We start from the raw sequence: 57,671 nt of genomic DNA, 5'->3' as shown, positions 1-57,671 counted from the left end.
GAAGAAAAACTACGCGGGCTGGACGGCCCACGTGCTCACGCCCGACCTCAAGCTCCCCGGCAAGATGCGCCTGAAGGAATCGCGCCGTGTACCCATGTGGAACGGCCCGATCGAATGCCGGCTGTTCCGCTTCGACATGGTGGCCGGCTCGGCGCGCGGCAAGCCCGGGGCCGCGGGTACGGCACGCGAGCCGGCGCCGTGACGGCCGGGGCGCGCCAGCCCATCGTCCTGGACACCAACATCGTCCTCGACGTGTTTGTGTTCAACGATGCGGCGGCGCAGCCGCTCAGGCAGGCGCTGGAAGCCGGCGAGCTCGACTGGCTGGCCACGCAGGCCATGCGCGATGAGCTTGAACGCGTGCTGGCCTACCCGCAGATTGCGCCGCGCCTGGCGTTTTACCAATTGGGCGTGGATGATGTGCTCGCGGCTTTTGACCGCCACGCCCGCCTGCTGGAGGTGGCCGCCAAGGCCAGCGTCACCTGCAGCGATGCCGACGACCAGAAATTCATCGACCTGGCCGTGGCGGCCAAAGCCTTGCTGCTGAGCAAGGATCGGCACGTACTGTCCATGACCAAGCGGCTCGGCAGCCTCGGCGTCAGGGTGCAAAGCGCGATGCGGGCTTAGCGGCGGCAGGCTGCTAGGTGTATTCAGGCCACCGCGACGGCGGCGTCTGACGGCAGGGCGCCATCGGGCCCGGCCGGCGCCTGCATGGCGGCGCCGTTGGCGCGAAAACTGTGCGCGCTGGCCAGCGGCCAGTAGTAGCTGAAGACCGTGTTCTGTTTTTCCAGCGAGCCCAGCAGCGCGCCCGGCTCCACCTGCATGATGAGGTTGCTGAGCAACCGCACCTCGGTGTCGGTCAGGCGCCGCACGATGTGGTGGGCATTGACTTCGCGCGGGTGGCACAGGCCCGCAGCCTGCACCAGCTCCTGCAGCGCATGCAGGGTGCTGCGGTGGAAATTGCGCACGCGCTCGGCCTTGTCGGGCACCACCAGCGCCTGCTGGCGCACCGGATCCTGTGTGGTGACGCCGGTCGGGCATTTGCCGGTGTGGCAGCTTTGCGCCTGGATGCAGCCCAGCGCCATCATGAAGCCGCGCCCGGCGTTGCACCAGTCGGCGCCCAGCGCCATGAGCCGCACCATGTCGAAGGCGCTGACCACCTTGCCGGCCGCGCCTATGGAGACGCGGCTGCGCAGGTTCACGCCGATCAGCGTGTTGTGCACCAGCAGCAGGCCCTCCTGCAGCGGCGCGCCCACGTGGTCGGTGAACTCGACGGGCGCGGCGCCGGTGCCGCCCTCGGCGCCGTCCACCACGATGAAGTCGGGCGTGATGCCGGTCTCCAGCATGGCCTTGACGATGGCAAACCATTCCCAGGGGTGGCCTATGCAGAACTTGAAGCCGGTGGGCTTGCCGCCTGAGAGTTTTCGCAGCCTGGCGATGAAATGCATCATCTCGATGGGCGTGGAGAACGCGCTGTGGCTGGAGGGAGAGATGCAGTCCTTGCCTTGAGGCACGCCGCGCGCCGCCGAGATTTCAGCGGTGACTTTGGGGCCGGGCAGGATGCCGCCGTGGCCGGGCTTGGCGCCCTGGCTCATCTTGAGTTCGATCAGCTTGACCTGCGGGTCGCGCGCATTGGCGGCGAAGCGCTCCTCGCTGAAGCTGCCGTCCTCGTTGCGGCAGCCGAAATAGCCCGAGCCGATTTCCCAGATCAGGTCGCCGCCGTGCAGCCGGTGGTGCCGCGAGATGGATCCCTCGCCCGTGTCATGCGCAAAGCCGCCGAGTTTGGCGCCCTTGTTGAGCGCCATGATGGCATTGGCCGAAAGCGAGCCGAAGCTCAGGGCCGAGATGTTGAAGACGCTGGCATGGTAGGGCAGGGTGCAGGGCTCAACCGAAGGCGAGGGATGGTCGGGCGAGCCGCCTATCCAGACGCGGAAGTCGTGCGAGGCCAGCTTGGTCGGCGCCATCGAATGGTTGACCCATTCATAGCCTTGCGCGCCCACATCGAGCTGCGTGCCGAAGGGCCGGTTGTCGGGCTCGCCCTTGGAGCGCTGGTAGACCAGCGAACGCTGGGCGCGCGAGAAGGGCGTGGCCTCGCTGTCGCTTTCGATGAAGTACTGGCGCATCTCGGGCCGGATGAACTCGAACAGAAAGCGCATGTGGCCTATGACCGGGTAGTTGCGCAGCACCGCGTGCCGGGTCTGCCGCAGGTCGCGCACACCCACGCACACCAGCACCGTGCCGCCCACCAGGGATACCAGGGCCAGCTTCCCCACGCCAAAAATCATCAGGCCGAGCAGCCCCAGAAGCGCGGCAAGCCCGCACAGGACCATAAAGGTGTAACGGACCGGGAACCGGGCATCCAGACGCTGGAGGAACATGGTGGTGCTTCCGTGGGGAGAGGGGCAAAATAACCGCGATGCGGCAGATACACTTTGCATCATAAGAGCCTCGCGTGAGGCTCAGGACTGTTTTTCATGAAGCCCACCCCTAAAACCACCTCTTCCCCAGTGCCCTCGGCGGAGCCGGCTTTCCTTGAAGCCGAGGACTTTGACGAACTCGACGCCATCCTCGACGACTTGCGCACCCGCTACGACGAGACGCCGCAGTGGGAATTCTGCGAGGGCTTCATGGCCGCCGTGGTTTGCTCGCGGCGCCCCATCGCCGCCGCCGAATACCTGCCTGTGCTGCTGGCCGTGCCCGCCGAAGGCGAGGCGCCGGACCCGGAAGGCGGCTCCTTCGCGAGCGCCGAACAAGGTGGGCGCTTCCTCACGCTGTGGAACCGGCGCTGGCACGAAGTCGAAACGGCGCTCGATGCCGAAGTCGATTCGCTGGAAGACGACAACTGCTACCACCCCGAGGTGATGGACATACGCGGCGCCGTGGCTGAGATGGCGCCCGAAGAGCGCGCCGCCTTCAAGGGCGAAGACCTGCCGGCCTTTGCCCAGGTCTGGGCGCTTGGCTTTATGTTCGCGGTCGAGAGCTGGCCCGACGAATGGATGGCCCCGCGCGACAAGGACGCCGCCAAGTGGCTGGACGGCGCGCTGCAGGCCGTGGTCGCCATGACCGAGGACGACACGGCCGCGCCCGAGGTTTCACCCCTGAGCGAAGACGGCGCGCCCAGCACCAGCATTGCCCGGCTCAATGCCTTCGGCGAAGCCATCTGGGCGGTGTACGACCTGCGCGAGTTGTGGAAGACCCTGGGGCCCAAGGTGGAGACGGTGCGGGTTGAGGCCACGCCGGGGCGCAACGACCTTTGCCACTGCGGCAGCGGGAAAAAATACAAGAAGTGCCACGGCGCGGGCTGATCCCGTTGCGCTTACTGCTCCAGCGACACCAGCAGCCGCTCCATGATGGCGTGCGCATAGCGGCTCGCCACTTCCTCGACAAAGCGCGGGAAGTCCACATGGGCGCTGTCGTCCGCGCGGTCCGAGATGGTGCGCACGGCCGCAAAGGGCACACCGTAATCGAGACAGACCTGCGCTACGGCGGCGCCTTCCATCTCGACTGCCAGCACCGCGTGGCCCGCGCTCGTGAGTGCGGCATGCAGGCTGCGCGACTCGCCGGCGCCTGACACAAACCGGTCGCCGCTGGCGATCAAGCCCAGGTGCACGCGCGCGCCCGGAAAGGCCGCGCTCGCGCCGCCATCACCGCCGCCACCCAGCGCCGCCGAGGCCGCACTGAACAGCAGGGCCGTGAGCGCGGCATCGCCCTCGAAGCGGCTGCGGCCATACAGCGGCACCTCATAACGCGGAAACAGCGGCGAGGCATCGAGGTCATGCTGCACAAAATCGCTGGCCACCACGACATCGCCGACATTCACCCCCGCACCCAGGCCGCCGGCCACGCCGGTGAACACCATGCGGCGCACGCCAAAGCGTTCGATCAGCGCGGTCGCCGTGGTGGCGGCCGCCACCTTGCCGATTCTCGACAAGGCCAGCACCACGGGCCGGCCGTGCAAGTCGCCGAGCCAGAAATCGCGGCCGGCGTGCGTCACCTTGCGCGGCTGGTGCAGCAGTTCCATGAGGCCTTGCTGCTCCTGCAACAGGGCACTGAGGATGGCGATGGGGGCTGGAGAGCTTGAGGCGGTCTGGGAAATCGGCATGGCAGGATTGTGCCCACAAAGCACAGGCGCAAAAAAGGGCGACTCGCGCCGCCCTTAGAAAACCTTTGCAGGCTCTAAAAACTTGTTTGCCGGCGGCTTATTTTTTGTCCCGCAGCTCACGACGCAGAATCTTGCCGACCGGTGTCTTGGGCAGGTCGGTGCGGAACTCCACCACCTTTGGCTGCTTGTAGCCGGTCAGGTTGGCCTTGCAGTATTCGCGCACCTGGGCTTCAGTGAGGGCCGGGTTCTTCTTCACAATCACCAGCTTCACGGCTTCGCCGGATTTTTCGTCGGCCACGCCCACGCAGGCGCATTCCATCACGCCGTCAAGCTTGGCGACCACGTCTTCGATCTCGTTCGGGTAGACGTTGAAGCCGCTCACCAGGATCATGTCCTTCTTGCGGTCGACGATCCTGAAGAAGCCGTTTTCATCGAGCACGCCGATGTCGCCGGACTTGAAGTAGCCGTCGGGCGTCATGACCTTGGCGGTCTCGTCGGGACGCTGCCAGTAGCCGGCCATGACCTGCGGGCCCTTGATGGCGATCTCGCCGGGCTGACCTTGCGGCACTTCGTTGCCATCGTCGTCGAGCAGTTTGAAGTAAGTGCCGGGGATCGGCACGCCTATGGTGCCGGTGAAGGCCTTGCTGTTGGTCGGGTTGCAGCTGGCCGAGGGCGAGGTCTCGGACAGGCCATAGCCCTCGCAGACCGGGCAGCCGGTTTTTTCAAGCCACAGCTTGGCCACCGCGCTTTGCACGGCCATGCCGCCGCCCAGCGACACCTTCAGGTGCGACCAGTCCACGGTGTTGAAGTCCGGATGGTTGGCCAGGCCGTTGAACAGCGTGTTGACCGCCGGGAAGCTGTTGACCTTGTGCTTGGAGAGCTCCTTGAGCACGGCGGGCAGGTCGCGCGGGTTGGGGATCAGGATGTTTTTGCCGCCGGTGCGCATACCCAGCATCATGTTCACGGTGAACGCGAAGATGTGGTACAGCGGCAGCGCGCAAACGTAAGTGGGTTGCTGGCCGGCCTGCATGCTGGCCATGGCCGGGCCGTTCCAGGCCTCGGACTGCAGCACGTTGGCAATCACGTTGCGGTGCAGCAGCACCGCGCCCTTGGACACGCCGGTGGTGCCGCCGGTGTACTGCAGCACGGCCACGTCGTCGGGCTTGATGTCGGGGCGCTTGAGCGTCGCGCGCGTGCCCTGCGCCACGGCGTCGTTGAAACGCACGGCGCCGGGCAGGTTGAAGGCCGGCACCATCTTCTTGACGTTGCGCACCACGTAGTTGACCAGCGCGCCCTTGAGCATGCCGAGCTGGTCGCCCATGGCGCACAGCACCACGTGCTTGACCGGCGTGGCGGCGATGCACTGCTCCAGCGTGTTGGCGAAGTTCTCAATGATGACGATGGCCTTGGAGCCTGAATCCTTGAGCTGGTGCTCGAGCTCGCGCGGCGTGTATAGCGGGTTGACGTTGACCACCACGTAGCCGGCGCGCAGGATGGCGGCCACGGCCACCGGGTACTGCGGCACGTTGGGCATCATGATGGCGACGCGGTCGCCTTTGGCCAGACCCAGGCTTTGCAGGTAGGCGCCGAAAGCCTGCGACAGGCTGTCGGTCTGGGCGAAGGTGACATCCTTGCCCATGAAGCTGTAAGCGACGCGGCTGCCGTACTTCTTGAAGCTTTCCTCCATCAAGGCCACCAGCGACGGGTATTGCGACGCGTCGATGTCGGTGGGAACGCCCGGCGGGTAAGCCTTGAGCCAAGGGCGGTCAATGGTCGCTGCATTCATGTTTGTCTTCTCCATTACGTTTTGCTTACAGCCATGGATTCTCACGGCACGCCCTCTTCGTGGCTATTGCGTTTTCCCTAGGAAACCCGGGAAATCAGAAGGGAAGCTCCTCTAAACCAGAGGGAGCGGCGCGGGGCCGCGGGAAAACCCGTCGGCCGGCGCTTATTGCTTACTCGATGGCCTTGCCCATGTCTTCAATGACCTTTTTGGCGTCGCCGAAGACCATCATGGTTTTGTCCATGTAGAAGAGCTCGTTGTCCAGGCCCGCGTAGCCGGCCGCCATGGAGCGCTTGTTGACGATGACCGTCTTGGCCTTGTAGGCCTCCAGGATGGGCATGCCGTAAATGGCGCTGCCCTTGACGTGCGCGGCGGGATTTACCACGTCGTTGGCGCCCAGGATGATGGCGACGTCGGCCTGGCCGAACTCGGCGTTGATGTCTTCCATTTCATACACCTGGTCGTAAGGCACTTCGGCCTCGGCCAGCAGCACGTTCATGTGGCCCGGCATGCGGCCGGCCACCGGGTGGATGGCGTACTTGACGTTGACGCCCTTTTCGATGAGCTTTTGCGCCAGCTCTTTGACCGAGTGCTGCGCGCGCGCCACCGCCAGGCCGTAGCCGGGCACGATGATCACGGTTTCGGCATTGCCCAGGATGAAGGCGGCGTCATCGGCGGAACCCGACTTGACGGGGCGCTGCTCTTTGGCGCCCGCGGCGGCCGCGCCGGGCTCACCGCCGAAGCCGCCCAGGATCACGTTGAAGAAGGAGCGGTTCATCGCCTTGCACATGATGTACGAGAGGATGGCGCCCGATGAGCCGACCAGCGAGCCGGCGATGATCAGCATGGAGTTGTTGAGCGAAAAACCGATGCCGGCCGCCGCCCAGCCCGAATAGCTGTTGAGCATGGACACCACCACCGGCATGTCGGCGCCGCCGATCGGGATGATGATCAGCACGCCCATCACGAAGCTCAGCGCCAGCATCGCGAAAAAGGCTGGCCAGCTGCCGGTGAACATGAACACCAGCCCGAGGCCTATGGTCAGCAGGCCCAGGACCAGGTTCAGCTTGTGCTGGCCGGCGAACTGCACCGGCGTGCCCTGGAACAGGCGGAACTTGTAGGTGCCCGACAGTTTGCCGAAAGCGATCACCGAGCCGCTGAAGGTGATGGCGCCAATGGCCGCGCCGAGGAACAACTCGAGCCGGTTGCCGGTGGGGATGGGATTGCCTTTGGCCGCGATGCCGAAAGCGTAGGGCTCGGCCACGGCGGCCACGGCGATAAAGACCGCGGCCAGACCGATCATGCTGTGGAAGAAAGCCACCAGCTCGGGCATCTTGGTCATTTCGACCGTCTTGGCGCGCCAGGCGCCATAGCCCCCGCCGACCACCAGGCCCAACAGAACATAGCCCATGCCAAGGGCCTTGCCGCCCGAGATTTCGACGATCAGCGCGGCCGTCGTCAGCATGGCAATGGCCATGCCGACCATGCCGAACAGGTTGCCGCGTATCGAGCTGGTGGGGTGTGACAGGCCCTTGAGCGCCTGAATGAAACAGACGGAAGCTACCAGGTACAGCAGCGTGACGAGGTTCATGCTCATTTGGCGGCTCCTTCAGCGGGCGCGGCGGCTTTCTTTTCTTTCTTGCGGAACATCTCGAGCATCCGGCGCGTCACCAGGAAGCCGCCGAAGATGTTGACGGCCGCCAGCGCCACGGCCAGCACGCCCATGGTTTTGCCCAGCGGCGTTTCGGTCAGCGCGGCCGCGAGCATGGCGCCCACGATCACGATGGCCGAAATCGCGTTGGTCACCGCCATCAGCGGCGTGTGCAGGGCCGGCGTGACGGTCCACACCACGTGGTAGCCCACATAGATGGCCAGTACAAAAATAATCAGGTTGATGATGGTGGGTGACACTGCATCCATGGTCTTCTCCGTGAGAGCTGCGCCGGCCTTGGGGCCGGCCTTATTACGATGGGTCCGGGGGCTGGTGGGTTCGAGGCGGCTATTTGCGTTTGACTTCGCCACCTTGCGTCATCAGGCAGGCTGCAACAATGTCGTCTTCAAGGTCGATCTTCAATTCACCCTCTTTGGTGATGATGAGCTTGAGGAAGTCGAGCAGGTTGCGCGCGTAAAGCGCACTGGCATCGGCCGCGACCAGCGCCGGCACATTGGTTTCACCGATCAAGGTCACGCCGTGCTTGACCACGGTCTTGCCGGCTTCGGTGAGCGGGCAGTTGCCGCCCTGGGGCGCGGCCAGGTCGACGATCACGCTGCCGGGTTTCATGGCCTTGACCATGTCCTCGGTGACCAGCACCGGAGCCGCGCGGCCCGGGATCAGCGCCGTGGTGATGACCACGTCGGCTTGCGCGACGCGCTTGGCGACTTCGGCCTTTTGCCGTTCCAGCCAGCTGGGCGGCATGGGTTTGGCATAACCGCCCACGCCGACGGCGGCTTCGCGCTCTTCATCGGTTTCATAGGGCACGTCGATGAACTTGCCGCCCAGCGATTCGACCTGTTCTTTCACGCTGGGGCGCACGTCGCTGGCTTCAATCACCGCACCCAGGCGCTTGGCCGTGGCGATGGCCTGCAGGCCGGCGACGCCGACACCCAGGATCACCACGCGCGCGGCCTTGACCGTGCCGGCCGCCGTCATCAGCATGGGGAAGAAGCGCTGGTAGCGGTCGGCCGCCATCATCACGGCCTTGTAGCCGGCGATGTTGGCCTGGGAAGACAGCACATCCATGCTTTGCGCGCGGCTGGTGCGCGGCGCGGCTTCGAGTGCGAAGGAGGTCAGCTTGCCCGCGGCCAGGCGCTGCAGCCCGGCGGCGTCAAAAGGATTGAGCATGCCAACCAGCACGCCGCCGGCTTTGGCCAGCCCCATTTCGCTGTCCAGCGGGCAACGCACCTTGAGCACGATGTCGGCGCCGTAGGCGCCCGCCGCGTCGGTGATCTCCGCGCCGACGGCCGTGTAGGCTTCGTCGGGAACGCTGGCGGCGACGCCGGCGCCCGACTGCACCCGGACGGTATGCCCCTGGGCCTTGAGCTTTTTGGCCGTTTCGGGCGTGATGGCGACGCGTGTTTCTCCGGCCGTGATTTCGGCGGGTACCCCAATCAGCATGGGTCTCTCCTCAGTACGTTGGTATGGGCTTGGTGGACATCAGCCCGCGGGCGGGCTTGTGCGCGATCTGTCTTCTGCGTGTGTGTTTGTACCTGTCATGAAGCTTACATGAGATTTTTGCGATTTTTTGTCAGGGCAGTCTATAGTTTTTGCCTGTTCCAATGCTGGCCACAAAAATAAGCCCCATCAACCGCCATGCGGCTGACGGGGCTGTCCTGCCCGGCGGTGCGCCGTGTTATTTGGCCGTGGGCATCACGAACTCGGCGCCCTTGCCGATGCTTTCGGGCCAGCGCTGCATGATGGATTTTTGCTTGGTGTAGAAGCGCACGCCCTCTTCGCCATAGGCGTGCATATCGCCGAAGAGGCTCTTTTTCCAGCCGCCGAAGCCGTGCCAGGCCATGGGCACCGGAATCGGCACGTTGATGCCGACCATGCCGACCTGGATGCGCCGGCTGAACTCGCGCGCCACATTGCCGTCTCGGGTGAAGCAGCTCACGCCGTTGCCGAACTCATGGGCGTTGATGAGGTTCACCGCTTCGGCGAAATCCTTCACGCGGACGCAGCCCAGCACCGGGCCGAAGATTTCTTCCTTGTAAATGCGCATCCCGGGCGTGACGTGGTCGAACAGCGTGCCGCCCATCCAGAAACCCTTGTCGCAGCCGGCGCCGGCCTGGGCGCCCGTGAAGCCGCGCCCGTCGACCAGCAGCTTGGCGCCCTCTTTCACGCCGGTGTCGATGTAGCCCGTGATGCGCTGGTGCGCAGCCGAGGTGACGATGGGGCCCATCTCGGCGTCAAGTTCCACGCCGTTCTTGATCACCAGGGTCCTGGCGCGCGCTTCCAGCATGGGCACCAGCTTGTCGGCGACATTGCCGACCAGCACGGCCACCGAGATCGCCATGCAGCGCTCACCGGCCGAGCCGTAGCCCGCGCCTATCAGCGCGTCCACCGCCTGCTCGAGGTCGGCGTCGGGCATGACCACCATGTGGTTCTTCGCGCCGCCCAGGGCCTGCACGCGCTTGCCGTGGCGCGCGCCGGTCTCATAGATGTAGTTGGCGATCGGCGTGGAGCCGACAAAGGACACGGCTTTCACGTCGGGGTGCACCAGCAGCGCGTCGACCGCCTCCTTGTCGCCCTGCACCACGTTGAAGACGCCGTCGGGCAGGCCGGCTTGCTTGAGCAGGTCGGCCATGAAGAGGCTGGGGCTGGGGTCTATGGGGCTGGGCTTGAGCACAAAGCAGTTGCCGGCGGCAATCGCCACCGGGAACATCCACATCGGCACCATCACCGGGAAATTGAAAGGCGTGATGCCGGCCACCACACCGAGGGGCTGGCGCAGCGTCCAGTTGTCGATGCCGGTGCTGACCTGGTCGGTGAAGTCGCCCTTGAGCAGTTGCGGGATCCCACAGGCGAATTCCACGATGTCGATGCCGCGCGAGACTTCACCCTGCGCGTCGGTGAAGACCTTGCCGTGCTCGGCGGTGATCATGTGGGCCAGCTTGTCCTTGTTCTGGTTCAACAGCTCCAGGAACTTGAACAGCACGCGCGCGCGGCGCAGCGGCGGCGTGTCGGCCCAGGCCGGGAAGGCCGCCTGCGCGGACGCCACGGCGGCGTCGACCTCGGCCGTGCTGGCCAGCGCGACGTGGCCCGACACCGCGCCGGTCGCGGGGTTGAAGACTTCCTGGCTGCGGCCCGAGGCCGGTGCGGCGACGCGGCCTTGCAGGTAATGGCCTATGGTGGCCTGGGGAGCGGTGGCGGCGGGGGATAAAGACATGGGGAATCCTGTGGAAGTGGCCTGGCGGCGGGTTGCAAGCGCCGAAAAGGTCGGCTTGATGGCAGTCTAGGCGCGCAGGGCCGGATTGATAACTCCCTCATTTGTGATTACATTGTTCATATTTTTGAACAATCAGACGCCTGGAGCGCTTCACCGATGTCCTCCGACCAGCTTTCCCCCCTCGTGGCCGACCTGCACCTGCTGACCGTGCTGGCCGCCACCCGCAGCTTTACCGAGACGGCGCGCCGCCTGGGCGTCTCCAAGGCCTCGGCCAGCATGCGCATCAGCGAACTGGAGCGCGCCGCCGGCGTGACGCTGGTGCGGCGCACCACGCGTTCGGTGGGACTGACCGAGGCCGGCCAGCAGCTGGTCAACGGCATGCAGCCGGCCTTCAACCGCATCAGCGAAAGCTATTCGGCCGTGAAAGACCTGGTGGGCACGCCGCGCGGGCTGATCCGCGTGACCGCGCCGGTCGCGCTGGGACGGCAGCACCTGGCGCCCTGCGTGGCGGCCTTCCTCAAGCGCTTTCCCGAGATCCACATCGAGCTCGAGCTGACCGACCGCTTCGTGAACCTGGCCAACGAGGGTTTCGACCTGGCGATACGCCACACCAACGCGCCGCCCGAGACCCATGTGGCCTGGGTGCTGTGCGAGACACGCTCCATCCTGCTGGCCAGCCCCGACTACCTGGCGCGGCGCGGCGTGCCCACGCAGCCGGCGGAACTCGCCGCGCACGACTGCCTGCTCTACCTGGGCAGCCACAACACCGCAAGCTGGACCTTTGTGCGCAGCGGAAAGCGCAAGTCGCGCGAACAGGTCGGCGTCAACATCACCGGCACCCTGAAGGCCAACAACAGCGAAGTGCTGCGCGAGGCGCTGGTGGCCGGCCTGGGCATAGGCCTGCTGCCGGACTTCAGCGTGCCCGCGGGCGGCGGCCAGTCCCCATCTCTGGTTCATGTGCTTCCCGACTGGCAGGTGCAAGGCTTCTTCGGCGAGCGCATCTATGCCCTGCGGCCCTGGTCGGCCCAGGTGCCCAAGGCGGTGCAGTATTTTGTCGAGCACCTGCGCGAGAGTTTTGCCCGCGGGTTCGGTGCCGTGCAAGCGGCGCCGATGTCATAGAAGCTGCTCAACCGGGCCCGGGGAAAAATACCCGGAAGAACTGTCACCCGCGCCACGGATAATCACGGCCATGAACAATCGATGGAAGCCCAGCGTCACGGTCGCTGCGGTCATAGAAAAAATAATCGACGGCGTCCCCAAGTTCCTGCTGGTGGAGGAGGAAACCCGGGACGGCCTGAAGCTCAACAACCCCGCCGGCCATCTGGACCCGGGCGAAAGCCCGGTGCAGGGCTGCGCCCGCGAGACGCTGGAAGAGACCGCCTTCCACTTCAAGCCCACCGCCATCGTCGGCATCTACCTTTCGCGCTTCGAGCGGGCCGTGCCCGGGCAGGACGAAGCGCTGGACATCACCTATTTGCGCTTCGCCTTCTGCGGCGAACTCGGCGAGCACGTGCCCGGCCAGGCGCTGGACGAAGGCATTGTGCGCACCGTCTGGCTGACGGCCGACGAGATCCGGGCCAGCGTCCCCATGCACCGCAGCCCCCTGTTGCTGACCTGCATGGAAGACTACCTGGCCGGCAAGCGCTACCCGCTGAACCTGGTGACCACGGATCCCAGTGTGCATGCTCCGCTGGGCCAGGGCAGTCCTCAGTAAAGAATCCGCTGCGCCACAGGCGGCGGTGTCCATTGGTACAGCCAGGTTTCCGTCAATGACTGGCCGTCGACCTGCAAATGCATGCGCAGGTTGATGGGTGCGGTGCTGTCGCCATCGGGGCGCAGGTCGAACATGGCGCGCCAGCCCTTGATGGCGTCCAGCGGCCGGGCCGACGTCAATTCAATCGTGCCGCGCGAGGCGGTGATCACGGCTTTGACCTGGGCCTTGGCGCTCAGCAATCCAAAGTCGCCACCCGCAAAATCGACGGCAAAACGCCATGCATAGGCTGTGCGCTTTTGCCCGACCACGCCGCCCAGGCCGGTGCGCGTGGCCACGCAGCGCGCCAGCGGCCCTTGCGCGGCAGGCGGCTGGCCACCCCAGTGCAACCGGTAGGAAAACAGCAGTTCCTGCCCTGCCTGCGGCTTGTCCCTGGGGTTCCAGAAGGCCACGATGTTGTCAAAGGTTTCGTCCACCGTCGGGATTTCCACCAGCTGCACCGAGCCCGCACCCCAGCCCGTTTTGGGCTCGACCCACAGGCTCGGGCGCTTGTCATAGAACACGCCGTCGTCCTGGTAATGGTCGAAGTTGCGGTCGCGCTGCATCAGGCCAAAACCGCGCGGGTTGTCGTCCTGGAAGGCGTTGAATTGCAGTTGCGCCGGGTTGGTCAATGGGCGCCACAGCCATTCGCCCGTGCCGCTGTGCATGGCCAGGCCGTCGGTGTCGTGGATTTCGCCGCGCCAGTCCCAGCCCATGCGCCTGTCGTTCTCGCCGGTCTGGAACATGCTGGTGCACGGCGCGATGCCCAGGCGGGCTATGGTTTTACGCGGGTACAGCGCCACGTCCAGGTCCATGACCTGCGTGTCGCCCGGCGTGATTACAAAACGGTAGGCGCCGCTGACACTCGGCGAGTCCAGCAGGGCGTAGACGGTCAGTGAAGCCGATTTCGGGTCCGGCTTTTCGAGCCAGTAGCCGATGAAATCCGGAAACTCTTCCGGGAAAGTTTGCGCCGTGTCGATGGCCAGGCCACGTGCCGACTGGCCATACTGCCATTCGCCGCCCACCGCGCGAAAGTAGCTTGCACCGAGGAAGGCCGCCACGTCACGCACCGGATCGGTGTGGAAATTCAGCCGGAAGCCGGCAAAACCGAGATCGGCGGGCAGCTTGTCGCCCCGCACACCGCTTTTTCCGTAATCAAACATGGCCGGGTCATAGGCCAGCTCCTGCGCCTGGCCGTTGCTCACTTCATGCATGCGCACCGGTGCCTTGAAGAACAGGCCGAGGTGGAAAAACTTGGCCACGAAGCGCAGCTTGTCATCGCCCCACAAGGCATGGTCGTCACGAAAGCGGATGGCCTGGTGCTGGTCCCAGTTCAAGTCCGAAATACCGGCCGGCAAGGTTGTCGACCGGGGCTGGAAGGGTTTGGCCGACAAGTCGCGCGCCTGGCCCTTGAGCACCGCGTAGTCGAAGGCCTGGGCTTTGCCCACGGGCTTGAGGCCCGCAGCCTGGGCCAGTGACGAAAGCCATGGCAGCCCGGTGGCCATGCCGGCAGCCGTGACGGCCTGCCCGGTGCGGGAAAGAAATTGACGTCGTTGCAATGTGGCAGCTCCTGCAAGAAGGGGGCATTCCATTGTGCTGGAAACACCTGCAAAGATGCGGTGCAGCCATCGACAATAGTCCGAACGGCTTAGCAAACCCGGCGGTTTGCTCCGGCGAGCCGCGCCCGGGCGCGCCATCATCCCCGCAAACCCCCGGTGTTTGGGGCTGCGGGGATAATTGCCCCATGGGTCAAAAAGGCAAGTCCGCGCAGCGGATCGTCGTGGGTTTGAGCGGAGGCGTGGACTCCGCGGTGACGGCGCACCTGCTCAAACAGCAGGGCCACGAGGTCATCGGCATCTTCATGAAGAACTGGGAAGATGACGACGACAGCGAATACTGCTCGTCCAACATTGATTTTGTCGACGCCGCGGCCGTGGCCGACGTGATCGGCATCGAGATCGAGCATGTCAATTTCGCGGCCGACTACAAGGACCGCGTGTTCGCCGAATTCCTGCGCGAATACCAGGCCGGCCGCACGCCCAACCCCGACATCCTGTGCAATGCCGAGATCAAGTTCAAGGCCTTCCTGGACCACGCCATGCGCCTGGGCGCTGAAAAAATCGCGACCGGACACTATGCACGCGTGCGCCACAACGAAGCCAGCGGCCGGCATGAGCTGCTCAAGGGCCTGGACCCGGCCAAGGACCAGAGTTATTTCCTGCACCGGCTGAACCAGGCGCAGCTTTCGAAGACGCTGTTCCCGGTCGGCGAGCTGCACAAGACGGAAGTGCGCCGCATTGCCGACGAGATCGGCCTGCCGAATGCCAAGAAAAAGGACTCGACCGGCATCTGCTTCATCGGCGAACGGCCTTTCCGCGATTTCCTGAACCGCTACATCGCCAAGGCGCCCGGCCCCATCAAAAACGACAAGGGCCGCGTGCTGGGCGAACACGTGGGCCTGTCCTTCTATACGCTGGGCCAGCGCCAGGGCCTGGGCATAGGCGGCGTGAAAGCCAAAGGCGCCGACTTGAAGGCCGCGCAGGCGCGCGGGCTGCGCGGCGTGGGCGAACACGAGCCCTGGTTCGTGGCGCGCAAGGACCTGGAGACCAACACGCTGTGGGTGGTGCAGGGCCATGAGCATCCCTGGCTGCAATCGACGATGCTGACGGCGCAGGACTGCAGCTGGGTGGCCGGCAACGCACCGGCGCCGGGCGCCATGGCGGCCAAGACGCGTTACCGGCAGGCCGACGCGCCCTGCGAACTTCGCCAGTCCTCCATAGCCGGCTGTGAGCTGGCGTTCAGCGATGCGCAGTGGGCAGTTACACCGGGGCAGTCGGCCGTGCTCTACCAGGGCGAGGTCTGCCTGGGCGGCGGCGTGATCACCGCCAGCAATGTGCAGAACCAGTCGGCGGCGCCACCTCACACCGGCGCGGCGCGTCACAGCGCCGTTTCGACGTAGGTGTAGATGTAGTTGGAGCCGCCGTTGACGTTGCCCAGCAGGCGCGACGAGCCAAAAATCCCCGAGCGGTGCGACACGCCGAAACCGATGTAGGTTTCCTTGAGCGGCCGGTAGCCGATCAGGTCGCCCAGGCTCACGTCGAGGGTCGGGTCCAGGAAGTTGAGCATGCGGGATGCCGGCTTGCCGTTGGCCGCCAGGCTGGAGGACTCGATGTAAGGGGCGCGCTGCGCCATCGACACCCCCACGCCCAGGCCCAGCCGGGTCTTCACGCGGTCGCTCCAGGGGAAGCCTGAATACACGGCTTTCATGAACAGGTCGAGCTGCAGTCCGTTGGGCTGCAGGCCGCGGTCGTTGTGGTGGGTCAGGCCCACATAGCCGATGAAGTCCAGCGGCCAGCCGTTCACGTTGTTGATGAAAGGCTTGCCGATCTGCACGCCGCTGATGCTGGTCGGGTTGGTCTTGGCCGTCGACAGGCACTGCGCCGTGATGATCTTGGCCAGGTGGCAGCCGTCCTCGGTGGACTTGCCGTACAGCACCTTGAAGTAAGTGGGCGAGCCGTCCTCGGCCCACTCGCGCTTATGGCCGCCGAAGTCGTAGGCCGCGCCCACATAGACCGCGGGCAGCACGCTTTTTTGCACGATGGGGCTGTCCTTGACCTTGTTTCCCAGAAACGTCGCCGATACGCCGGCCAGCAGGCGCCAGCGTTCCGTGACGTCATAGGAGCCGTAAAGGCCCAGCGAAGTCTGCACGCCCGCGCCGGGCTCATAGGCGGGACGGCCCGCTGTAGCCTCGCTGGTCCGCACGCCGTAGTAATAGTTGTTGAGCTTGGCGTCGCGAAACGCCACCGTCAGGCTGGGGCGCAGCATCCACGGGCCGGAGCGCCAGTCGTAGGTATAGCCAAGGCGGAATTCATTGCCCTTGTAGGTGTTGCCGATGTCGTGCACCAGCTCGGCCTGCAGCGTGCCCCAGGGCTGGCGCCAGCGGTAGGCCAGGCCGAGGTCGATGGCGGAGTCACGCGCCGACATGCCGGCCAGGCTGGCCGGCAGGCGCTCGGTGGGAAAGCCCTCCAGGCGCTGCTCCACAAAAAGGTCCAGCCGCCGCTCGCTGCCGTTGAGCAGCTTCACGCCACCCCGGTTGGCATGCAGGAACAGCCGCTCGCCCTCGTAAAGGTAAAGCGGCAACAGGTCGTAGCGGGTGCCCCCAGGCCGCAAAGGCTGCCCAGTGCAAAGGTGGCGCCCAGAAGAAGGCTGCGCGGCGCGGAGATCAGGTTCGTCATTTTTTGTTGGAAATCTGCTGTTGGAAAGGGCCGCCGCCAGGCAGGGCGCTGCGGACACTCCGATGCTATCCATGAACGCCACGCCCCGGCCCGTTCAACTTGTAAGCAAAAAGGCACAAATGGGCTAGGCCGGCATGCCCTCTGAACCCATTTCCTCACACGCGGGCTCACACGTACACTGCCTATCGTCGGGTCTCCTTCAACTTTTTACGGAGCCTGTTATGCCCAAATTCGTGATCGAACGTGCCATCCCCGGACTCGGCGCCCTCAAGCCCGCCGAGCTGCACTCCATCTCCCAGAAATCGTGCGGCGTGCTGCGCGAACTCGGCACCGAAGTGCAGTGGGTGAAGAGCTACCTGACGGGAGGCAAGATGTACTGCATCTACAACGCGGCCAGCGAGGAACTCGTGAAGGAGCATGCGCGCAGGGGCGGCTTCCCGGCGGACTCCGTCGCGCGGGTCACCGGCGTCATCGACCCCACCACGGCCGAAGCCTGAGGCCCGCCGGTGGACGCGCAAACCCCCAGCGTGCCGCCGCCCCTGGGGCTTGCCGTCCACCTGCTGGGCCCGCCGCGCGTGGAGCGCGGCGGCCAGCCCGTGCCGGCGCCGCGCGGGCACAAGGCCTGGGGCCTGCTGGCCTACCTGGTGCGCAGCGATGCGCCGGTCAGCCGCAAACACCTGGCGGGCTTGCTGTTCGAGGATGCCGAAGACCCGCTGGCCGCCCTGCGCTGGAACCTCAGCGAACTGCGCCGCCTGCTCGGCCATGCGGAACTGCGCGGCGAACTGATCGCCCTGCCCTTGACGCCGGCCAGTTATGTCGACCTCAGGGCGGTGCTGTCGGGAAGCTGGGCGCAAGCCCTGTGCGTGCCCGGTCTGGACCGCGAACTGCTGGAGGGCATGAACTTTTCGGGCAGCCCGGCCTTCGAGGTCTGGCTCGCCGCGGAGCGCCGCCATCTCCAGGCCGCCGCGGAGGCCGTGCTGCGCGAGGCCGCCCTGGCCCGCATGGCCGCCGGCGCCATGGCCGAGGCGGCCGGACTGGCCGGCCGGCTGGTGCGGCACAACCCGCTCGACGAAAACTACCAGGCCCTGCTGGTGCGCAGCCTCGCGGCTTCAGGCGACGGGGTCGGCGCGGCGCGCCAGGCCGCCGCCTGCCGTGAATTGTTCCAGCGCGAACTCGGGGTGCAGCCCGGCGCCGCGCTGGATGCCGCCCTGCGCACAGCCACCGCGACGCCCACCGCGAGGCCCGCCACCGGGCGCGCCGCGGCACTCGCGCAACTGGAAGCCGGGGAGGCGGCGATTGGCGCCGGCGCGCTGGATGCCGGGTTGCAATGCCTGCGCCGCGCCATCGTCGAGGCCGACGCCACCGGCGACGCGGCGCTGCGCGCGCGTGCCCGCGTGGCCCTGGGCGGCGCGCTGGTGCATGCCGCGCGCGGGCGCGACGAGGAAGGCGCCACGGCGCTTCACGAAGCGCTGGAAGTCGGCCGTGATGCCTCGCCGGCGCTGGCCGCGGCGGCCTGCCGTGAACTCGGTTACGTCGAGTTCCTGCGCGGCCGCTACGAGCGCACGCTGGCCTGGCTGCAGCGCGCGGCGCCGCTGGCCGGCGGCGACCGCGCGGAGCAGGCGCGCATCGCCACCGTGCACGGCTCCGCGCTCAGCGACACCGCGCACTACGCGCCCGCCATCGCCCTGCTGCGAGAGGCCGAGGCGCTGGGCGCCGCCGCCGGTGACCCCAGGCAGCGCGCCTATGCGTTGTCCATGCTGGGCCGCGCGCTGCTGCTGCACGGCGAGCTGGACGCCGCCGCCGACGCCCTGGACCGGTCGGTGGCGCTGGCCCAGCCGGGCTGGACCGCTTTTGTACCCTGGCCGCAGTCGCTGCGGGCCGAAGTCGACCTGCTGCGCGGCGACGTGGAGGCCGCCGCGAACCGTTTCGAGCATGCCTTCGCGCTCGGTTGCCAGATCGGCGACCCATGCTGGGAAGGCATTGCCGGCCGGGGGCTGGGACGCGTGGCGATGGCGCGCGGCGAACCCCGGCGCGCCGCCGAAATCCTGGTCGACGCGCTGGCGCGCTGCGTGCGCCTGCCCGATGCCTACCTGTGGGGCAAGGGCTATGCGCTCGACGCGCTGTGCGGCGTCGCGGTGGCCGAGGCCATGCCCCAGGCCTCGGCCTGGGTCAACGAGTTGCAGGACCTCGCCGCGCGCAGCGGCATGCGCGAACTCACGGTGCGCGCCTGCCTGCATCGCGCCACCCTGGGCGACAGCTCGAGCGCGGCTGCGGCGAAGCTGCTCGCCGGCCAGATCGACAACCCCGCGCTGCACGCCCTGGCCGGGCTTTGACACCGGCGACGGCGCGGCCACGCCCGCACGGCAACACCTCAAAAGGCTCATGATGAATGCAAAATCCAAGGGCGCCGTACGTCACGGCGCAACCCGTCACCTGGTGCCCGGCCAGGCGCTGCGCCTGCCCCGGCGCGGCGGCGAACTGACGGTGCTGCGGGGCCGGCTCTGGCTCACGCGCAATAACGATCCCGGCGACCACTTCATCGACATCGGCCAGCGCGTGCGCCTTGGCGACCATGAGAACGCGGTGATCGAACCGGCCGGAAGCTCGCAGGGCGTGATCCTGCGCTGGGAGCCCCGCCGCGCGGGTTTTACCGGCGCCTGGTTTGCCCTGCCCTTGAGCGGCGCGGCCTTCCTGGCCTGGATGGCGGCGCGTGGCTTCGCCGCGCTGGCGCGCAACGCGGCGGCAGGGGCCAGGCGCGCACGCGGCTGTTGCGGCGACCGCCATGCCGTATTCGTTGCCCTGGAAGGCGGGGCGGCAAGGGAGCCGGGCCGCCGCTCCTGAAAGAAAAAAGGCCCGAGGCGTCAATGCCTGGGGCCTTTTTTTGTTCCGCTGGCGGCTTACGCCCTGCGGGTCAGTTGCGGGTCAGAACGGGATGTCATCGTCCATGTCGTCAAAGCCGCTGGCCGCCTTGGACGCCGCGGGTGCTTGCCGCGGTGCGGCTGCAGCCGGCGCGCGCGCAGGTGCGGACTGGCGCGGGGCTTCGTAACCGCCGCCGCCACCGCCGTCGTCACCGCCGGGACCGCCCATGCCCTGGCGGCTGCCCAGCATCTGCATCTGGTCGGCGCGGATTTCGGTGGTGTATTTTTCGATTCCGTCCTTGTCGGTCCACTTGCGCGTGCGCAGCGAGCCTTCCACATAGACCTGCGAGCCCTTGCGCAGGTACTGGCCGACGATCTCGGCCAGGCGGCCGTTGAACACCACGCGGTGCCATTCAGTGGCTTCCTTCATTTCACCGGTCTGCTTGTCCTTCCACTTGTCGGTGGTGGCGATGGTGACGTTGGCGACCTGGTCGCCGCTCGGGAAGCTGCGCATTTCGGGGTCGCGGCCCAGATTGCCGACGACGATGACTTTATTGACGGATGCCATGAGGGGTTCTCCTGAGCTGATCTACAGAGCGGGGGGCCCTGCTATTTATGAATGGCTACAGTTTAACTGGCTGGCCCGGCAAGGCCTCGCCGCCCGAGGGCTCCGTAGCCGCATGGCGGCCGGGCGCCCGCATGGGCCAGGCGACCAGCAGCCAGGCCAGCATCAGGCCGCCGCACAGCAGGAAAAGCCCCTGGGCGCCGTGCGCCTTGGTGACCCAGCCGCCGACCGCGCCGCCGGCAAAAAACCCCAGCGATTGAAGGGTGTTGTACACCCCCAGGGCCGCGCCGCGCGCCTGCGCGGGCGCCAGGCGGGACGCCAGGCTGGGTTGGGTGGCCTCCAGCACATTGAAACCGCAGAAAAACAGGAATAACAGCGCAGCCAATGCGGCCAGGCCGTGCGGCGCCGGGGCCGATGAGGCCACCCACAGCAGTCCCAGCTGCACCACAAAGACCAGGCCCACGGCGCCCAGGAACACCGCCCGCAGGTAGCCGCGCCGCTCCATGGGGAACAGCACCGCGCCCATCACGACAAATGAGGCCAGCACCGCCGGCAGGTAGACCTGCCAGTGGCCGGCCTTGTCCAGCCCAGCCGCCACCAGCAGCGCCGGAATCGCCACCCACATGGCCAATTGCACCGCATGCAGCACGAACACGCCGAAATCCAGCCGCAGCAGGGCCGGGTCTTTCAGGACTTCGAGCAGGCTGCCGCGCGGGCGATTCACGTGTTCTACCGGCTCGGGCGGCACCCACCAGGCGACTACCGCGATGCCGGCCAGCGCCAGCGCGCCGGTCAGGGCGAACAGGCCGTGCAGCCCGATATAAGCCGCGAGCAGCGGCGCGACGAGCAGCGAGAGCGCGAACATCAGCGCGATGCTGCCGCCCACAAGGGCCATGGCCTTGGTGCGCACCTCATCGCGCGTGGAATCGGCCAGCAGCGCGGTGACGGCGGCGGAGATGGCGCCCGCACCCTGCAGCGAGCGGCCGGCAATCAGCCAGTTCAGGTCCGGGGCCCAGGCCGCGATGAAACTGCCCAGGGCAAAAATCACCAAGCCGGAAATAATCACCGGTTTACGGCCCCACCAGTCCGAGGCGATGCCGAAAGGGATCTGCAGCAGGCCCTGCGTGAGCCCGTAAATGCCCATGGCCAGGCCGACGCGCGCCGGGTCGTCGCCGCCGGGGTATTTGGCCGCCTCCAGCGCGAACACCGGCAGCACCAGGAACAGGCCCAGCATGCGCAGCGCAAAAATCGACGCCAGCGAGGCGCTGGCGCGCCGCTCGGTGGCGGTCATGGGAAAGGACACAGGGGAGGATGGCGCGGGCACGGGAATAAAGCAGGCAAAAAGACTAAAAAACCGGAATAAAAAGGCCCAAGCCGGGGCGGATCGGGAGTTTGGGGCACCGGGGCGCGGCAAGCCCCGGCCGCCCGGACCTTGTCCAGACGGCTATTGTGCTTGAAACGGTGCTTCGGTCTATGATGGAGAGTTTTGCGGCTGCCACATCTTGAACTCTCCCGACGACAGCAAATACCTTGCCTCCCAGGCTGCGGAAGGCCGGCACGTGGCGGAGCCCGCCCAGGGCCGCTACCTGGCACAAGCCCTGGCGGCGCAGCGCATCAGCATTCGCGGGGCGCGCACGCACAACCTCAAGAACATCGACCTGGACATTCCGCGCAACCAGCTGGTGGTGATCACCGGGCTGAGCGGATCCGGCAAGTCGTCCCTCGCCTTCGACACGCTGTACGCCGAGGGCCAGCGCCGTTACGTCGAAAGCCTGTCGACCTACGCGCGCCAGTTTTTGCAGCTGATGGACAAGCCCGACGTGGACATGATCGAGGGCCTGTCGCCCGCGATCTCCATCGAGCAAAAGGCCACCTCGCACAACCCGCGCTCGACCGTGGGCACGGTGACCGAGATCCACGACTACCTGCGCCTCTTGTTCGCGCGCGCCGGCACGCCGTTCTGCCCCATCCACGACCTGCCGCTGCAGGCACAAAGCGTCAGCGAGATGGTCGACACCGTGCTGGCCCTGCCGGAAGACACCAAGCTGATGATCCTGGCGCCGGTGGCGCGCGACCGTAAGGGCGAGTTCGTCGACGTCTTCGCCGAAATGCAGTCCCAGGGTTATGTGCGTTTTCGCGTCGACGGCACGGCCTATGAGTTCGACGACCTGCCCAAGCTCAAGAAAACCGAGAAGCACAACATCGACGTAGTGATAGACCGCATCAAGGTGCGGGCCGATTTGCAGCAGCGCCTGGCCGAAAGTTTCGAGGCTGCGCTGCGCCTGGCCGACGGCAAGGCGATTGCGCTCGAGATGGATACCGGCAAGGAACACCTGTTCAGCGCGAAATTCTCCTGCCCGGTCTGCGACTATTCGCTCAGCGAGATGGAGCCGCGGCTCTTTTCGTTCAACTCGCCGGTCGGCGCCTGCCCGACCTGCGACGGCCTGGGCCACATGGAGTTTTTCGACCCGGCGCGCGTGGTGGCTTTCCCCTCGCTGAGCCTGGCCAGCGGCGCCGTCAAGGGCTGGGACAGGCGCAACGGCTATTACTTCGCCATGCTGGAAAGCCTGGCCAAACACTACAAATTCAACATCGACACGGCCTTCGAGGACCTGCCCGACAACGTGCAGCAGGTCGTGCTGCACGGTTCGGGCGACGAGGAAATCAAGTTCAGCTACGTGATGGACTCGGGCAACTTCGCCGGCAAGAAGATCAGCAAGAAGCACCCTTTCGAAGGTGTGATCACCAACTTCGAGCGCCGCTACCGCGAGACCGACTCCGCCGCCGTGCGCGAGGAGCTGTCCCGCTACCGCAGCGTGCAGCCCTGCCCCGACTGCGAAGGCACGCGCCTGCGCACCGAGGCGCGCCACGTCTACCTGGTCAGCGCGCCCGAGGGCGGCGCCCAGCCCCAGCGCAAGGCGATCTATGAGATCAGCCACGCCACCCTGCGCGAGAGCTTCGAGTATTTCAGCGTGCTCAAGATGGAAGGCGCCAAGGCCGAGATCGCCGCCAAGGTGGTGCGTGAGATCGGGCTGCGCCTGAAGTTCCTCAACGACGTCGGCCTCAATTACCTGAGCCTGGACCGCAGCGCCGAGACGCTGTCGGGCGGCGAGTCACAGCGCATACGACTGGCCTCGCAGATAGGCTCGGGCCTGACCGGCGTGATGTATGTGCTCGACGAGCCCAGCATAGGCCTGCACCAGCGCGACAACGACAGGCTGATCGGCACGCTCAAACACTTGCGCGACATCGGCAACAGTGTGCTGGTGGTCGAGCATGACGAGGACATGATCCGCGCGGCCGACCACGTCATCGACATGGGGCCGGGCGCCGGCATCCACGGCGGGCGCGTGATGGCCCAGGGCACCTTCGACGAAGTCAAGAACAACCCCGATTCGCTGACAGGCAAGTATTTGGCGCAGACACTGAAAATCGCCGTGCCCAAGCGCCGCACACCCTGGCTGCCGACGGTGAAGGCGGTGGAAACCGCCGAGAAGAAAAAGGCCTCGCGCTTTCCGCAAAGCCCGGCCGCCGAACGCCGCGCCGCGCGCGAGGCCGTGCACCAGGCCACGCTGGGCGACATGCAGGCGCTGCGCGTGATCAATGCCACCGGCCACAACCTGAAGGGCGTGAGCGTCGAGTTTCCGGTCGGCCTCTTGACCTGCGTGACCGGCGTTTCCGGCTCGGGCAAGTCCACGCTGGTCAACGACACGCTGTACACCGCCGTGGCCCGCACCTTGTACCGCGCGCACGAGGAGCCTGCCGCGCATGAAGCGATTGAAGGCATAGAACACTTCGACAAGGTCATCAACGTTGACCAGTCGCCGATTGGCCGCACGCCGCGCAGCAACCCGGCCACCTACACCGGCCTGTTCACGCCGATACGCGAGCTGATGGCCGAGATGAACACGGCCCGCGAACGCGGCTACGGTGCGGGGCGCTTTTCCTTCAACGTCGCGGGCGGCCGCTGCGAGGCCTGCCAAGGCGACGGCGTGGTCAAGGTCGAAATGCATTTCCTGCCCGACGTCTATGTGCCCTGCGACGTGTGCAAGGGCATGCGCTACAACCGCGAAACGCTCGAAGTGCAATACAAGGGCAAGAACATCGCGCAGATCCTGGACATGACGGTCGAGGTCGCAGCCGAGTTCTTCAAGGCGGTTCCCGTCATCGCGCGCAAGCTACACACGCTGCTGGACGTGGGCCTGTCCTACATCAAGCTGGGCCAGGCCGCGACCACGCTGTCGGGCGGCGAGGCGCAGCGCGTCAAGCTCGCGCTGGAACTGAGCAAACGCGACACCGGCCGCACGCTTTACATCCTCGACGAGCCAACGACCGGCCTGCACTTCGCCGACATCGACCTGCTGCTCAAGGTGCTGCACCAATTGCGCGACGCGGGCAACACGATTGTCGTGATCGAGCACAACCTGGACGTCATCAAGACGGCCGACTGGCTGGTCGATATGGGCCCCGAAGGCGGCGCCGGCGGCGGTACCGTGGTGGGCGTGGGCACGCCGGAAGACATCGCGGCCAATCCCGCCAGCCATACGGGACGCTACCTGGCGCGCCTGCTGTAATTTGCGTCGATGCACCTGGGCGCGCGCCGCGCCCGGGCCGCGCCTTTCTCTCTTCCTTTCATAGGATCCAGGTTTTGAACAGCTCCACGTTTTTCACCCAACGCAAAGTCGTTTTCCTGCTGGCCTCGCTGTGCTGCCTGCTCTGGGGCAGCGCCTACCCGGCGATCAAGAACGGCTATGCGCTGTTCCACATCGCCGCCGATGACATTCCGTCCAAGCTGGTGTTCGCGGGCTGGCGTTTTATTTTTGCCGGCCTGGTGCTGCTGGTGTTTGCCCTTGTCAGCCGCAAGCCGGTGTTCCAGCTGGACCGCCGCACCTTCGGCCAGGTCACGCTGGTGGGCCTGACGCAGACCAGCGTGCAGTACGTGTTTTTCTACATCGGGCTGGCTTATGCCACGGGCGTGAAGAGTTCCATCATGAACGCGACCGGCACCTTCTTCAGCGTGCTGCTGGCGCATTACATCTACAAGAACGACAGGCTCAGCTTCAACAAGGTGCTGGGCTGCGTGGTGGGTTTCGCGGGCGTGATGGTGGTGAACTTCAGCGAAAGCCTCTTGAGCTTTGATTTCACGCTGCTGGGCGAGGGCTTTGTGGTGATCGCCGCCTTTGTGCTGTCCGCCGCCAGCATTTACGGCAAAAAGGTCTCGCAGCGCGTGGATTCCGTGGTGCTCACGGGCTGGCAGCTGGCCATTGGCGGCCTGGCCCTGTTGCTGATCGGTCTGGCCACCGGAGGGTCTCTGACGGGCTTCACCGTCAAATCTACCCTGCTGATGGTTTACCTCGTGGTGCTGTCGTCGGCGGCGTTTTCGCTGTGGACGATTCTGCTGAAGTACAACCGGGTGAGCATGATCACGGTGTTCAACTTCATGGTGCCGATTTTTGGGACCATGCTGTCGGCAATGTTCCTGGAGGAGCAGTTCCTGGAGTGGAAAAACGGCCTGGCCCTGGTGCTGGTCTGCTATGGGATCTGGCTGGTGACCATGGAGGAGAAAGAGAAGCCCGCAGATTGAATCTTTGGTGGCGAACTTCTCCCAGCCCGCCGAACCAGAGAATTACATCGGCATGCGGTCCCGCCCATCCCGGACGCCCTGCCGCACTTCCTGGATCGCGCCCAGCAAGTCCCAGAACTGCTTGGCCTGGACTTTGAGGCGGTAATCGGTCTGGGCAATCTGCTCTTCGACCATTTCGGTCATGCGCGAATCCAGGTCGGCTGGCGGCAGCTTGAGGTAGGCCTCGCTTTCCGAGCCGTCACGCACGATGGTGGCGCCGGCCTTGCGGGCGATGTTGAGCATGGCGGTGTTTTCGCTGAGCGCGTGGATGAACATCATGTCGACGCCGTCGTTGCGGGCGTGCATCACGGCGCGGTCGAACAGGCGCGAGCCGTAGCCCCGGCCGCGGGCCTGGGCCAGCACCGAGACGCCGAATTCGGCGCAGCTCTTGAGATTCGGGTCGGTCGAATGCGCCAGGTGGGCCATGGCGATCAGCTGCAGCTTGCGGTTGTAGATGCCGAAGATCTCGTCCCGGTCGAAGTTGAGGCCGTCGACATAGCGGCGGATTTGTTCGTCATTGGCCGAGTAGCCGAAGCGCAGGTAACGGTCGTGTTCATCCAGGGCCAGCAAGTGGGCGGCGATGCGTCCCCCGTGGCTGGGGCCTATGGAGCGGATGGGAACCATGACGGGCTGGACGCGCGGGACGGCAGGCGTCTGCGGCGCGCTCGTCTCGGCTACAGGCGGGCGGAAGAACTCCTTGCTCGCGTTGTAGGAAGCTTTTAACAGTGTGCTGGGTGAGACCATGGCTTCAATATAAGGGTTTTCCCTAGAATTCCCAGTCTAAGGGCTTCTCCGGGGCCTTCAATAGGGAGAGCTGCCAAAATCGCCCCGGATTGCCACTTTTCCGCAAAAGCAGGGCTTGGCGAGCTATAAAAATCATAGCCAATTGGCATGGAAGATGAAAATGTTGCAATGCAGCAACACAATCCAAACCGCGATCCTGCCAAATCCAGCACACAGCCATTGGCTACCCGCTTGTTGACGCAGGCCTGACTCGCTTCACGCCCTCACAAAGGCACGGCCGTGGTCGCCTTGACCCGGTCCAGCACAAAGCTGGTTTTGCAGTCCTGCACGCTGGGGTGCTTGAGCAGGGTGTCCATGATGAAACGGCTGTAGTGGGCCATGTCCTCGACCAGCACGCGCAGCAGATAGTCCATCTCACCGGTCAGCGCGGCGCATTCGGCGACCTCGGGCCAGGTCTGCACGCTGGCGCGGAACAGGTCCATGGGGTTGCGTTTGTGGCTTTCGGTGTGCTTTTCGAGGCGCACGTTGAGGTAGGCCGTCAGGCCCAGGCCCACAGCCTCGGGTTTGACCAGCGCCACGTAGCGGTCTATGACGCCACTTTCTTCCAGCCGCTTGACGCGCCTGAGCACCGCGCTGGGCGAGAGGCCCACCTGTTCGGCCAGCTGGTCGTAGGTGGCGCGGCCGTCGTCCTGAAGTTTGCGCAGGATCTGGCGATCGAGCTTGTCGAGTGTTTCCATGCTGCTTATTTTGCAGGTTTACTGCGTCAAAGGCAATTTTAACGCCCTGTTTCGCAGTAAAACTGATGCCGGACGCCGCTAAAGTCCAATGCATAGCCCACCATTTTGGAGACACGCATGAACGCACGCACCGACACCGCCCTGAACTTTGAACAAGGCGCGGCCTGGGACAACCCCATGGGGACCGACGGCTTTGAATTCATCGAGTACGCCGCCCCCGACCCGGCTGCCATGGCGGCGCTGTTCGTGCGCATGGGCTTCAAGCCGATTGCCAAACACCGCCACAAGAACGTGACGCTGTACCGCCAGGGCGGCATCAACTTCATCCTGAACGCCGAGCCCGATTCCTTCGCGCAGCGTTTCGCGCGCCAGCACGGCCCCAGCGTCTGCGCCATCGCCTTTCGCGTGAAGGACGCCAAGTTCGCCTACGAACGCGCCATCGCGCTGGGCGCCTGGGGCTACGCCCACACGGCGGGCCCGGGCGAGCTCAACATCCCGGCCATCAAGGGCATCGGCGACTCCATCATTTATTTCATCGACAAATGGCGCGGCAAGAACGGCGCGCAGCCCGGTGACATCGGCAACATCGGCTTTTACGACGTGGATTTCGAGCCGCTGCCCGGCATTGCGGGCGATGCGCTCAATCCCGCCGGCCACGGCCTGACCTACATCGACCACCTGACGCACAACGTGCACCGCGGCCGCATGGACGAGTGGGCCGGCTTTTACGAGCGGCTCTTCAATTTCCGCGAAATCCGCTATTTCGACATCGAAGGCCAGGTCACCGGCGTGAAGAGCAAGGCCATGACCAGCCCCTGCGGCAAGATCCGCATCCCGATCAATGAAGAGGGCAACGAGAAAGCCGGCCAGATCCAGGAGTACCTGGACCGCTACCAGGGCGAGGGCATACAGCACATCGCCATGGGCAGCAACGACCTGTTCGCCACGGTGGACGCGCTGCGCGCCAGCGGCGTGAAGCTGCTGGACACCATAGACACCTACTACGAGCTGGTCGACAAGCGCATCCCGGGCCACGGCGAAAGCGTGGCGGACCTGAAGAAACGCAAAATCCTGGTGGACGGCAAAAAGGGCGCGCTGCTGCTGCAGATCTTCAGCGAAAACCAGCTGGGCCCCATCTTCTTCGAGTTCATCCAGCGCAAGGGCGACGATGGTTTCGGCGAAGGCAACTTCAAGGCGCTGTTCGAGAGCATTGAGCTGGACCAGATGCGCCGCGGGGTTCTGGCGGACGGAAAGACGAGCGGGAAAGCGGGCGCACAATAAAGCTCCCTTTGACCCACCCCTCACGGAGATTTCCATGTCCCTTCGCTTGAAATCGCATCGCCCGCTGGCCGTACTCGGCCTGGTTTCGGCCGCCTTGCTGGCTTGCGCCGGCGCCTCGGCCCAGACGGTCGTCAGCATGACGCCGGCGTCCAGCCTGGACGCCGTGCAAAAAGCCGGCGTGCTGCGCATCTGCACGCCGGGCGACTACAAGCCTTTCAGCTTCCACAAACCCGACGGCACGTTCGAAGGCATCGACATCGACCTGATGACCTCGTTCACGGCCAGCCTGGGCGTGAAGCCTGAATACATCAAGACCAGCTGGTCCAACCTGATGCCGGACATGACGGCCGGCAAGTGCGACATCGCCGTGGGCGGCATCTCGGTGACCACCGAGCGGCAGAAGAAGGCCTTTTTCAGCGCGCCCTATATGGTCAACGGCAAGACGCCGATCGCGCGCTGCGCCGACGTCGCCAAATACCAGACCGTGGCCGACATCGACAAGCCGGCGACGCGCGTGATCTTCAACCCCGGCGGCAGCAACGAGCGTTTTGCCCGTGCCAACTTCAAGCAGGCGCAGATGCGGCTGAACCCCGAGAACCTGACGATTTTTGACGAGATCCTGGCGAATCGCGCCGACGTGTTCGTCACCGAATCGGCCGAGGCCATCACCCAGCAAAGGCTCAAGCCGGGCCTGTGCGCGATCAACCCCGACAAGCCGCTGCAGTACGGCGAAATGGCGTACCTGCTGCCGCGCGGCGACGTGCCTTTCAAGGCCTACGTCGACCAGTGGCTGCACCTGGCGCGCGCCGGCGGCGAATACCAGCGTGTGGAGAGCCAATGGCTGAAGTAGCCGACAGCAAGAACAGCGGCGGCACCCCGCCGCCGGCGGTGTACGGCCAGTCCGACCGCCCGCCGCGCGGCGATTACGCGCGCGGCGGCCAGGTCAACGCGGACTACACCTGCCCGCAGAACTACGCGGCCTATACCGCGGAGGACCACGAGACCTACCGGCGCCTGTACGCACGCCAGTCGGCCCTGTTGCCGGGACGGGCCTGCAGCGCCTTTATCGAGGCCCTGCCCAGCCTGGGCGCGAGCGACGCGATCCCGCGCTTTGAGGACATCAATGCGCGCCTCTTCAAGGCCACCGGCTGGCAGCTGGTGGGCGTGCCGGGGCTGATCCCCGAGGTGCCGTTTTTCACGCTGCTGGCGAACCGCAAATTCCCGGTGACGGACTGGATACGCACGCCGGCCGAGTTCGACTACATCGTCGAGCCCGACATCTTCCACGACCTGTTCGGCCACGTGCCGCTGCTGTTCGACCCCAGCTACGCCGACCACATCCAGGCCTACGGCAAGGGCGCGCTGAAGGCGCATGCGCTGGAGCACGGCACACACGGGACAGAGCCGATTCCCGGCGCGGTGGAAATGCTTTCGCGCCTCTACTGGTACACCATCGAGTTCGGGCTGATGCGCGAAACAAAGGGCGGCGACGAGGTCCGTGCCTACGGCGCGGGCATCCTGAGCAGCCCGGGCGAGCTGGCCTGGAGCGTAGAGTCCGCGGAACCCAAACGCATCCCGCTGCGGGACAACGACGACCTGCTGCGCTGCATGTCGTCGACCTACAAGATAGACACCTTCCAGCAGCAGTATTTTGTGATCGACAGTTTTGAGGCGCTGCTGAGGCTGACGGAGCCGGACTTCACGCCCTTCTACCGGGCGCTGGCCCAGGCGCTCGCCGCAGCCTAGGCGGGGCTGGCCATCCAGCCGTTGAGCGCGTGCCGGGTCTGCTCGGCCAGTTCGCACAAACGCGCCACCTGCTGCCCCGCATCGGTCGGCCACTGACCCTGCAGGCAGGATTGCTCCAGCACAAAGCAAGCGTCGCTGAGCGCCTCGGCGCCCACATTCGACGCCGCGCCCTTGAGGGCGTGCGCCGCGCGCGAGAGCTCGGCGCTGTCCGAGGCAGACAGCGCTTCACGGATGTCGTCAATACGGTTCGGCGCGTCGCTGGCGAACAGCGCGATCACCTCGCGCGTCATGCTGCGCTCGTCATCGTCGAATTCCTTGAACTGCTCCAGGCGGCTCCAGTCCATCAGGACCACTGAAGCCGCTTCAGCCCCCGGCGGATTGCCCAGGGCAAGTGCCGCTTCGGCCGCCATGATTTTCGCGGCGCCTGCGTCCTCGGGCTTGCGGGCGTAGCGGGCCAGCGCCTCGGACAGCTCGTCGATGCGCAGCGGCTTGGGCAGAAAGCCCACCATTCCGGCCGCCAGGCAGCGCTGGCGGTCTTCTTCGAGCACCGAGGCCGTCAGCGCGATGATGGGCGGCGCGGCGGCGCCATGTGCGGCGATGATCTCGCGCGAAGCGGCAAAACCGTCCATCACCGGCATATTGGCGTCCATCAGCACGGCGGCATAGGCCCGGGGGCCGTCGCGGCTGCTCACGCCGCCTTCGGGGCGCAGCGAGGCGGCCACGCGGTCCGCCGCCTCCCGCCCGTTGAGGGCGGTGGCGGCCTCGTAGCCCAGCTTGGCCAGCATGGCCAGCGCCACCTTGAGGTTCACCGCGTTGTCGTCGGCCACCAGGATGAACTGGTTGCGCGACTCGGGCTTGCCGGTTTCGGCCACGGCCTTGACGGCTTCCGGCGCCGAGGTGACACGGGCGATCGCCTCGAAGAGCTGCGACTGCCGGTAGGGCTTGAGCAGGCGCGCGTCAAACACCTTGGCCTGCTCACCGGTGGGCATGGTGCCCGAGGTCAGCAACACGATGCGGCTGCCCGGGTGGCGTTCGCGCAGGGTCTGGGCAAAGGTCTGGCCGTCCATCTCGGGCATGTGCATGTCGGTCACCACCACGTCCATGGGCGGCTGGCCCCGCAGCCAGTCCAGCGCTTCGGGGGCACGCTCGAACAGCGCGGGCTCCATGCCCCAACGCCTGAGTTGCTTGTCGAGGATGCGCAGGTTGACAGGCGTGTCGTCGACCACCAGCACACGCTTGCCGGCCAGGCTGACCATGTGCAACGAAGACAGCTTGGCGATCTCCGGCGCGTCGGCATAGCCCAGCCGCGCGGTGAACCAGAAGGTGGAGCCCTGGCCCGGCGCGGATTCCAGCCCGACGCCGCCGCCCATCAGCCCTGCCAGGCGCTTGCAGATGGCCAGCCCCAGGCCGGTGCCGCCGTATTTGCGGGTGGTGCTGGTGTCGACCTGCGTGAAAGACTGGAACAGCGCGGATTGGCGGTCCAGCGGGATGCCGATGCCGGAATCCTTGACGCGGAATTCAATCAGCCCGCCGCGCTCGGGCGTGGCGTCCTCCAGCACGTGGGCCGAGACGATAACCTGGCCGTGCTCGGTGAACTTGACGGCGTTGTTGACGAAGTTCAGCAGGACCTGGCGCAGGCGCGTGACGTCGCCGCGCACCCAGGTGGGCAGCTCGTCGCCCATGTCGACCAGCAGCTCCAGGCCCTTCTCCCTGGCGCGCGGCGCGCCGATGTCGCAGGCCTCCTCGATGGTGGCCAGCAGGTTCAGCGGCTCGTTTTCCAGGTCCAGCTTGCCGGACTCGATCTTGGAAAAATCCAGGATGTCGTTGATCACGCCCAGCAACTGGTCGCTGGAGACGCGCATGGTGTGCAGGTAGTCGCGCTGCTCGGGGTCCAGCGGCGTGTCGGCCAGCAAGGTGGTCATGCCCACCACGCCGTTGAGCGGGGTGCGGATCTCGTGGCTCATGGTGGCCAGGAAGGCGGCCTTGGCGCGCGCCGCGGCGAGGGCCTCCTCGCGGGAGGCGGCCAGCTCGGCGGTGCGGCTGGCGACCCGCGCCTCCAGCGTCTCGTTGGCATCCTGCAGGGCAATGTTCTGCGCGTCGATGGCGGCGCGGTTGCGCAGGATTTCCTCGGCGCTGTCGTGCATGGCCTGCGAAAGCTGCCGCACCTCGGTGATGCGGGCGTTCTGCTGCACCTGCGGCACTTCGGCGCGCGCCAGCTGTCCGGCAGCGACGCTCAAGGCCCGGAAACGCCGGCTCAGGCGGTAGGCCAGCCAGGTGGCCAGCAACGCGCCCAGCACCAGCGCCAGGACCATCACGCCCAGGGTGTTGCGCAGGGCGGCCTGGCTGGCGGCGGCGAAATCGCTTTCGGGGGCGGCCACCACCAGGCTCCAGCGCAGCCCCAGGCTCTCGCCGAACGGTTTGAGCACCACGATCAGGGTATCGCCCTCCATGGGCACACGGTGCAGGAAGGCGATGCGCTGCACGCTGTCGGGAAGGGTCTGGCCCAGGCTGGAGGCCACCTCGTTGTAGGCGCTGCGGATGATGGGGTTGCGGCTGTCCAGCGGCTTGCTGCGCTCCAGCTTGCCGCCGGCGCTGGTGAACAGCGGGTCTATCGTCGAGTTGGCGACCAGCAGCCCGCGCTCGTCGAGCAGGAAGGCGGTGCCGTGGGCGCTGAAGACCATGGTCTGCAGCAACTCCTTGAGCTGCGCCAGGTGCAGGTCCACCGCGAACACGCCCAGTGAGCCGCCGTCCACCCCGTACACCGGTTGCGCCAGCGTGATCAGCAACTGGTTGTGCGCCGCCGAGGGGGACACGGCCGTGAAGCTGCGGCCCTTGTTCTCCATGGCGGCCTGGTACCAGGGCCGGGTGCGGGGTTCGTAGTTTGCGGTATCGGCCGAGGCTTTCTGCCGGCGGTCGCCCGGGTATTCGGCCGAGAAATAGCTGCGGCCCTGCCCGCCTTCCTTGCGCACCGCCACCTGCGTGGCGCCATTGCCGCTTTGCGACAGCGCCTCCACGCCCAGGTATTCGCCGCGGTGTGTCGCCAGCACCATCTGGGGCACACGGGGGCTCATGCGGGTCATGGCAAACGCTGTCTGCTCGAACAGCGTCGGGTTCTGAATCAGCTGGCGCGCGCGTGCCACGCCGGCCTCGCCGGGCTGCTCCTGGACCAGGCCGTTGAGCACGACGTGGGCCTGCGCCAGGTGCTCCTGGGTGCTGATCTGCACCCGTTGCGCCACGCCGTCGACGGTCTTCTCGGCCAGCGTCTGCACGCTTTGCAGGTTGCTGCGGTACAAAACCCACCCCACGGTGGCGGCCGGCACGATGGAAAACAGCAGCAGGCTGGTCACCAGCACCGCGCGCAGCGACCAGCTGCGCCCGGGCAGGCTGCCTGCCGCGGCGCCCATCTGGCGCGCCGTCATGCCAGCCCCACGATTTCCACGGTGTCCAGCGGCTTGGCGCGCCCGGCGATCTGCACCAGCGCGCGCCGGCCGGTGCGCACCGCGCCGGTCACCAGCCGCGTGGCCTGCACGCTGGCGGCGATGGTCCAGTCCAGCGGAGGCTTGCCCTGGAACAGCCTGAGCGTCGCGGCCACCGTGTCGCCTATGGGTGTGGTCTGGCCGGAGCGGCCTATCAAGCCGTCCAGGCGCGCAAAGGCGACGGGGCCGCTGTGCAGGGCCACGCCCAGGGCGAAGTTCGGCAGGCCGCGCTCCGGAAAGCGCTGGCGCACATAGGTGTCTATGCGTTTGGTGGCGTCGGCCAGCCCCAGGGCCGCACGCATCGCGCGCAGGCCGTGGTTGACGGAATGGGTGTCGGCGGCGTCGACAAACACGCAGAGCATGCCGTCGCCGACGAACTGCATGTAATGCGCGCCGAACAGGTAGACGGTGTCGCCGACGCTGCTGTACAGCCGTTTGACGACGTCGCTGAGCTCCGGGCCAGACAGGCACTGCGTCCACAGGCCGTAGTCGCGCATGTCGGCGAACAGCACCGTCGCGCTGGCGAATTTGTCGTTGTCCTGCACCGCGCCGGTTTCAGGCCACTGCTGGCTCAGCGACTGCGCCATGCGTATCTCATAAAGGTCGCTGATCTTCTGGCCCTGCTCCACCAGCGCCAGTTGCACGGCCTTGTCCACGACCTGGGCGCGCATGGCCTCGGCGCGCGTCAGCTTGTTGAGCTGCGCATTGACCGCCTCGCGCAGCTCCTGCGGGGCGAAGGGCTTGGTCAGGTAGTCGTCGGCGCCGGTGGTCATGCCCTGGCGCATGTGGGTGCGGTCCTGCAGCGAGGTCAGCAGGATCACGGCGATGGTGGCCAGCGCGTCGTCGTTGCGCACCCTGTCGAGCACCTCAAAGCCGTCCAGCTGGGGCATCTGGATGTCGCTCACCACCACGTCAGGCCTGAATTCGCGGATCAGTTCCAGGCCCTTGGCGCCGTCATCGGCCTCCATGACCTCGTGACCCTCCTTCTTGAGCACCTGGGTGACCAGCATGCGTGTGCCTGCGTCATCATCAATCACCACGATCAAGGGCATACCAAACTCTCGCTGTTGTGTTTCTGGGGGCCAAGGCCGTATTTTGTCGGGAACTGCCCCGAAAATCGCAGCGCAACGCTGCTTATCAACCCGGTTTTTTTCACAAGTGCCGCGCTGTCGCGTCCAAACGCAAGGAATCCGTCTGAGGAGCGGAGGAAGAACCCTCTGCGCCCCCGCGCGGATTGGCAATGGTGGCGCGGTGATGCGCCCAATTCAGCGCTCACGCAACAGCGCTCCCAAAATCGGGTGTAATCCTTTTGCCTAGCGGGTAACTCCTCCTACAAAAAGAGGGCGTAATAGTTTGTTACTTCGCTTACGATATCCTCTAAAAAGAGGAGCTCTTCCTTATTCACGAAATGGCCGGTTTTCGGGGAAATAAAGCTCCTGACAAGAGGCGTTCAACGCCCATGGCAGAGTTACAAAAGTACCGCAGTCATTCCATCAACCGAAACACCTGGAGAAATTTATGGGCCTTTTCATGAAAGAACACGACATCTACATCGGAACGATGCTGGATGAATTGAACCTGCGTTTTGCTCCGTCGCAGGGCAAGGATTCGCACTTCGGCGGCATCCTGGAAATGGTCGACCTCCAGAAAGAGTTCAAGCTCTTCAAAAAGGGCCGCTCGTTCAAGATGAGCTGCGCCGCCCTCAATCTCGGCGCCCGCAACAACGAGGTCAAAAACCTCTGGCAGAACCTGCTGGGCAACCTGTATCGGCACGGTTCCAACAAAAAGGGCCTGGACGGCGACGCCGCCATCGTGGACGCCCTCATCAAGAACCTGGCCGCCAAAACACCGCTGCCGGTTTTCTTCACCTCCCATGACATGCGCGGCGACAAGGCCAACACGGAAGTGAAGATCATCGACAAGAGCCAGCCCATCCATTACCTGGAGCAGGACTACCTGACGATCTCCATTCCGATGCAGCCGATCTCCGCGGTCAAACAATCCGCAGCCAAGAAAGCGGACGCCAAAAAAACGGCCGCCAAGAAACCGGCCACCAAAAAGTGAGCGGGATGACAGGCTCCCATGATGACCGGGCGTCTGTCCGCTGACCATCCGCTTGCCGCGCTGTACGCGGGCATAGACCGCTACTACTCGCACAAGGTCAACATCCACGGCCCTACCCCTGCGGGGGTGGACTGGCCCTGCCTGCCCACGCAGGAACTGCGTTTTGAGCAGCTCCTGCGCGTGTCCGGCCTGCACGCGCCTTTTTCGCTGAACGACATCGGCTGCGGCTATGGCGCGCTGCTGGCCTTCCTGGCCAAGCGGCACCAGCATGCGGCACGCGTCGACTACCTTGGTGTGGATCTGTCCGCCGCCATGGTGGCCCAGGCGCGCCTTTTATGGCGCAAGCGCCCACTGACGGACTTTCTCGCGGCGAACGCCAGCCCACGGGTGGCGGACTACTCGGTCGCCAGCGGCATCTTCAATGTCAAGCTGAACCAGCCGCGGGCTTTGTGGGAAACCTTCATCGCCCGGACCCTGGCCGACATGCGCAGCAACAGCCGTGTGGGATTCGCGGTCAATTTCCTCGCCCCGCTTGCGGAAAGTGAAATGGATCCGCCGGAACTCTACCGCGCAGCGCCGGAGCGCTGGCAGCGGCACTGCGAACAGGTCCTGGGTGCTACGGTCGAGGTGTTGCAGGCATACGGACTACAGGAGGAATACACCCTGCTCGTGCGGGCGCCCCTTTGAGACGGCCGCAACGGCCCACGGTGGGCGGCGCGGCACCTAGCGCGCCATCAGTTGCGCCAGGCGGTCCCGTTCGCCCACCAACCCAGACTCATAAAGCCGGGCACCGGTAAGGGTGATCAGCTGTTCCGCCTGATTGAACAGTGAAGAAGCCTCGCTCCAGGAACCGGCGTCGGCCCTTTGTCCCAGGACACCGCCGCAGACAATCAACGCCCGGCATTCGGTCAGGCGGTTGCTGCGCTGCTGCGAAAGCGCCAACGCTTCCTTGGCCGTCGCCAGCGCCTGCTCATGGTCTCCAGCCTGGTAGTGGCGCTCGGCAAGGCTGACCCGGATTTCGGTTTCAAATTCCACCGCAGCACGGGTGCCCATAATCAGTTCGAGGGCCTGGGAATAGCTTCGCTGTGCCGACTCCAGGTCACCGGCGGTGGCCTCAACCAGGCCGCCGCACCACAAGGCGAAGGCCCTCGAGTAAGGGCTTTTATGTTCTTGCGCGATCTTGGCGACCTTGGCCGAATGCTTCTGCGCGAGCGCCGTGTCGCGAAAGCACAGGGCCAACTCCACATACAGGTAATGCGCGATCTGTTCGATCACCGGGTCGTTCAACCCCCCATCGGCGGCCTCCATTTGCTGCAGGCACTTCTTGGCTTCCTCCAGCCGGCCCATGCGTATGAGCAATCGCGCGCGAATGCCGAAGAGCCACTGTTCAATGCTGAAGTCAATGAATTCCCGGTCGAACTGGTCGATGTTGGCGACCCCCAGCAGGGCGGCGTCGTTCGCATCCAGGCCCTGTTCCAGCAAGCCTGCCCAACCATAGGCCTGGCTGAGCGCCACATTAAGCATGGCAACCCGGCCCACATCCTTTCCCGGGGGCGTCAGCGACAGCGCGTTGCGCACGCATTGCACATAGTCATCGGCCGGCCCACCACCCGACTGGACGATGCGCGCCTGCGCGAACAGCAGCAGCTGCTCCAGCCGTGTGTCCGCCTGCCTGGCCAGATCAATCGCTTCGTGGCTGATCTTCTGGACCTCCTGCGGATCCAGCCCTTCGCGCCAGCCGAGGTACATGATGCGCCCGCCTGCCAAGGCCCTGAGGATATCGATGCTGGGTGATCGCTCCTGCCCCTCCAGCAATGCCCACACCTTGCGCCAATGCTTGATCGCCTGGCCGGAGTTGGTCGAGCCCGTCCATTTGGCGGCGCGGGCCTCATGCTGCGCCGCATTCACAAGCTGGCCGGCGGCTTCGTAGTGATAGGCGATAAGCGCGGCAAACTCGCCGGGCTGCGCGCTGTAGTGCGCCTCCATGGCAATGGCCACCGCGGCATGTAGATTGGCGCGTCGCGCCCTGAGCTGGGTGCTGTAGGCCACTTCCTGGATGAGAGGATGGCGAAAGGCGAAGCGGCGCCCGCCCGCGATCTCCCGCAGCAGTTGCAGCAGTTCAGCTTCACACAGGCCGTCCAGGCCGGTTTCGAGCTGGCTCACCAGGTATACGGCCACTTCCTGGAGCACGGCCAACGGAATCTCCTTGCCGATCACGGAGCAGATGTGCAGCAATGTCCTCTGGGTGGCGACAAGCCGGTCTATACGCTCCCCGATCACGGCCTGCACTGTGGCAGGTAAGGTGTGGACCAGGGAGGCGATGTCCGATTTCCGGTGGCCTGAAGCACCGAGGGATTCGCTTTTTTCGACCAGCGAATGCATTAACTCTTCGGCGAAGAAAGGGTTGCCGGCCGAGCGCTCCACGATGAGGGGGAAAAAATCGAGCAACTCTGGATGGTGGCGCAGCCGGTCGCGCACCAGTTCCTCCGTATCGGACAAACTCAGCTCCGCCAGCTGCATGACCCGGAAGTGGCGCATCGTCCACCACGGAGCCTGGTAACCCGGCCGGTAGTTGAGCAGCAGCAATGTCCTGGTTCCAGCCACGGCGGCGACCAGCGCCGAAAGAAACTCCGCACTGGCATCGTCCAGCCAATGAAGATCTTCAAAAATGATGACGGAGGTGTTGGCCCCAGCCTGTTTTACGAGTTCATGCAGCAGGCCCAGCAGCCTGGCGCGCCGTGCCTTGGCGTTCAGCGTACATGGCTGGCTGTTCGGGTCGGCCACGCCCAGGAACTCGCTGAGCAACGCGAGGTCGTCCTGCATCACCACCCCGAGCTTTGCCAGCCCCTGCGCAATGCACTCCCGCGCCTGGGCCGCATCGTGCTCCGGCGTGATGTGGAAAAAGCAGCTCCGCAGCAAGAGCAGGACCGGCTGCAAGGGAGTGGCGTGGCCGTAAAGTTGGGTCCTGACTTCAGACACCGGAACGCAGCGGATATGGCACCACTGCGAAAATTCATGGCAGAGCCGGCTCTTGCCAGTGCCAGGGGCACCGGACAAGCCAATCACGGAGCCTTCGCCGTTCTCGGCGCGGCGCAGCGCATCCTGCAGCGCGCTCAGCTCTTGCGCACGCCCGCGAAAAGGCGACAGCGCGGCCTCATGAAAGCTGTGGCTCTGCACGTCGTTTTTCATACCCAGCAGGGCGTGCAGTTCGACGGGTTCCGCGATGCCCCTGAGCGGGTGCTTGCCCATGGGCCGGGTCTCGCAGGCCGAGCGCACCAGCGACAGGCAGTCAGCCGTCAGGCAGATTCCGCCGGGTTCCGCCAATGCCACCACGCGGCTGGCCAGGTGAATCGAATGGCCGTGCACGCCGCCGCCTCGGGTGGCGTCGACCGCCTCAGGGTCCAGCGCGACCTGGCCCGAATGCAGGCCAACCCGGATCCGCAGGCTCGAGTCGGGACCTTCGAAAGCCATCTGCATCGCCAGCGCGGCCTCGCAGGCAAGGTTGGCATGGCCTTCCAGCGCGCGGGGCACACCGAACAGGGCCATGATGCCGTCACCGAGCGTGCGCACCACGGTGCCGCCGAAGCGCTCCACCGCATTGCACATGCGCTGCACGGCAGGCCGCAACTGCTCCATGGCTTGCTCCGGGTCCAGCCCGGCCACATGCTCGGTGGAGCTGACAACGTCCGCGAACAGGATGGTGGCGTGCTTGAGCGCACCCCATTGAATTTCCGAGACCAGCGGGGGGGCGCTGGCGGGCTCCTGCACATTGAGCCCAAAGGCGGCGCCACAGTTACCGCAAAACCGGTTGCTCACCGGATTCACGGTCAGGCACGAAACGCAGCGCAACGACATCTTCTTTTAGTCCCTCTCCACAACAGGAAAACCACCAAGCCGAATCGTTGCACGACCCTCGCAACAAATCAAGGCATTAGTGGCTTTGCGTCAGGGGAGCACCTTTACGGCCTGCCATGCTGAAACCACGGCGATGTACTCTTTTGACTTACTGCCGAAGCGCGCGCCAGCGACGCGGCTTGTCGCTCGCGCTGCGTCCAGGAAGCTGGCCTTGGGCTTGAGTTTGGGGAAAGCCTCGTACCAGATAAGCCCGGCCTTCTCCCAAGAGAAGCCGCCTATTTTTTTGGCAGCCAGGTAAAACGCATGATTCGGGATGCCGGAACTGTCGTGCACGTCGGCGCCGTCGACATACTGCTCCATGGTCTTGAACTGATCGTCGTCATACCAGGTCAGCTTGCGGTTGCCGGGGTCTTTGAGCGATCGTATGGCCTTGCCGTGCTGTGGCGCGAGCATGTTCTCGCCGAGCAGCCAGTTCGCCTGCGCCGCCGTCTGGCCCAGATGCCACTGCTTGACCAGGCTGCCCATGACATCGGAGAAGGATTCGTTGAGGGCGCCGGCCTGGCCCTGGAGCATGTGCGTCTGCTCCTCGAACTCGCGGTCTTTGCGCGCGAGCTTGACCACGCCCAGGCCGCCGGGGATCATGTGCTGGACGACGCCATGGGTCAGTTCGTGGGTGATGATGTCCAGTGCCTCGGTGAAGCCTCCGACATTCTCGTCGCCGTCGCCGTAGACCATCTGCTCCCCGGTCCACATGGCGTTAGCAAAATTTTTGCCGAAATGCACGGCCGACTCCACACGCATGCTGCGGTCATCGAGGGAATCCCTCCCAAAAACCCGATGGAAAAAATCCAGGGCAATGCCGGTGTTGTCGTACACCTGGTTGACGCTGCGGTCCTTGACTGGCTTGTCTCCCTCATGCCGCACCGGCTTGCCTGGCAGGTCGGTGTCGAAGCCGGCATTAAAAATACTGCGGCGATAGGCCTGCGCCGGCATGAAGGACTGGGGGGACTGGACCGTGCGGGGAACGGGCGCCTGCTTGGCGCAGACATGGCGGTGCGTGCGCAGCCGCATGCTGTTTTCGATGTGCTCATTGAGCCGCTGGCGCTCCTCTTCCCCGGATTTCTCGGCGAGCTTGCGAAAAAGCTTGGACGGGACGGCAAAACAAAAGCAGCGGTACGCGGGTTTCACGAATTCGGCCCTTCAGTGCGAAAAAAGCCGGGGCGCAAATGCCAACAGGCTCAAGCCGCCCGAATGCGGCACACTGAAGCCGATGGCACGGCAATCCACCAAACAAGGCTTGCCATAGGCTCCCGTGCCAATGCGAACGTCAGCAGCAGCGACACCGGTACGCCCAAGCACCATTCGCAGCACCGCGCGCGTTGCCTGGCGCTGACGGCGCTCTTCGGGCGGGACGATGCCGGAATACTGCTGCGGCAGGAAGTACGCAAGCGTCGAATAGCTCTTTTGCACGCTGAACTGTCCCAGCGTGATGATCACACTGAAAAGAGGCAATAACAGGGTGCTGAAAAGCATCCCGATGAGATATGCAGAGCCCACCCATCCGGCATAAACGATATCAATGCGCCCTTCCGACACGAGAGACAGAATCAGAAAAGGCAATATTTGAAACGGGAGGGAGCCTGTCGCTGAAAAAACACCGGCCCCAATTAGTACGCGCAAAATTACTCCAATCTGAAATCCCGATGGTCTTTTCGCTCACCTGGCACCCTATCGCCTTCAGCACAGGATCAGAAGTTGAACACTGCGGACGATATTTTCCCAAGGCGGCTAGCCCATCCAGGATGGCGACGTTCACCCCAGTTTTTGTATAAGGCAGCCGCAAAGCGGACCTTTAGTGCATCAAAACCGCAGCTAAATGCAATCTACCATGGGTTTTGCTCAAGCATAACAATTCCGATGTTTCTGTAGATAAAGCCGCGCGCAGTATTTCCATTACCCGCGTTCTCCTCCAAAATGAGGAGGTAAAACTTTGTTACACCATTTACGATGAATCCCCCGACCGAATTACCTACCCGCATGGGCCGAAGCACGAAGGTGCTGCTGGTCATGGATGTGGTGGAGTCCGTCAGGATCATGGAGCAGGATCAAGATGATTTCGTACAGAGGTGGCAACAACTGGTGCTGCAAGCTGAGCAGCAAATTCTGCCGCAGCATGGCGGCCGCATCGTCAAAAGCCTGGGTGACGGCCTGATGCTGGAATTTGCCAACGCGCAAGGCGGTATCAAGGCGGCGTTTGCCATGCAGGATTTCAGCCAGCAGGCCAATTCCGGCCTGCAGCCCGAGCAGCAGATGCATCTGCGTATGGGCGGCCACCTGGCCAGCTTCGTGGCCGACCAGCACGACATTTACGGCACCGACGTCAATCTGACTGCGCGCTTTTGTACGCTGGCGGGTCCCGGTGAACTGGTGGTAACGGCCGAGTTGCGCGACAACCTCACCGCCAATCTGGATGCCGACGTTGAAGACCTGGGTGAATGCCACCTCAAGCATGTTGAGAAACCCGTTCGTGCTTACCGCATAGGCCCGATCGGCGAGCATCCGGTCATCGCCCACGGTAGTGCTGTGCGCCTCGACTTGCGGCCCACCATCGCGGTCATCCCCTTTGCAATGCGAAGCACCGAACCCGGGCATGAAATGCTGGGTGAAGCACTGGCAGACGAGGTAATCGCCTCACTGTCCCGGACCTCGGAACTGCACGTCATCTCGCGGCTGTCCACGACGGTCTTTCGCGAACGGCATGAGGCAATTGAGGATATCCGCACACACTTGGGTGCGACCTATATCCTCTCAGGCACCTGCCGCAGTGCGGGCACGCAGTTGGCGTTGTTTGTAGAGCTCATTGACGCCAAAACCGAGAAACTGGTGTGGGCGGACAATCTCAAGGGGCAAGTACACGGCGTGTTTGCCACAGATGATGAGTTGATCTCCCGGCTCGTGGCGGCCATCAGTTCTTCCATCATGTCCCAGCAACTGCAACGTGCCCGGAGCCAGGCGCTGCCGACTCTGGATGGCTACACGCTGCTGTTGGGTGCGGTCGCGCTGATGCACCGTACAGGATTTAGCGAATTTGACCGTGCTCGCGAGATGTTGGAACACCTGATTGATCGAAGCCGCCGGCATCCGGTTCCTCATGCCTGGCTGGCCAAATGGCATGTTCTGCGGGTTCAGCAAGGTTGGACGGAAAATGCGGAACTCGAGGCAAAGCGGGCACTTGATTGCACCAAGAGGGCGCTGGACTTCGAGCCGGAATGTACCCTGGCATTGACGGTTGATGGATTCGTTCACACCAATTTGCTAAAAGACTTTGATACCGCGACACAGCGCTATGAGCACGCTTTGTCGATCAATCCCAGCGAGTCGATGGCATGGCTTCTGATGGGAACGCTTCATGCATTCAGGGGCGAGGGAGAAGTTGCACTCAAGGCCAGCGAAAGAGCCCTGGGCCTGTCCCCATTGGATCCGATCCGCTATTTTTACGATGCCTTGGCAGCTTCTGCCGCAATTTCAGCGGGAAATTACCCGCGAGCCATTGAGTTGGCAAAGCGATCCCTGAGGGTCAACCGCACCCACACGTCAACCCTGCGCGCTCTCGCAATTGCGCAGTCGCTCGATGGGCAAGTGGAAGAAGCCAAAAAGACCGTCACTCAGCTTCTGTTGCTGGAACCTACATTGACTGTGACCAGCTTTTTGCAACGGTCCCCGAGTAGTCGATTTGAGATGGGGCGGATTTGCGCAGATGCACTGAGCGTCGCGGGCTTACCTGCATAGTTTTTTCATACAAATAAGAGGAGAAGGAAGATGAGCATTAATGGTGGCTTCGGCGGTTTTGGTGGCTTCGGTGGCTTCGGTGGCTTCGGTGGCTTTGGCGGTTTCGGTGGTTTTGGTGGTTTCGGCGCGCCGGACGCCAATCCCTTGCTGGCCGATGGCATGACAAAAAGCAGCGCGGCCCTCGCAGGGCCATTCCAGGGGCCGACCTTGCCGGTCAACCTTCCCCTTCCCATCGACAAGCCGGACCGGCTGGCGCAGTGGGCGGCTGAGCGGCGCCTGCAGGTCTGCGCGCTTGAACTGATGGGCGGCCTTCACTTCGGTGTTCATTTGGCGCGCGAGTCGGTCACCCTGGGGTTTGTGGACCTCAACAAGAAACCGCTCAAGGACCATGCCATTGTTCGCCTGGTTCGTCCCACGGCCAAGGTGTTCAAACAACAGGTGGGGCTGGTGGCCAACTATGCGGAGCTGCGTGAAGACCGCGGCAGCGAAATCCTGAGCCAGATGACGCCACAGGTCCCGTATTGGGGATCCATCGTGGGCCTGCAGCCGCACCGCCATAAATGGACGCTGGAGCTGATCGCCTTGACATTGGCGCTCACGTCCGACGTGGAGATGCGCTTCAAGCACGCCTTCGCCTGCCCGCGTCCCATGGAGCTGTCGCCGCAGATCCAGCCCATGATTGACACCCCCGGCCATGCCAGTTGGCCCAGCGGGCATGCCACCGAAGCCTTCGCCGTCGCCACGGTGCTGCTGGCCTTGCTGGAAAGCGCCAACGGCACGGCGGCCAAATACCGGGAGCAACTGGAGCGGCAAGCGGCGCGCATCGCGGTGAATCGCACGGTGGCAGGCCTGCACTACCCGGTGGACAGCGCCGTGGGCCGGCTGCTCGGCACCGCGCTGGGCGAGTTTTTCGCGGCGCGCTGCCTTGGCAGCAACCAGCTGCATGAACGCGGTTTCGACGGCCGCAAGTTTCACGATCCACAGGGCGACGTTGTCGATTTCGACCTGCGCGTTCCGATGGACGACAACCACAGCGGCTACTACCAGTACCTCACCAAAATCGGTACCGTGGCGGCCTCGCCGCTACTGGCCTTTATGTGGTCCAAGGCGGCCAAAGAGTGGGAACCCCTGAAGTAAGGACACCCATGACCTGGCACAAACTTCCCAAAGGCGGCTTCACCGGCATTGACTGGGGCAAACCGGACGCGACGAACGGCTTCGATCCCTACCTGATATGGGCTGAGGCCGATAGCTTCGTGGGTTACGGCGGCACACAGCCGAAGTGGCTTGCTGTGGCGATTGAACTCAACCCCGGCGTCAGCGTCGCCCAGTTGATAAGCGCGGCCTCGCCGCAATGGCTGCATGTGCCGCCGGTGTACACCTCCAGTGCCGCACCGGCTGGGTTGCGTTACTGCACAGCCCGCGTCAAGCCGGCGTTCTTCAAGCACATCCAGCCGGGCGGCAACCTGCACGCGCTGGTCAAACGGCTGGAGCTGGGTTTGGCCGCTGGCCTTCACACGGAAGGCCCGGGCTTCATCGGGACGACGACCGGCGCCCCGCCCCTGCTCAAGGGCAAGGTCATGGCGCTGATCGACGACGGACTGGCTTTTGCCAATGCCAGCTTCTTGCACAAGGGCAAGGCGCGTACGCGCTACTTTTGGCGGCAGGACGGCAAAGGCGTGGGCCGATCGCCGGTCGGCCTGGGTTACGGCCATGAGCTGACGGCCGCCGACATCAACCAGGCGATGCAGCAGCGCAGCTACAACGGTCTGGTGGATGAAGGCGAGGTGTACCGGCATTTCAAGCTCAAGGCGCTGGAAAAGCGCGTCAGCCACGGCACGCATGTGCTGGACCTGGCGTGCGGCCCGCGCACGCTGGTGGCGCAGATGGCCGATCTCCCGCCCGGTTTTGACGGGCCGGCCAGCTGGGCCCTGGCCGATGACGATGCCAGCCGCTGCGACATCGTCGCCGTGCAGCTGGACTACGACACCGTGGCCGATACTTCGGGCGGCTCGATGAACGTACACGTCCTTGATGGATTGATGTATGTTCTTTCCCGCTGCGCGCATGACGCGAAAATCGTGACCAACATCAGCTTCGGCACCCTGGCCGGGCCGCATGACGGAAGTTCACTGCTGGAAGCGGCGATGGACCAGCTGATCACGCTGTGCGGCCAGCGGCTGCGGATCGTGCTGGCGGCAGGCAACAGCTACCAGTTGCGCACGCACGCCAACGTGACCTTGGCAAAAAATGAGCACGCAGTGCTGCACTGGCGCGGGCAACCCAATGACGCCACCGAAAACTTCCTGGAGTTATGGCTACCGCCGCAGGCCCACGGCATCCGGATAGAAATCACGCCTCCTGGACACGCCGCACTACCGGCGCTGGACTTCGGCGAGTCCCGCATGTGGACGGGCAACGGCACGCAACCGCTGTGCGCGCTGATTTACCCCAAAAGCGTGGCAACCGGCACACACGGCACCTGCGCGCTGATCGCTTTGGCACCCACCTTCAGTTTCGACAAGGGTGTCGCCACGGCCCCTAGCGGCGTGTGGCAGATCAAGCTGACCAACACGAAGCCGGGCAAGGTCACGATAGACGCCTATGTGGAACGTGACGACGTGGTGACCGGCCCGCGAGGCGGGCGCCAATCGCACTTTGAAGACAAGCTGTACGACATGAGCGGGAACCCGTGGTCATTCGTGGATCACCCCGACAATCCGACCTTGATCCGGCGCAGCGGCAATTTCAACAGCATTGCCACCGGACGCAAGACGGTATCCGTGGGTGGCACGCGGATCGTGGGCTCACACTGGGCGCATTACTCCCCGCAAAAGCCGGACCCCGATGCAGGCAGGCCTGAGCGTCCCGGTGTGGTGAAAACCGCCAGCACCGCGGCGTTCAGTGATGAGAATCCCGCCTTGACGGGGGTTCGGGCTGCCGGCACCTACAGCAGTTCAGCCGTCCGGCTAAAGGGTACCAGTGCCGCGGCGCCGCAGGAAACGCGGCGCATCTTTAACGCGATATAGACCGCCCTCGCCGCTACCAGCGACTGGGCAGTTTCTTGAGCAGGGTGATGCGCTTGGTGCCCATCTCGATGTAGCCGCCCTTTTCAAGGTCTTTGAGCAGGCGGCTGACCATCTCGCGCGAGGCGCCGACGCGGCTGGCGATATCCTGGTGGGTGATCGCCTCCAAGGTGACGCCCTCGGCGGTATCGCGGGTCGCGACGTCGTCGTGGGCTTCCAGCACGGCAATCAATCGCCCATACACGTCAAGCAACGCCATATTGCGGGCGGCTTCCGTGGCGGTGCGGGCACGGCGGATGACCTGGACCACCAGATTGATGGCGAATCCTGGCTCATCGACCAAGTGTTCGCTCACTTCCGCGCGACTGAGCACGGCGCAGGTACAGGGCTCCAGGGTGATGACCGAGGCGGAACGAGGCCCTCCGTCCAGCGACATTTCACCGAAGTAGTCGCCTGAATGAATCCTGCCGTAGGTGATTTCACGGCCGCTTTCGTCCATGGAGAACACCTTGACGCTGCCTTTGAGCAGCACGAACAGGCTGTCCCCGATTTCGCCCTCATTGATGACGACCGCCTTTTTGGGGTAACTTCGCACCGCGCCGCGCATGGCCAGGGTGCGTAATTCGGGGGTCAAATGGGCGTAAAGATCTTCTTCGGGAGGCATATGCGGACTCATGTTATGAGTCGTAATCTAGCACGTTGCCGGCCGTCCCGACGCGAATATCAATGTCAATGAATCTGTCCGATCGACAAGGGGGCGATGGGCGGCAGGATCGCCACGCGATTGACCAATTCCCGGACACCGCTGGAGGCGGTCTTGGCACACAGGCTGCGCACATGGCTGCGCACGGTGGAGACGGCGACTTTCATCTGCGTGGCGATCTCGGGCGTGCTCAGGCAGCGGCATAGCAAGACCAGCACCTGCTCTTCCGTGTGGGTGAGGCCGTGGTTGCGGGCGAACGCACCGAACACGCCGGACTCGCTCACCCCCACGCGCGACAACATGAGCGCGATCCGGTCACAGGGGCTGCCAGGCTGGCGCTGCAGCGGGACCAGGGCCAGGGTGAAATCCACGCCCTCTGCCGCCAGCTTGATGAGGCCGCGCTTGCCGGCCATGGCCTTGCCCAGGGCATTCTGGAAGGCTTTGGCGTCGGCCGGCATGAGGACCTTCAACTCGCCCCGCTCCGCACCCAGCACGGCGGCGCGGTCGAGTTCGCGCCGGGCGGCCTGGTTGGCGTGCAGTATCTTTCCCTGGGTGCTGACGATGAGCACGCCGTGGGCCAGCTCATCCAGCAGCAGGGCCAACAGTGCCGGCGCCGGATCAGTTTCGTCCAGGGAAAAAGGAGGGGCGGCCTCCAGGAAGGCGGCTTCGGGCTGTGCATACAAGGTCACGGGGCGCTCCATCCTACAAATAGATGAGCATAAAAAGCCAGGCCGAATGTGGATAGTGAATATGCAGGGTCATTCTTGTGAGAAATTCACATGAATTTGCCCCCAGGGCCGCTTTTCAGGCCGGCTCGCGCTCCAGCATGGCCAGGGTGGCGTCCATGACCTGCGGCAGGAAGGCCATCTGCACGTGGGCGGCGCCGCGGACCAAGCGGTTGTCGGCGCCGGGCAAGGTAGCCGTTGATGTCGGGAACACGATGTTGTCGCAGTTGGAATACCAGCACGTGAACAGCGCATGGCGGCCAGCCGGCATCTCGTGGTCCAGCTGCGTCTGCCAGTCGGACTGCAAGCGCATCTGGCGGCCATTGTGGCCATGGCCGAAGCGTGCCAGCCAGGTCCCTCGGTGCGGCGATCCTATGGTGACCACATGGAAAACGCGGGCCTCGGCTCGCATGCGCTTGAGCCAGGCCCGGACAGCCAGCCCGCCCATGCTATGGCATACCAGCAGCGGCGGCAGGCCGGTGGCCTCGGTGACCTGGCGGACCGCCTCGTCGATCTGCGGCGCATAGTCGTCGATGGAGCCGAACAGGGGTTCGAGGTTGACGGCGACAAAGGCGCGACCGCCAGCCCGGACGCGTTGCAGCCAGGGCGTCCACAAACCGCGGTTGCAGAAGAAGCCGTGCACAAACACGACGCCGCGGCGCCCCTGGACAGCTGTAACGGGCGCAAGCTGGTCCGGCACCACGTTCATGCGAAAGGGCTGGCGCCAGCAGAACACGCGCGGCGCCGTCAGGGTCTCGCCCACCCAGGCTCGCAGCAGTTCCATCCAGGTAGGCTGCGGCGCCGGGTCTTGTTTGTTGACATGATGGAGGAAAACGAATTCGAGGGCCAGGAAAACGGTGTAGCCCAGCACGAAGACCAGAAACCCCGTGACGGCCAGCACAGGGGAGTCGCTGCGGAACCAGAACAGCCAGCCAAAGGCCGCTGCGACCAGGGACAGGGTGATGAGTCTTTGCAGGTGGGCCAGCATGGATGGGAGATGGAAAAAGAAGCGGATCAAGCCGCAGTATCTCAGGCCAGTGTGACAACCCGGCCCGAGAGCCTGCCGGCCAGGTCCTGCGCCAGGCGGTTCACCATGCCGTAAATGGAGAGCTGGGGGTTCGCGCCTATGCTGGTCGGAAACAGCGAGCCGTCGTGGATCGACAGATTCTCAAGTTGCCAATGGACGCCGTCCGGCCGGATGACGCCCTGGCGTTCGGTGCCGGCCAGGCCGCAGCCGCCCATGACGTGGGCGCTCACAACCCGCGTCAGCAGGGGCTTCATGGGCAAGGCATTGACCGCGTCGCGCGCCTGCGCCCAGGAGGTGTAGGGCTGGGCCATCTCGTGCAGCGGCAGCACCTGTTTCGCGCCCGCAGCGAACTGGATTTCCATCATCGACAGCAAGGCCCTGCGCCCTCCCTCCATCACGTAGTCCGTGAGCGGGTAGTCCAGCACGGCGGAGTTGTCGCTGCGCAGCTTGACCTGCCCACCCGGCGACGCGTCATGAAAGCCGTCGCGCAACAGCGCCAGCAAGGTATGGTTGTAGGGGAAGGATTTGAGCAGCTCGTGCTGGCCCTGGCCGAAGCCCGGCACCGTCGACGCAAAAATCACCGGATGCAGCGGCGGGGCCTCGAGCTTGTAGCCTATGGGACCGTCGATCGCCTGGGTTTCCAGGAAATGGTCGGAGTAAATGGTTTGCGGTGCGCCGTTCCAGGCTTCCACTTTTTGCTCGAATACGCTGGAAGACATGACCACGGGGTGCAGAAAGGTGCGGGCGCCGAGTACGCCATGCGGATCGGGCGCCTGCGAACGCAGCAGCACGGCCGGCGAGTTGATGGCGCCGCCGGCGAGCACATAATGTTTCGCGGCGATCCTGATAGTCTCGCCTGCGCCCATGCTGCGGCATACGAGCGCGGTGACCTTGCCGTTGGCCAGCTCAAAGCGTTCCGCGCGGGTCTCGGTCAGCAGCTGCGCGCCCTTGTCGAGCGCTGCGGGGATGGTGGTGACCAGCATGGACTGCTTGGCATTGGTCGGGCAGCCCAGGCCGCAGGAGCCGAGGTTCCAGCAACCTTTGACATTGCGCGAAATGGCCGATGCGGGAATCCCGAGCCTGGCCGCGCCTCTGCGCAGCAAGTCGTTGTTCTCGTTGGGAGGCACCAGCCAGGGCGTGATGTTGAGGCGCTGCTCCGCCTGAGCGAAGTAGGGCGCCAGCGCATCCGTGGTGTAGCCGTCCAGCCCGAACCGGTCCTGCCAGAACTTGAGCGTGGAGTTTGGCGTGCGAAAGGAGCTGGTCCAGTTCACCGTGGTGGAGCCGCCCACGCAGCGGCCCTGCAGGATGTTGATGGCCTTGTCCTCGGTCTTGCGCGCCGCGCTTTCCTGGTACAGCGAGGGATAGGCTTCTGATTCTTTCTGGTTGAAGTCGCTGCTGCTTTTGAGCGGGCCCTCTTCAACAATCACCACCTGCAGGCCGGCCTTGGCCAGCAGCTCGGCCGTGATGCCGGCGCCGGCGCCGCTTCCGATGATGGCGACGTCGCAGCCGATGTTTTTCGGCGCAGGCCCGAGCGCACCGCCCATGACTTTCCAGCCACGTGCGATGCCCTCGCGGATCGGGTCTTTCAATTGGCTCATGCTGCTTGGGGTGGTCTTTAGATCTTCATGGGGCCGGGATATCCCAGCAGCGGCCAGCTGGCCGGATCGGAAAAATACGCGCCCGCGGTGATGTCGTGCAAGGCGGCGTAGGCCTGCTGGCGCAAGGCCAGCCTGGACAGGCGCATGTCCTGAAGTGATCGCTGGATGTCGGCGATGGACGCCTCGTCCCACGGTTGGCTCAGACCGGCCAGGGTGCGCCGGCCCGCGGCACTTGCGAGCAAGGCCAGCAGTTGCGAGAGTTCGGCCTGCGCGTGCGGCGGCAGGGCCTGCACCAGCACGTCGATGCGGCCGAGCAGGCCGTCCAGTGCGATGTGCCGCGCGCCGTCTTCGGCCGGCAGCGTCTTGTCCAGCACGGCCCTTCCAACGGCGGAAAATACTTCACGGCCCGAGGCGCTCAACGTGCCGCCGGCGAGGCCGGGCTGCAGCAACGCGGCCGTGCCGCCGGCAACCAGCAGCACGGCAGCCGACGCTGCGCCGAGCTTGAGGAGCGTTCTTCTTTGCATCCCGGCAGTTTCGCATGGGCATTTAAGTTTCAATAGGGGCCCGTACCTAGATAAACTCCGGGTTTGTATGGACGCCTCCGCACAACAAATACACGACGCGCTAGAGACCGTGGCCAGGCTTCGGCAACAGCACAGGGCCGACCCGCCGCTGGCCCGGGCCAGCGCCGAGGTCAAGCGCTTCCAGGCGCGCCGCTTCCAGGCCACTTATTCCGACCTGCTGCACAGCCATCGGTATAAAACGGCGGCTTCGTTTTTTCTGCAGGAGCTCTACAGCGACAAGGACTATGCCGAGCGCGACCAACAGTTCGCGCGTATCGCCGGCACCATCGCCAAGCTTTTTCCGCAACCCGTGGTCAATACCGCGGCGGCGCTGGCGGAAGTGCACGCGCTGACGGAACAGCTCGACGACCTGATGGCGCGCGAATGGCTGACGGATGTTGAGGCCGTCCCCCAAAGCAGTGACTGCGCGCGTTACATCCGCTGTTGGCGCCGCGTCGGGGACATCGCCGCGCGCGAGCGGCAACTCGAGGTGGTGCTGCACCTGGGACGGGAGCTGGACCGTCTGACACGAATGTTCGGGCTTCGCACCCTGCTCAAGATGATGCGCGGTCCCGCGGCGGCGGCCGGGCTGAACTCGCTGCAGCAATTCCTGGAAACCGGCTTCGATGCATTCGCCGATATGCGCGGAGCGGGCGAGTTTCTCAAGCTCATCAAAGACCGCGAGACGGCATGGATTCACGCCCTCTTTGAGGACGACGCTGTCACCTGCGAGACCAGATTGGGCCATTTGCTCGCGGCCGGGCCCTGATATCGCGCCGGCATTAGGACAAGCCCCATACGGATTCCCTCGCGCGGCTTTCACAATGAGCAGCAAGGAGTTTGTATGAACAAGCATTGGCTCAAGAGTTATCCCGAAGGCGTTTCGCACGAAATTAACACCGAACAGTTCCGTTCACTGACGCACCTGCTGGAGGAGTCGTTCAAGAAGAACGCGGCCAAGCCGTTCTCGGTGTGCATGGATCGCTGGATGAGCTACGGCCAGCTCGATGACCTTTCTTCGGCGCTGGGCGCCTGGCTGCAAACCCTGGGCCTGGAACCCGGTGCCCGCGTGGCCATCATGCTGCCCAACGTACCGCAGTTTGCCGTCACCATGGCAGCCATCCTGCGCGTGGGCTACACCTGCGTCAACGTTAACCCGCTCTACACCGCGCGGGAGCTGGAGCACCAGTTGCGCGACTCCGGCGCGACGACCATCGTGATCCTGGAAAACTTCGCGGCCACCCTGGCGGAGGTGATTGAACGCACGCCGGTGAAGAACGTCGTCATGGCTTCCATGGGTGATTTGCTGGGTTTCTGGTACGGACAGTGGATCACTTTCGCGGTCCGCCACCTCGCCAAGCTGGTGCCGGCGTACAAGCTGCCATTGAGCGAAGGGCGCAGCGTCACCGCCTTCAATCGCGCGATTGCCGAGGGCAGCCGCCTGGCGCTCAAGCCCGCGCAAAGCACATTGGATTCCATTGCATTTTTGCAATACACCGGCGGCACCACCGGCCTGTCTAAGGGTGCAGTGCTTACCCATCGCAACATCGTCGCCGCAATTTTGCAGGCCGAGGAATGGTTCACGCCCGCACTGAAGCGGATCGGCGACGTCAGCAAAACCAACAACATTGCGGCCCTGCCGCTGTACCACATCTTCGCGCTGACGCTGTGCCTGCTGACCATCCGCTGGGGCGCCCATCTGACGCTGATTCCCAATCCGCGCGACTTCGGAAAGTTCATTGAAGTTCTCAAGAAGCGGCCGTTTCACCTGCTGCCGGCGGTCAACACCTTGTTCAACGCACTGCTTCAGCACCCACAGTTCAAGACAGTGGACTTCTCCAGCCTGTGTGTTTCCCAGGCCGGCGGCATGGCCGCATCCGAAGGCACGGCGAAGCACTGGCTGCAGGTCACAGGTTGCCCCATGATCGAGGGCTGGGGCATGAGTGAGACTTGCGCGATCGGCACCAACAATCCGGTGACCAACAAGGATTTCACCGGCACCATAGGATTGCCTCTGCCCAGCATCGAGGTCGCGATCAAGGATGACGATGGCAAGTCGCTCGCGATAGGGGAGTCCGGCGAGATCTGCATCAAGGGTCCGCAGGTCATGACGGGCTACTACCAGCAGCCGGAAGAGAACAAGAAGGCGTTCACCTCCGACGGCTTCATGCGCACGGGCGACATCGGCATCATGGACGAGCGTGGATACACCAAAATCATCGACCGCAAGAAGGACATGATCATTGTTTCCGGCTTTAATGTCTTCCCCAACGAGCTTGAGAACGTGATTTCCCTGTGTCCTGGTGTCATTGAATGTGCGGCCATCGGTATTGCGGACGACAAACAGGGTGAGGCCATCAAGGTTTTTGTTGTCAAGAACGACCCTACACTGACCGAGGACGACGTGAGCGCCTATTGCAAGCAACACCTCACGGGCTACAAGCGCCCCAAATACATCGAATTCCGCGATGACCTACCCAAAACCAACGTCGGAAAGATCCTCAGGCGTGAATTGCGCGCGTCGGCCTGAGTTTTTTTTCGGCAGTAGTTGCTGATGGCTGCGCCGGATTTCCCGCCTGGGCTGCATGTTTTCGAGCGTGGCTGGCTCTCCGCCAACAATATTTTGTTCACGGGTGGTGACGAAACCCTGCTGGTCGACAGCGGCTATTGCACGCACGCGGCGCAAACACTCTCGCTGGTGGAGTCCGCTCTGGGTTCGCGGCCTCTCGATAGGCTCATCAACACGCATTTGCACAGCGACCACTGCGGCGGTAATGCGGCTTTGCAGGCGCGTTATCCAGGCCTTCGTACTTTTATTCCACCTGGCCACTCAAAACAAGTTGCGGATTGGGATCCGGTAGCGCTGACTTATTTGCCGACAGGGCAGCTTTGTCCGCGGTTCAGCTTTACGCAGACGATCCAGCCGGGGATTTCCATGCGTTTTGGATCGGCGATGTGGCAGGTTCATGCGGCGCCTGGGCACGATCCGCACTCGCTGGTGTTTTTTGAACCTCGGACTCGGGTGCTAATTTCCGCGGATGCCCTGTGGGAAAACGGATTTGGTGTGGTATTTCCAGAGCTCGAGGGCGCGGATGCATTCTCCGAAGTCGCTGCGACCCTTGATCTGATTGAGCATCTGAATCCAAAAACCGTGATTCCCGGGCATGGACGTGTCTTTGCCTATGCGCCCGAGGTGTTGGCACGAGCACGCCAGCGCCTGGATTCATTCGTCAGCAAGCCATCGAGGCATGCACAGCATGCCGCGAAAGTTCTGCTCAAGTTCAAGTTGCTCGAAACCCAGCGCCAGGATTTCGATGAGTTTGCGCAATGGGCGACCGAAACACCCTATTTCCTGCAAATCAAGAACAAGTTTTTTGCTGAAATTCCTGTCCGCGCGTGGATCAAGCAACTCAGCGATGAGCTGGTTGCGGCCGGCGTGGCTCAAAGGGATGGCGAGTACATCGTGAACGCTTGAGCGCTCCAGGCTAATTGGGTTCGAAATCCGGGGTTGCTCCTCTGCGGAAGTGCCTTTCAGCTCGCACTCTCCCGCAGATCACGCATCCCAAAAACAAAAAAACCCGCCATGAATTCATGCGGGCTTTTTTTGAACCTCCGTGCGACCTGGTCACCTGTCACACAGGCAAATCAAGCGCACAAAAGAAAACGCCCGGTTGATCAAAAATCAACCGGGCGTTCCTTGCTGTAAGAGCCTGACGATGTCCTACTTTCACACGGGAATCCGCACTATCATCGGCGCTAAGTCGTTTCACTGTCCTGTTCGGGATGGGAAGGAGTGGTACCAACTTGCTATGGTCATCAGGCATAACTTGTTGACAGACTGTCCAAAGAACAGCCCATCGAATTCATAGAGTAAATCAGATTTTATTTAGATTCGCACAGCTGCTGGGCTGTGCTTTTTGAATGCGTCAACTTGGCATAACAACTTCGAATTAATCAAAGTTATAGGGTCAAGCCGCACGAGCAATTAGTATCAGTTAGCTTAACGCATTACTGCGCTTCCACACCTGACCTATCAACGTCCTGGTCTTGAACGACTCTTTAGGGGGCTCAAGGCCCCGGCAGATCTAATCTTGAAACGAGTTTCCCGCTTAGATGCTTTCAGCGGTTATCTCTTCCGAACTTAGCTACTCGGCAATGCCACTGGCGTGACAACCGATACACCAGAGGTTCGTCCACTCCGGTCCTCTCGTACTAGGAGCAGGCTTCCTCAAATCTGCAGCGCCCACGGAAGATAGGGACCAAACTGTCTCACGACGTTTTAAACCCAGCTCACGTACCTCTTTAAATGGCGAACAGCCATACCCTTGGGACCGGCTACAGCCCCAGGATGAGATGAGCCGACATCGAGGTGCCAAACACCGCCGTCGATATGAACTCTTGGGCGGTATCAGCCTGTTATCCCCAGAGTACCTTTTATCCGTTGAGCGATGGCCCTTCCATACAGAACCACCGGATCACTATGTCCTGCTTTCGCATCTGCTCGACTTGTCAGTCTCGCAGTTAAGCACGCTTATGCCATTGCACTATTAGCACGATGTCCGACCGTACCTAGCGTACCTTCGAACTCCTCCGTTACACTTTGGGAGGAGACCGCCCCAGTCAAACTGCCTACCATGCACTGTCCCCGATCCAGATAATGGACCTAGGTTAGAACCTCAAACACACCAGGGTGGTATTTCAACGTTGGCTCCATGCGATCTAGCGACCACACTTCAAAGCCTCCCACCTATCCTACACAGATCTGTTCAAAGTCCAATACAAAGCTACAGTAAAGGTTCATGGGGTCTTTCCGTCTTTCCGCGGGGAGATTGCATCATCACAAACATTTCAACTTCGCTGAGTCTCAGGAGGAGACAGTGTGGCCATCATTACGCCATTCGTGCAGGTCGGAACTTACCCGACAAGGAATTTCGCTACCTTAGGACCGTTATAGTTACGGCCGCCGTTTACTGGGACTTCAATCAAGAGCTTGCACCCCATCATTTAATCTTCCAGCACCGGGCAGGCGTCACACCCTATACGTCGACTTTCGTCTTAGCAGAGTGCTGTGTTTTTAATAAACAGTTGCAGCCACCGATTTTTTGCAGCCTCATTGGGCTCCCCAAGTAAATGGTTCACCTACTAAAGGCACACCTTCTTCCGAAGTTACGGTGTCAATTTGCCGAGTTCCTTCTCCTGAGTTCTCTCAAGCGCCTTAGAATACTCATCTCGCGCACCAGTGTCGGTTTGCGGTACGGTCGTGTGTAGCTGAAGCTTAGTGGCTTTTCCTGGAAGCAGGGTATCACTCACTTCGTCTGCAAGCAGACTCGTTATCACCCCTCATCTAAGCCCGGCGGATTTACCTACCAGGCACGACTACAGGCTTGAACCAACATATCCAACAGTTGGCTGAGTTAACCTTCTCCGTCCCCACATCGCACTACACATCGGTACAGGAATATTGACCTGTTTCCCATCAGCTACGCATCTCTGCCTCGCCTTAGGGGCCGACTCACTCTACGCCGATGAACGTTGCGTAGAAAACCTTGCGCTTACGGCGAGGGGGCTTTTCACCCCCTTTAACGCTACTCATGTCAGCATTCGCACTTCTGATACCTCCAGCAGGGTTTACACCACCACCTTCACAGGCTTACAGAACGCTCTCCTACCACTTGCAATAAATTGCAAATCCGCAGCTTCGGTAACTGGCTTAGCCCCGTTACATCTTCCGCGCAGGACGACTCGATCAGTGAGCTATTACGCTTTCTTTAAATGATGGCTGCTTCTAAGCCAACATCCTGACTGTTATAGCCTTCCCACTTCGTTTCCCACTTAGCCAATTTTAGGGACCTTAGCTGGCGGTCTGGGTTGTTTCCCTCTTGAGTCCGGACGTTAGCACCCGGTGCTCTGTCTCCCAAGCTGTACTCATCGGTATTCGGAGTTTGCATTGGTTTGGTAAGTCGCCATGACCCCCTAGCCAAAACAGTGCTCTACCCCCGATGGTAATACTTGAGGCACTACCTAAATAGTTTTCGGAGAGAACCAGCTATTTCCAAGTTTGTTTAGCCTTTCACCCCTATCCACAGCTCATCCGCTAGTTTTGCAACACTAGTCGGTTCGGACCTCCAGTGCGTGTTACCGCACCTTCATCCTGGCCATGGATAGCTCACTTGGTTTCGGGTCTACACCCAGCGACTGATCGCCCTATTCGGACTCGATTTCTCTACGGCTACCCTATTCGGTTAACCTTGCCACTGAATGTAAGTCGCTGACCCATTATACAAAAGGTACGCAGTCACCCCTTACGAGGCTCCTACTTTTTGTAAGCACACGGTTTCAGGATCTATTTCACTCCCCTCCCGGGGTTCTTTTCGCCTTTCCCTCACGGTACTAGTTCACTATCGGTCAATGATGAGTATTTAGCCTTGGAGGATGGTCCCCCCATATTCAGACAGGATTTCTCGTGTCCCGCCCTACTTGTCGTTAGCTCAGTACCACAAGTCTCTTTTTGCATACGGGGCTATCACCCGCTATGGCC

Annotated in this window: 45 protein-coding genes and 2 rRNA genes (2 of these 47 running past the window's edge); 22 read left to right on the top strand and 25 right to left on the bottom strand. The window is 63.8% G+C overall.

The annotated features are described in order from the left end of the window. Positions 1 to 202, top strand: the final stretch of a protein-coding gene (locus AC1D1F_RS18530) for a THUMP domain-containing class I SAM-dependent RNA methyltransferase (RefSeq protein ID WP_477674915.1). It extends 1,205 nt beyond the left edge of the window; only the last 202 of its 1,407 coding nucleotides appear in the window; its start codon lies off the left edge, out of view; its stop codon occupies positions 200 to 202. Further along, the gene (locus AC1D1F_RS18525) at positions 199 to 624 is read left to right on the top strand and encodes a putative toxin-antitoxin system toxin component, PIN family (RefSeq protein ID WP_477674914.1); all 426 of its coding nucleotides are present in this window, start codon (positions 199 to 201) and stop codon (positions 622 to 624) included. The genes AC1D1F_RS18530 and AC1D1F_RS18525 overlap by 4 nt, the downstream gene beginning before the upstream one ends. A 23-nt stretch (positions 625 to 647) precedes the next feature. On the opposite strand, the gene AC1D1F_RS18520 is transcribed toward AC1D1F_RS18525, so the two are convergent. Further along, entirely contained in the window at positions 648 to 2,375 is a 1,728-nt protein-coding gene (locus tag AC1D1F_RS18520; protein ID WP_477674913.1) for an FMN-binding glutamate synthase family protein, read from the bottom strand. Between the two features lie 96 nt (positions 2,376 to 2,471). On the opposite strand from AC1D1F_RS18520, the gene AC1D1F_RS18515 reads away from it, so the two are divergent. Next, entirely contained in the window at positions 2,472 to 3,302 is an 831-nt protein-coding gene (locus AC1D1F_RS18515) for a YecA/YgfB family protein (RefSeq protein WP_477674912.1), read from the top strand. An 11-nt stretch (positions 3,303 to 3,313) separates the two neighbouring features. Here AC1D1F_RS18515 and AC1D1F_RS18510 read toward each other — a convergent pair whose 3' ends face one another. The 6 genes from AC1D1F_RS18510 to AC1D1F_RS18485 form a co-directional block, all read right to left on the bottom strand. Next, positions 3,314 to 4,099, bottom strand: coding sequence for a 5'-methylthioadenosine/adenosylhomocysteine nucleosidase (locus tag AC1D1F_RS18510; RefSeq protein ID WP_477674911.1), 786 nt, complete (start codon positions 4,097 to 4,099; stop codon positions 3,314 to 3,316). A 97-nt stretch (positions 4,100 to 4,196) separates the two neighbouring features. After that, entirely contained in the window at positions 4,197 to 5,885 is a 1,689-nt protein-coding gene (locus tag AC1D1F_RS18505) for a long-chain-fatty-acid--CoA ligase (RefSeq protein ID WP_477674910.1), read from the bottom strand. Positions 5,886 to 6,054: 169 nt separating this feature from the next. Beyond that, on the bottom strand, positions 6,055 to 7,479 hold the full coding sequence (locus AC1D1F_RS18500; RefSeq protein ID WP_477696192.1) for an NAD(P)(+) transhydrogenase (Re/Si-specific) subunit beta: 1,425 nt from the start codon (positions 7,477 to 7,479) through the stop codon (positions 6,055 to 6,057). Then, positions 7,476 to 7,802: an NAD(P) transhydrogenase subunit alpha part 2 gene (locus AC1D1F_RS18495; protein ID WP_477674908.1), complete on the bottom strand. Its 327-nt coding sequence runs from the start codon at positions 7,800 to 7,802 to the stop codon at positions 7,476 to 7,478. Before AC1D1F_RS18495 ends, AC1D1F_RS18500 begins: the two co-directional genes overlap by 4 nt. Positions 7,803 to 7,881: 79 nt before the next feature. Next, positions 7,882 to 8,997: a Re/Si-specific NAD(P)(+) transhydrogenase subunit alpha gene (locus AC1D1F_RS18490; RefSeq protein WP_477674907.1), complete on the bottom strand. Its 1,116-nt coding sequence runs from the start codon at positions 8,995 to 8,997 to the stop codon at positions 7,882 to 7,884. 235 nt (positions 8,998 to 9,232) lie between these two features. Then, positions 9,233 to 10,768: a CoA-acylating methylmalonate-semialdehyde dehydrogenase gene (locus tag AC1D1F_RS18485; RefSeq protein ID WP_477674906.1), complete on the bottom strand. Its 1,536-nt coding sequence runs from the start codon at positions 10,766 to 10,768 to the stop codon at positions 9,233 to 9,235. A gap of 156 nt (positions 10,769 to 10,924) precedes the next feature. On the opposite strand from AC1D1F_RS18485, the gene AC1D1F_RS18480 reads away from it, so the two are divergent. Both AC1D1F_RS18480 and AC1D1F_RS18475 read left to right on the top strand, forming a co-directional pair. After that, positions 10,925 to 11,887 (top strand): LysR family transcriptional regulator, encoded by a 963-nt coding sequence (locus AC1D1F_RS18480; RefSeq protein ID WP_477674905.1) that lies wholly within the window; start codon positions 10,925 to 10,927, stop codon positions 11,885 to 11,887. A gap of 70 nt (positions 11,888 to 11,957) precedes the next feature. Continuing rightward, positions 11,958 to 12,482 (top strand): NUDIX hydrolase, encoded by a 525-nt coding sequence (locus AC1D1F_RS18475; RefSeq protein ID WP_477674904.1) that lies wholly within the window; start codon positions 11,958 to 11,960, stop codon positions 12,480 to 12,482. On the opposite strand, the gene AC1D1F_RS18470 is transcribed toward AC1D1F_RS18475, so the two are convergent. After that, positions 12,476 to 14,077 carry an OpgD/OpgG family glucan biosynthesis protein gene (locus AC1D1F_RS18470; RefSeq protein ID WP_477674903.1) on the bottom strand — a complete coding sequence of 534 codons (1,602 nt, stop codon included), beginning with the start codon at positions 14,075 to 14,077 and terminating at the stop codon, positions 12,476 to 12,478. The two genes, AC1D1F_RS18475 and AC1D1F_RS18470, sit on opposite strands and share 7 nt — an antisense overlap. Before the next feature lie 185 nt (positions 14,078 to 14,262). On the opposite strand from AC1D1F_RS18470, the gene mnmA reads away from it, so the two are divergent. Then, positions 14,263 to 15,477: a tRNA 2-thiouridine(34) synthase MnmA gene (mnmA, locus tag AC1D1F_RS18465; RefSeq protein WP_477696191.1), complete on the top strand. Its 1,215-nt coding sequence runs from the start codon at positions 14,263 to 14,265 to the stop codon at positions 15,475 to 15,477. Here the strand turns inward: mnmA and AC1D1F_RS18460 are convergent. Further along, on the bottom strand, positions 15,456 to 16,658 hold the full coding sequence (locus AC1D1F_RS18460) for a MipA/OmpV family protein (protein ID WP_477700797.1): 1,203 nt from the start codon (positions 16,656 to 16,658) through the stop codon (positions 15,456 to 15,458). The two genes, mnmA and AC1D1F_RS18460, sit on opposite strands and share 22 nt — an antisense overlap. A 316-nt stretch (positions 16,659 to 16,974) precedes the next feature. Here AC1D1F_RS18460 and AC1D1F_RS18455 point away from each other — a divergent pair, with 316 nt between their 5' ends. The 3 genes from AC1D1F_RS18455 to AC1D1F_RS18445 are packed head-to-tail and all read left to right on the top strand — an operon-like array spanning position 16,975 to position 19,594. Next, positions 16,975 to 17,250, top strand: a complete 276-nt coding sequence (locus AC1D1F_RS18455; RefSeq protein WP_477679118.1) for a DUF4242 domain-containing protein — start codon at positions 16,975 to 16,977, stop codon at positions 17,248 to 17,250. A 9-nt stretch (positions 17,251 to 17,259) separates the two neighbouring features. Further along, on the top strand, positions 17,260 to 19,086 hold the full coding sequence (locus AC1D1F_RS18450; RefSeq protein ID WP_477696189.1) for an AfsR/SARP family transcriptional regulator: 1,827 nt from the start codon (positions 17,260 to 17,262) through the stop codon (positions 19,084 to 19,086). Positions 19,087 to 19,138: 52 nt separating this feature from the next. Further along, on the top strand, positions 19,139 to 19,594 hold the full coding sequence (locus tag AC1D1F_RS18445; protein WP_477677570.1) for a DUF2917 domain-containing protein: 456 nt from the start codon (positions 19,139 to 19,141) through the stop codon (positions 19,592 to 19,594). Positions 19,595 to 19,675: 81 nt separating this feature from the next. Here AC1D1F_RS18445 and ssb read toward each other — a convergent pair whose 3' ends face one another. Together ssb and AC1D1F_RS18435 are read right to left on the bottom strand one after the other, a co-directional pair. Then, a complete protein-coding gene (gene ssb / locus AC1D1F_RS18440) occupies positions 19,676 to 20,179 on the bottom strand; it encodes a single-stranded DNA-binding protein (protein ID WP_477677569.1) in 504 nt (167 codons plus the stop codon). A gap of 55 nt (positions 20,180 to 20,234) precedes the next feature. After that, positions 20,235 to 21,467: an MFS transporter gene (locus AC1D1F_RS18435; protein WP_477677568.1), complete on the bottom strand. Its 1,233-nt coding sequence runs from the start codon at positions 21,465 to 21,467 to the stop codon at positions 20,235 to 20,237. Between the two features lie 211 nt (positions 21,468 to 21,678). Here AC1D1F_RS18435 and uvrA point away from each other — a divergent pair, with 211 nt between their 5' ends. Next, positions 21,679 to 24,750, top strand: a complete 3,072-nt coding sequence (uvrA, locus tag AC1D1F_RS18430) for an excinuclease ABC subunit UvrA (RefSeq protein ID WP_477677567.1) — start codon at positions 21,679 to 21,681, stop codon at positions 24,748 to 24,750. Between the two features lie 74 nt (positions 24,751 to 24,824). After that, positions 24,825 to 25,760: a DMT family transporter gene (locus AC1D1F_RS18425; protein WP_477696188.1), complete on the top strand. Its 936-nt coding sequence runs from the start codon at positions 24,825 to 24,827 to the stop codon at positions 25,758 to 25,760. A 42-nt stretch (positions 25,761 to 25,802) separates the two neighbouring features. Here AC1D1F_RS18425 and AC1D1F_RS18420 read toward each other — a convergent pair whose 3' ends face one another. Together AC1D1F_RS18420 and AC1D1F_RS18415 are read right to left on the bottom strand one after the other, a co-directional pair. Continuing rightward, positions 25,803 to 26,543, bottom strand: a complete 741-nt coding sequence (locus AC1D1F_RS18420) for a GNAT family N-acetyltransferase (protein ID WP_477696187.1) — start codon at positions 26,541 to 26,543, stop codon at positions 25,803 to 25,805. 263 nt (positions 26,544 to 26,806) lie between these two features. Continuing rightward, the gene (locus AC1D1F_RS18415; RefSeq protein ID WP_007867295.1) at positions 26,807 to 27,280 is read right to left on the bottom strand and encodes an Lrp/AsnC family transcriptional regulator; all 474 of its coding nucleotides are present in this window, start codon (positions 27,278 to 27,280) and stop codon (positions 26,807 to 26,809) included. Between the two features lie 117 nt (positions 27,281 to 27,397). Between AC1D1F_RS18415 and hppD the strand changes: the two genes are divergently transcribed. From hppD to phhA, 3 genes are read left to right on the top strand one after another with little or no spacing between them, the layout of a single operon-like run. Further along, a complete protein-coding gene (gene hppD, locus AC1D1F_RS18410) occupies positions 27,398 to 28,561 on the top strand; it encodes a 4-hydroxyphenylpyruvate dioxygenase (RefSeq protein WP_477696186.1) in 1,164 nt (387 codons plus the stop codon). A 34-nt stretch (positions 28,562 to 28,595) separates the two neighbouring features. Continuing rightward, positions 28,596 to 29,411 (top strand): transporter substrate-binding domain-containing protein, encoded by an 816-nt coding sequence (locus tag AC1D1F_RS18405; RefSeq protein WP_477696185.1) that lies wholly within the window; start codon positions 28,596 to 28,598, stop codon positions 29,409 to 29,411. After that, positions 29,399 to 30,307 carry a phenylalanine 4-monooxygenase gene (gene phhA / locus AC1D1F_RS18400; protein WP_477696184.1) on the top strand — a complete coding sequence of 303 codons (909 nt, stop codon included), beginning with the start codon at positions 29,399 to 29,401 and terminating at the stop codon, positions 30,305 to 30,307. Before AC1D1F_RS18405 ends, phhA begins: the two co-directional genes overlap by 13 nt. Here the strand turns inward: phhA and AC1D1F_RS18395 are convergent. After that, entirely contained in the window at positions 30,304 to 33,726 is a 3,423-nt protein-coding gene (locus AC1D1F_RS18395; protein WP_477700796.1) for a response regulator, read from the bottom strand. The genes phhA and AC1D1F_RS18395 overlap by 4 nt on opposite strands. Next, the gene (locus AC1D1F_RS18390) at positions 33,723 to 34,835 is read right to left on the bottom strand and encodes a response regulator (RefSeq protein WP_477653964.1); all 1,113 of its coding nucleotides are present in this window, start codon (positions 34,833 to 34,835) and stop codon (positions 33,723 to 33,725) included. The genes AC1D1F_RS18395 and AC1D1F_RS18390 overlap by 4 nt, the downstream gene beginning before the upstream one ends. A gap of 466 nt (positions 34,836 to 35,301) precedes the next feature. Between AC1D1F_RS18390 and AC1D1F_RS18385 the strand changes: the two genes are divergently transcribed. Next, complete coding sequence (locus AC1D1F_RS18385) at positions 35,302 to 35,847, top strand: hypothetical protein (RefSeq protein ID WP_477700795.1); 546 nt, start codon at positions 35,302 to 35,304, stop codon at positions 35,845 to 35,847. 21 nt (positions 35,848 to 35,868) lie between these two features. Then, positions 35,869 to 36,534, top strand: a complete 666-nt coding sequence (locus AC1D1F_RS18380) for a methyltransferase (RefSeq protein ID WP_477700794.1) — start codon at positions 35,869 to 35,871, stop codon at positions 36,532 to 36,534. A 36-nt stretch (positions 36,535 to 36,570) separates the two neighbouring features. Here the strand turns inward: AC1D1F_RS18380 and AC1D1F_RS18375 are convergent, their stop codons facing one another. The 3 genes from AC1D1F_RS18375 to AC1D1F_RS18365 form a co-directional block, all read right to left on the bottom strand. Continuing rightward, the gene (locus AC1D1F_RS18375) at positions 36,571 to 39,696 is read right to left on the bottom strand and encodes an ATP-binding protein (protein ID WP_477696182.1); all 3,126 of its coding nucleotides are present in this window, start codon (positions 39,694 to 39,696) and stop codon (positions 36,571 to 36,573) included. Positions 39,697 to 39,792: 96 nt separating this feature from the next. After that, positions 39,793 to 40,890 (bottom strand): M4 family metallopeptidase, encoded by a 1,098-nt coding sequence (locus AC1D1F_RS18370; protein WP_477696181.1) that lies wholly within the window; start codon positions 40,888 to 40,890, stop codon positions 39,793 to 39,795. A 12-nt stretch (positions 40,891 to 40,902) separates the two neighbouring features. Next, positions 40,903 to 41,322 carry a 4'-phosphopantetheinyl transferase family protein gene (locus AC1D1F_RS18365; protein WP_477677862.1) on the bottom strand — a complete coding sequence of 140 codons (420 nt, stop codon included), beginning with the start codon at positions 41,320 to 41,322 and terminating at the stop codon, positions 40,903 to 40,905. 387 nt (positions 41,323 to 41,709) lie between these two features. Here AC1D1F_RS18365 and AC1D1F_RS18360 point away from each other — a divergent pair, with 387 nt between their 5' ends. From AC1D1F_RS18360 to AC1D1F_RS18350, 3 genes are read left to right on the top strand one after another with little or no spacing between them, the layout of a single operon-like run. Continuing rightward, positions 41,710 to 43,491: an adenylate/guanylate cyclase domain-containing protein gene (locus AC1D1F_RS18360; RefSeq protein WP_477696180.1), complete on the top strand. Its 1,782-nt coding sequence runs from the start codon at positions 41,710 to 41,712 to the stop codon at positions 43,489 to 43,491. Between the two features lie 30 nt (positions 43,492 to 43,521). Next, entirely contained in the window at positions 43,522 to 44,628 is a 1,107-nt protein-coding gene (locus tag AC1D1F_RS18355) for a phosphatase PAP2 family protein (protein WP_477696179.1), read from the top strand. Between the two features lie 8 nt (positions 44,629 to 44,636). Beyond that, entirely contained in the window at positions 44,637 to 46,520 is a 1,884-nt protein-coding gene (locus AC1D1F_RS18350; protein ID WP_477696178.1) for a S8/S53 family peptidase, read from the top strand. Positions 46,521 to 46,533: 13 nt separating this feature from the next. On the opposite strand, the gene AC1D1F_RS18345 is transcribed toward AC1D1F_RS18350, so the two are convergent. The 5 genes from AC1D1F_RS18345 to AC1D1F_RS18325 form a co-directional block, all read right to left on the bottom strand. Next, positions 46,534 to 47,181, bottom strand: coding sequence for a Crp/Fnr family transcriptional regulator (locus AC1D1F_RS18345; RefSeq protein ID WP_477676567.1), 648 nt, complete (start codon positions 47,179 to 47,181; stop codon positions 46,534 to 46,536). 65 nt (positions 47,182 to 47,246) lie between these two features. Then, the gene (locus AC1D1F_RS18340) at positions 47,247 to 47,909 is read right to left on the bottom strand and encodes a helix-turn-helix transcriptional regulator (RefSeq protein ID WP_477676566.1); all 663 of its coding nucleotides are present in this window, start codon (positions 47,907 to 47,909) and stop codon (positions 47,247 to 47,249) included. A 115-nt stretch (positions 47,910 to 48,024) separates the two neighbouring features. Continuing rightward, a complete protein-coding gene (locus AC1D1F_RS18335; RefSeq protein WP_477676565.1) occupies positions 48,025 to 48,933 on the bottom strand; it encodes an esterase/lipase family protein in 909 nt (302 codons plus the stop codon). A gap of 41 nt (positions 48,934 to 48,974) precedes the next feature. After that, positions 48,975 to 50,570, bottom strand: coding sequence for a GMC family oxidoreductase (locus AC1D1F_RS18330; protein WP_477676564.1), 1,596 nt, complete (start codon positions 50,568 to 50,570; stop codon positions 48,975 to 48,977). A gap of 17 nt (positions 50,571 to 50,587) precedes the next feature. After that, positions 50,588 to 51,094: a hypothetical protein gene (locus AC1D1F_RS18325; protein ID WP_477676563.1), complete on the bottom strand. Its 507-nt coding sequence runs from the start codon at positions 51,092 to 51,094 to the stop codon at positions 50,588 to 50,590. A gap of 67 nt (positions 51,095 to 51,161) precedes the next feature. On the opposite strand from AC1D1F_RS18325, the gene AC1D1F_RS18320 reads away from it, so the two are divergent. From AC1D1F_RS18320 to AC1D1F_RS18310, 3 genes are all read left to right on the top strand, one after another. Beyond that, on the top strand, positions 51,162 to 51,902 hold the full coding sequence (locus AC1D1F_RS18320) for a DUF8198 family protein (protein WP_477696176.1): 741 nt from the start codon (positions 51,162 to 51,164) through the stop codon (positions 51,900 to 51,902). Between the two features lie 75 nt (positions 51,903 to 51,977). Next, positions 51,978 to 53,663 carry an AMP-binding protein gene (locus tag AC1D1F_RS18315; protein WP_477676561.1) on the top strand — a complete coding sequence of 562 codons (1,686 nt, stop codon included), beginning with the start codon at positions 51,978 to 51,980 and terminating at the stop codon, positions 53,661 to 53,663. A 24-nt stretch (positions 53,664 to 53,687) separates the two neighbouring features. Beyond that, positions 53,688 to 54,608, top strand: coding sequence for an MBL fold metallo-hydrolase (locus AC1D1F_RS18310; RefSeq protein ID WP_477676560.1), 921 nt, complete (start codon positions 53,688 to 53,690; stop codon positions 54,606 to 54,608). 233 nt (positions 54,609 to 54,841) lie between these two features. Here the strand turns inward: AC1D1F_RS18310 and rrf are convergent. Together rrf and AC1D1F_RS18300 are read right to left on the bottom strand one after the other, a co-directional pair. Beyond that, positions 54,842 to 54,954: ribosomal RNA gene (rrf, locus tag AC1D1F_RS18305) — 5S ribosomal RNA — on the bottom strand. A 143-nt stretch (positions 54,955 to 55,097) separates the two neighbouring features. Further along, positions 55,098 to 57,671: ribosomal RNA gene (locus tag AC1D1F_RS18300) — 23S ribosomal RNA — on the bottom strand (it continues 306 nt past the right edge of the window).

The organism is Polaromonas sp. P1_H6, from assembly GCF_056405195.1.
Note: the sequence above shows the minus strand (reverse complement) of the source record. Positions and strands in the feature narration are given on the sequence as shown.

Bases quoted from the DNA above. Each gene is read 5' to 3' on its own strand.
- AC1D1F_RS18435 (WP_477677568.1), bottom strand. From the start codon at position 21,467: ATGACCGCCACCGAGCGGCGCGCCAGCGCCTCGCTGGCGTCGATTTTT.
- AC1D1F_RS18350 (WP_477696178.1), top strand. From the start codon at position 44,637: ATGACCTGGCACAAACTTCCCAAAGGCGGCTTCACCGGCATTGACTGG.
- AC1D1F_RS18480 (WP_477674905.1), top strand. From the start codon at position 10,925: ATGTCCTCCGACCAGCTTTCCCCCCTCGTGGCCGACCTGCACCTGCTG.
- AC1D1F_RS18335 (WP_477676565.1), bottom strand. From the start codon at position 48,933: ATGCTGGCCCACCTGCAAAGACTCATCACCCTGTCCCTGGTCGCAGCG.
- AC1D1F_RS18500 (WP_477696192.1), bottom strand. From the start codon at position 7,479: ATGAGCATGAACCTCGTCACGCTGCTGTACCTGGTAGCTTCCGTCTGT.
- phhA (WP_477696184.1), top strand. From the start codon at position 29,399: ATGGCTGAAGTAGCCGACAGCAAGAACAGCGGCGGCACCCCGCCGCCG.
- AC1D1F_RS18445 (WP_477677570.1), top strand. From the start codon at position 19,139: ATGAATGCAAAATCCAAGGGCGCCGTACGTCACGGCGCAACCCGTCAC.
- AC1D1F_RS18420 (WP_477696187.1), bottom strand. From the start codon at position 26,543: ATGGTCTCACCCAGCACACTGTTAAAAGCTTCCTACAACGCGAGCAAG.
- AC1D1F_RS18330 (WP_477676564.1), bottom strand. From the start codon at position 50,570: ATGAGCCAATTGAAAGACCCGATCCGCGAGGGCATCGCACGTGGCTGG.
- AC1D1F_RS18495 (WP_477674908.1), bottom strand. From the start codon at position 7,802: ATGGATGCAGTGTCACCCACCATCATCAACCTGATTATTTTTGTACTG.
- AC1D1F_RS18320 (WP_477696176.1), top strand. From the start codon at position 51,162: ATGGACGCCTCCGCACAACAAATACACGACGCGCTAGAGACCGTGGCC.
- AC1D1F_RS18520 (WP_477674913.1), bottom strand. From the start codon at position 2,375: ATGTTCCTCCAGCGTCTGGATGCCCGGTTCCCGGTCCGTTACACCTTT.
- AC1D1F_RS18455 (WP_477679118.1), top strand. From the start codon at position 16,975: ATGCCCAAATTCGTGATCGAACGTGCCATCCCCGGACTCGGCGCCCTC.
- AC1D1F_RS18325 (WP_477676563.1), bottom strand. From the start codon at position 51,094: ATGCAAAGAAGAACGCTCCTCAAGCTCGGCGCAGCGTCGGCTGCCGTG.
- AC1D1F_RS18315 (WP_477676561.1), top strand. From the start codon at position 51,978: ATGAACAAGCATTGGCTCAAGAGTTATCCCGAAGGCGTTTCGCACGAA.
- AC1D1F_RS18475 (WP_477674904.1), top strand. From the start codon at position 11,958: ATGAACAATCGATGGAAGCCCAGCGTCACGGTCGCTGCGGTCATAGAA.
- AC1D1F_RS18360 (WP_477696180.1), top strand. From the start codon at position 41,710: ATGAATCCCCCGACCGAATTACCTACCCGCATGGGCCGAAGCACGAAG.
- AC1D1F_RS18385 (WP_477700795.1), top strand. From the start codon at position 35,302: ATGGGCCTTTTCATGAAAGAACACGACATCTACATCGGAACGATGCTG.
- AC1D1F_RS18380 (WP_477700794.1), top strand. From the start codon at position 35,869: ATGACCGGGCGTCTGTCCGCTGACCATCCGCTTGCCGCGCTGTACGCG.
- AC1D1F_RS18485 (WP_477674906.1), bottom strand. From the start codon at position 10,768: ATGTCTTTATCCCCCGCCGCCACCGCTCCCCAGGCCACCATAGGCCAT.
- AC1D1F_RS18490 (WP_477674907.1), bottom strand. From the start codon at position 8,997: ATGCTGATTGGGGTACCCGCCGAAATCACGGCCGGAGAAACACGCGTC.
- hppD (WP_477696186.1), top strand. From the start codon at position 27,398: ATGAACGCACGCACCGACACCGCCCTGAACTTTGAACAAGGCGCGGCC.
- AC1D1F_RS18310 (WP_477676560.1), top strand. From the start codon at position 53,688: ATGGCTGCGCCGGATTTCCCGCCTGGGCTGCATGTTTTCGAGCGTGGC.
- AC1D1F_RS18390 (WP_477653964.1), bottom strand. From the start codon at position 34,835: ATGCCCTTGATCGTGGTGATTGATGATGACGCAGGCACACGCATGCTG.
- mnmA (WP_477696191.1), top strand. From the start codon at position 14,263: ATGGGTCAAAAAGGCAAGTCCGCGCAGCGGATCGTCGTGGGTTTGAGC.
- AC1D1F_RS18395 (WP_477700796.1), bottom strand. From the start codon at position 33,726: ATGACGGCGCGCCAGATGGGCGCCGCGGCAGGCAGCCTGCCCGGGCGC.
- AC1D1F_RS18345 (WP_477676567.1), bottom strand. From the start codon at position 47,181: ATGCCTCCCGAAGAAGATCTTTACGCCCATTTGACCCCCGAATTACGC.
- AC1D1F_RS18515 (WP_477674912.1), top strand. From the start codon at position 2,472: ATGAAGCCCACCCCTAAAACCACCTCTTCCCCAGTGCCCTCGGCGGAG.
- AC1D1F_RS18405 (WP_477696185.1), top strand. From the start codon at position 28,596: ATGTCCCTTCGCTTGAAATCGCATCGCCCGCTGGCCGTACTCGGCCTG.
- AC1D1F_RS18510 (WP_477674911.1), bottom strand. From the start codon at position 4,099: ATGCCGATTTCCCAGACCGCCTCAAGCTCTCCAGCCCCCATCGCCATC.
- AC1D1F_RS18415 (WP_007867295.1), bottom strand. From the start codon at position 27,280: ATGGAAACACTCGACAAGCTCGATCGCCAGATCCTGCGCAAACTTCAG.
- AC1D1F_RS18505 (WP_477674910.1), bottom strand. From the start codon at position 5,885: ATGAATGCAGCGACCATTGACCGCCCTTGGCTCAAGGCTTACCCGCCG.
- ssb (WP_477677569.1), bottom strand. From the start codon at position 20,179: ATGGCATCCGTCAATAAAGTCATCGTCGTCGGCAATCTGGGCCGCGAC.
- AC1D1F_RS18355 (WP_477696179.1), top strand. From the start codon at position 43,522: ATGAGCATTAATGGTGGCTTCGGCGGTTTTGGTGGCTTCGGTGGCTTC.